Consider the following 51,041-nt stretch of genomic DNA (forward strand, 5'->3'; position numbering starts at 1 on the left):
CAAGGTGCCGCCGGTGAGCAACCAGGGAACCAGTCCTCCGCCCAGGCCGGTCAAGCCACTAAGCGAATAGGGGAGGACCATCACGCTGGCATCGCGCACATGAGCTTCCTGCACGATCATATGTGCGACCGATACCCAATGGTTATGGCAGCGTGTAACCGGAACGTTTTCCTCTCCGCTTCGGCTCCAGCAGATGGTCGCAGTGTGGTCAGCCGGATCAGGGCGCTCACTCGGAGTGAACTTCAGATCGTCACCCATTTCGGCAAGCATCGGTCCCAATTCGATCAAACCATCGGGAACGTCCTTGCCAAGGCCGAAAACAAACCGCAACGAGAACAGGTCTGCAGCAACATCGCGTGCGGCAACACCAACTTCGCGTGTTTCTACCCGGTCAGCCGCGACAAATCCCTTGGCGCCTATGGAGTTCAAGGCTTCCAAAACGTTCTTCTGCCGCCAGTGCAATGGCAAGGGAGAAATGATCAGATCTGCTCGCAGGGCTGCCAGGATCGCGATTACGGTATCGACTGTGTTGGGAGCCTGGACACCGACGACATGATCGGATGACAACCCGACGGTGGTGTAGAAAGCGGCAAGACGATCAATTTCCCGATCGGCTTCGGCATAACTCAACGCTCGGGGAGCACCACCTGTCCAGGTAGCCCTGTCGGGAGCATCAACCAGCGCAAGCCGGTCGGGGTGTTCTGCGGCTGTCTTGCGGAACATTTCATCAAGCGGCACATCGGACCAGGCTCCGCTCTCATGATACTCCGTGGACAGGCTTTCAGGCGTGGCTTTCATCTTGTTTTTCGTCCATTGGTCCGATTATTGCGCCGTGGCCGACCACCAGGTGTCGTACTCGTGGCCGTAAAGCGACTCGTTTTGCGGCGGAACGATCTGCTTCCAGTGCGCCACCCAATCGTCCGCGACATGATAAAGCGGGACCGCGTAGGCTCCCGAAATCAAAACGCGGTCGAATGCGCGAACGGCAGCCACGAATTCGTCGCGGCTCCTTGCACCGACAATCTCGTCGATCATCGCATCGATCGCCGGTTCATGTGCGCCCACAAAGTTGAAGGATCCTTCCGTTTCCGCTGCTTTTGACGACCAGCGTCCATATTGCTCAGCGCCAGGGGACAGCGAGGAGAACCAGGTGTTGAAGACCATATCAAACTCGCGTTTCGTCCTGCGGTCTTCGAATTGCGACGGATCTACACTGCGTACGCTTGCGGATACGCCGAGCAACTCAAGAGTACGGATATAGGCAAGAGCCAGCTTTTCTTCGTCCTCATTCTTGGCAAGAATTTCAAAGGAAAGCTGATTGCCGTTTTCGGAGTGCAGGAGCTTTCCGTCCTTGAGCCTGTAACCGGCCTTTCCGAAGGCTTCCAGCGCTGCCCGCAGCACTTTTCTGTCACGTCCTGAACCGTCCGCTTCCGCCGGACGCCAGGTGCCGTCCATCACCTCGGGATCGACGGCGTCAGGGAAGGGAGCCAGCAATTCCTTTTCCCGGTCGCTTGCCGGACGTCCGATCGATGAAAGCTCGGAATTGTCCCAGTACCCTGCCGTGCGTGTATAAAGGCCGTAGTAGAGATTGCGGTTCACCCATTCAAAATCGAACAGCATGCGCAAGGCCTTGCGCACGGCCGGGTCGGAGAACTGGTCTTTGCGGGTGTTGAATGCGATGCCCTGCATGGCGGCGGGAATCCCGAGCGGAATTGCCCGCTTGAGAACATCGCCATTTTTCACTGCCGGAAAATCAAGCCCCGTTGCCCAACGGGCAGGATCCCGGAACTGCAACGCCTGGACCAGGCCCTTCTTGAAGGATTCCTGCAAGGTCGTCTCGTCGCGGAAATATTCTACCCGGATCTCGTCGAAGTTGTCGAAGCCGGCTTTGACAGGCAGGTCCTTGGCCCAATAGTCCGGGTTCTTCTCATAAACGACGAGCCTGCCTGGCTCAATCGTCTTGAAGGTGTACGGCCCTGTGCCGGTTGGCGGGTTCAACGACGATTTGTCGAAATTCTCCGCATCCGTGGCTGCCTTGGAATAAATTGGAGCCAACGCGATCAACAGCGGCAGTTCGCGGTTTTCACCGTTTTCGAATACCAGCTTCAGCCGGTTCGGTGCGGTGACTTGCTTTTCGGTGATAGCCGCATACCAGTTTCGATAGGGCGGGCGCCCCTTGTCGCGGATCACTTCCAGAGAAAAGATGACATCATCGACTGTGACTGGCGTCCCGTCGGAAAACCTTGCATCCGGATTAAGCTCGAACTCGATCCACTCCCGGCTGTCCGGCATGCGCACACGTTGCGCCAGAAGACCGTAAAGGGAAAAGGGTTCCGCATAGGAGCGGACCATCAGGCTTTCCAGAATGTTGTTGCCGAATTCGCGTTCGCGCATTCCACGTGCCGAGGTCCAGCCGCCCTGTACAATGAAGGAATTCAGGCTGTCGAAGGTTCCCTGTACACCAAGCGTGATTGTGCCGCCCTTGGGCGCATCGGGGTTGGCATAGGGAAAGGGTTCGTCAGGTCCAAGTGCAGGTGTCCCGTGCATGGCGATGGCATGCGTCCAGGGGACATTTTCATCGTCCGCGCTGGCGGGCAGGCTGATTGTCAAGGCAAGCAGGCATGCAGACGAGGTTGCCAAACCGATCGCCTTGCCGGCATGAAAAAGAAGACCGGAAACTATCGAACTACGCATCACCACCGCCGGAGATTCTGTTGATTCTCAGCGATTACAGTAGCACAGGGTTCCCACGGACGCGCCCGGGACAAGCAACAAACCGCAAGATATTCAGGTTTCAATTCGCTGACAGGGGTGCGTTGCAAATCGGCCACCCTCTCGCCCAAATTAAGTGTCTTACCATGGTTTCACGGTTTGAATGTCGTTACGGGCCTTGCGGTTGGTTCCGGAATGGCTCAGAACAACGCGAAAGTTTCGTACACGCACGATTGAGGACGTATCGATGACGAGTGTTTTGAAAAGAGGATTGTTCGGATGTGCAGTAGGTGCGTTCGTAGCCCTATCTTCTTTTGCAGGTGCACCCGCAATCGCCCAGGAAGAAAAAAGCCCATGGACGAAAGCGTGTAACACCAATCCGAACACGCAGAAGGAAATCTGCTTTATTTCGATTGAATTGCGCACAAATACCGGACAGTTCCTGAGTAACATTGCTATTCAGGAAACTGAGGGCGAAGCCCGCAAGAAACTGCTGGTCGCTGTACCGACCGGCGTTCTTATCCAGCCGGGTGTGCGTATCCAGATCGATGATGGCAAGCCCGTACAGGGCAAGTACAGCATCTGCGCACCCAATGCCTGCTACGCAGAACTGGCGATTGATGACTCGTTCATCAACACCATGAAGCAGGGCGGTGAGGTGATTGTGGCTCCGTATAACCAGCAAGCCAAGGAAATCGTCTTCAAGATGACCCTGATCGGCTTCACCAAGGTTTACGACGGCGAGCCGATGAACATTGCCGAGCTGCAAAAGCGTCAGGAAGAACTGCAGAGCGAATTGCAGAAGCGCGCTGACGAAGCGCGTCAGAAGCTGATCGACGCTCAGAAGCAAAGCCAGTAACAGGCTGCTTTGCCAGAAATGAAGAAGGCCGGAACTGTGAAAGTTCCGGCCTTTTTTTGTATTTGAAGATCAAGACTGAATATCGCCGGGAATTGGGACGATTAGTGGATCTCTACGCTGCGCGGCAGATATGAGCCGTCAGTCTGTTCCTCGAAAATCTCTTCAACTTGCGGATGGCGCACCGGTTCACCGGTCATATCCGCTTCCAGGTTCTGTTCGCTGACATAGGCCACATATTCGGTCTCCTCGTTCTCGGCGAGGAGATGATAGAACGGCTGGTCACGTAAAGGACGCACGTCCTCCGGGATGGCGTTCCACCATTCTTCCGTATTGCTGAAGGTCGGATCGACATCGAAAATAACGCCACGGAAGGGGTAGATCCGGTGCCGGACGACCTGGCCAATTCTGAATTTTGCCGTTCGCATGGTTACTCGCCCGCATACTGCATGCACTGCCGGGATACCGTGTCGGCAGCCGGCGTGCAAGCATTGTAACATTAAACCTTAGACGACGAGCCTTGCGAAAGTCTAAAGGCCGTAGACCTCCGCGAGTTCCGCGTCCTTGGATGCAACCAGTTTTGCAAGATCGACGATCACCTTTGCCTGCTTCCAGGTGGCGTCATCCTGCATTTTGCCGTCGATCATCACGGCTCCGGTTCCGTCCGGCATCGCTTCAAGGATCTTGCGGGCAAAGGCGACTTCGCCCGGATCCGGAGAGAAAACCTTCTTCGCGATCTGGATTTGCGTCGGATGCAGGGACCACGCGCCAAGGCAGCCCATCAGGAATGCATTACGGAACTGGCTTTCGCAGGCCGCTGCATCGGAAAAATCACCAAAGGGGCCGTAGAAGGGCTTCAGGCCGTAAGACAGGCAGGCATCGACCATCTTTCCGACCGTGTAATGCCAGAGATCCTGCTGATATGCGGTTCTACCACCTATGCCATCAGCATCTGAAAGAACCGCATAGTCGGGATGGCCGCCGCCCACACGTGTTGTTTTCATACCGCGGGAAGCCGCAAGGTCTGCCGGTCCCAGGCTCATGCCATGCATCCGTGGACTGGCCGCTGCAATCTCTTCGACGTTCTTGACGCCTTCAGCCGTTTCCAGAATGGCGTGGATCATGATCGGCTTGGAAAGACCAGCCCTGGCTTCAAGCTGCGCAAGCAGTTGGTCGAGATAATGAATGTCCCAGGCGCCTTCCACCTTGGGAAGCATCACCACGTCGAGTTTTTCTCCGACCGCCGGAACGATTTCAAGCAGGTCGTCGAGAAACCAGGGGCTGTTGAGGCAATTTACCCTGGTCCACAGGCCAGTGGTTCCGAAGTCATTGTCCTGCGCCATCTGAATGAAGCCCCTGCGGGCATCGGTCTTGGCATCGGCGGGGATTGCATCTTCAAGGTTGCCGAGTACGACATCGACGTTCTTGATCAGATCCGGCACCTTGGACCGCATCTTTTCAATATGCGGAGGGACGAAATGGATCATGCGCTCCAGCGAGACGGGAAGCTCGCGATACGGGTCCGGCGCGCCGATTGCGAGCGGCTTGTAGAATGCGTTTGGGGTTTTCATGAAACAGCTGTCCTCCACCAGTTTGAGGAATAGCTATAACGTCAATGCTGCGCTGCAACCATACCCCGAAAGGAGAACAGGCTTAATCGTCTTCCAGACGAGCCGCTGCTGCGCGCCGGGCCTGTTTCTGGGCAGACGTTTTACCTGGAGGCGCCCACTTCTTGTGGATCCACATCCATTGTTCGGGGTGTTCGCGGATCCAGCTTTCGAAAATTGCGTGGATCCTGGCGGTCGCGACCTCGATATCCGCCTGCCTGTCATCCGTTACAGGCACTTCGACGGCCTGGGCCTCAATCCGGAAATGCACACCTTTCTTGCGCACGACCCGGCCAAGAACAATCGGCACGTTGCAGGACCGGGCGAGCGAAGCCGGGACCGGCGTGGCGTAAGCCATCTGGTCGAAAAAGGGCACCTGCACACCGCGCGTTTCCCTGAGATCTCCCATCATCGCGACGATACCGCCGCTTTTAAGGGTCGCCAGGATCTTGCGAGCGGTCTGGTGGCTTTTCGACAAAAGACCACCTTTGTAGAGGTCTTTCCTCAGTGCCTGCAGGGCCTTGTCGGCCTCCGGATTGCGCAGAGCCTGATAGACGCCCGTTATCTCGATACCGCGCCGGACGGCGGGCTGAACACACAATTCCCAGTTTGCGCTGTGGAATGAAACGAACAAACAGGCACGCTCGCCGTTCAGAACCTGTTCGGTGATTTCATCCGCAACTGCTTCAAACCGGTAGTCCTGTTTCAGAAGTCGGTCGATGTGGAAAGTTTCGGCTGCCACGCGGCCGAGGTTCTCCCACATTCCACGCACAATCAGTTCTCGTTCCGCGCGCCGCATGCCCGGAAAGGCCTTCTTCAAGTGGCGCAGAGCACGCTTGTGTCTGGGATTGAACGGTGCCAGCCGACGCCAGAAGGCGCCCATGACATAGGAGGCAACGTCCACGGGGATCAGGCGGAACAGCCAGATGGCTACCGTCAGCGCAAAGCCCTCCACCCGGTTTTGCACAGCTGTGAGCTTCGGGTGTTTACGCTGCTTTTTTTTGCGGGACATTACGACCGAATGCTTTCATGTTGTCCGCCCGTCCTGAAAAGAGGGCACTTCCGACCTTGTCCGACTGATTGGGGCCTTGCGATGCGCCCTCAGACCTGATTGGAATGCGGATCACCGAGGTGACCTCCAAGTCACGCGTCCATATCCAAGCCAGGCGCAAGATGCAAGCGCCTTCAAACCCAACCAACCGCGATACAGCGCGTCGTCTTCATCTTTGGTATTTGAATGCAGAACGTCATTTCACTGGCTCTTCCGTTTTTCGGACTGATCCTTCTCGGCTTCGGTGCCGGCAAGATCAAGAACCTGCCCGAGGCAGGCCTGAGCTGGATGAACTTCTTCGTGATCTACCTGGCCCTTCCGGCGCTCTTCTTCCGTCTGTTGTCTGAGACACCGATCGAAGAGCTCGCAAACGCGTCCTACATTACCGCCACGACCTTCACGACCTACATCGTGTTCGCGATCTCCTTCTGCATAGGTGTGGTCGCAACACGCGGCAACATCGGCGAATCCACGATCCTGGGCATTGCCGGGGCTTATTCCAACATCGGGTACATGGGGCCGGGGCTGACGCTGGCAGTTCTGGGTGAGCAGGCAACCGTACCGACCGCGCTCATCCTGGCCTTTGACAATGCGCTGATGTTCATTCTGGCACCGCTGATGATGGCATTGGCCGGTACCGAAGAAGAATCGATCCTTGGGACCTTGAAGAAGATTGTGGTCAGGATCTTCACCCATCCGTTCATCCTGGCAACGATTGCCGGCGTCTTCGCCGCCGCGCTTGAGGTCAAGCCACCTCAAGCGATAGATACGCTTCTGCGCTATCTCAGCAATGCGGCAGCACCTTGCGCCCTCTTTGCCATGGGCGTCAGCATTGCGCTTCGTCCGATCGGTCGGATACCGCTGGAACTGCCACTGGTGCTGGGTGTGAAGTTGCTGCTGCACCCGATCCTGATTTTTCTGCTTCTGACCTGGCTTGGCGGCTTCGATCCCAACTGGATCGCAACCGCGGTTCTGATGTCCTGCTTGCCGCCGGCGACAAACGTCTTTGTTATCGCGCAGCAATATGGGACGTATGTCCAGCGGGCGTCGAGCTTCGTACTGATAGGAACGGCCTTGTCGATCGTCACTGTTACCGGTTTCATCTGGGCGCTGACGAGCGGTTTCCTTCCAACCGGTGGCTAGAAAATCAAACCAGGCATCCCGGTCGCAACAAGAGGACTTGTGGTGAAAGACAATCCGGACGTCCTTGCGATATTCGAAAGATATCCGGCGGATATCCGCGAGAAACTGCTGACCATCAGGTCATTGATAGCCGAGACGGCGACGCAACGCGACGATATCGGAGAACTGGAAGAAACCATGAAATGGGGTCAGGCCAGCTATCTGACGAAGCGCCCGAAAACTGGAACGACAATCCGGATAGACCGGGACAATTCCGGCGCAGGGGACGTTGCTCTCTATGTCAATTGCCAATCCTCACTGGTGTCTGACTGGCGTACAATGTTCCCGGACCTCATCTTCGGCGGCGATAGAAGCGTTCACTTCAGTCAAGGTCGGCCGTTACCAGAGGATGCGCTCCGTCAGATGATCGGCATGGCGCTGACGTATCACAGCGCCAAGCGATCAGCAGCACGGTCACGGGTTTGAAAGCAGCACCCGAAAACCGTCTATCGATGCAATTGAAAGGCGGTTCCCGGTGCAATGCCCTCCCGCATGAGCAGGCGCCGCAGCGGACCAATCTTGCCGGCCAGATACATGCCCGCGCTTCGCGCAGCCTGGACCGGCAGAAAGCCTGTCAGCAGCGATCTGTTCAGCATGTCCACCGCGTTTGTCCTTGTCCGGATATCGCTGAACCGTTTCTTCTCATAAGCACTCAAAACGGTCTTGCCACCAAAGTCGGCGTGCGCGCGTTTGGCCGATGCCACGACGGAGATGAGGTCACGGATATCACGCAACGACAGGTTCAGACCCTGCGCGCCGATGGGCGGAAAGACATGCGCTGTCTCGCCCACAAGCGCCAGACGCGGCCCCACAAGGGAAGTGGCAGTCAGTCCTGAAAGCGGAAAACTTTGTGGTTTCGTAGACAGTTTGAAACGACCCAGAATCGAATGTGCCCGCCGTTCGAGGTCCGCTTCTAGGTCCTCGTCCGTCATCGCCAACAGATCTGCAGCACCGTCCGCAGTTTCCACGCAAACAAGTGATGACTGTCTGCCGGGGAGCGGAACCAATGTGAACGGACCAGTTGCAGTATGGAATTCGGTCGAGACCTGCTGGTGTGGAAGCCGGTGCTCAAGGTTCAAAACAACAGCCACCTGCGGATAGGACCAGCTTTTGACTTCAATCCCGGCCGCTTCACGCAGTGTCGACCGGCGGCCATCTGCAGCTACGGCCAATTTGGCTGAAATCGTCCTACCCCCACTGGTGACGAGGGTAGCGTGATCGTCTCCGAATTCGGCACTCTCGACAGTGTCCGAAATCTCCTCCAGTCCGGATTGCGCAGCACAAAATTTTTCAAGTACCGCGTTAAGTTCACTGTTCAAGATATTGAAACCAAACTCTCCAAGGCCAAGCTCAGAACTGTCGAAGACCACTTCAGGTGCACGAAAAAGCCGCCCCGTGCTGTCGATCATGCGCATCTTCTTCAAGGATGCGGCGTTGCCTTCTATGTCCGACCAGACGCCAATATCGCGCAACAGATCGATTGAACGCTGCCACAGCGCGGTTGTCCGGCCATCCTTGATTTCCATTGAGGGGGCAATCAGGACACACGACAATCCCTGCTGGGCCAGAGCAAGAGCTGCAATTCGCCCGGATGGCCCTCCGCCGACGATTGCAATGTCAAACTGTTCCGGCGCGTGGCTGCTGGACATGGTAAAATTCCATCTGATTTGATCTTGAGATCTAAATTGCTGTTTGCGGGCTCAAAATCAACGGGACGAATACACGCAGGGCATTCAAGGTCGACCATGAGTAAGATCAAATGCCTGCATCGACTAATCCGCTAAGACGTCTCAAGACCCCGGACACACACGCCACCTAAAGGCCGAAATGACGAGTTTGACGCGCACACCTTCCAATCAGGCCGGTTCCACCAAGCCGGAACAGAATATGCGTGGCTGGCCGCTAGTGCTTGTGCTGGTCTCGATATTGGCCGCTGCCGGCTGGGCATACCTGATTGCAATGGTAGCCGACATGGTACCGGTCATGGATATGAGCGAAGCCGGACCCGGCATGGTGATTCTCAACAGTTTCAACCAGTTCGCAGGTTTGCCTGCGGAAGCGCGGGCCGCACTTGCGGTTCTTTGCCTGCCGACCAGCGCAACATTCGGCATGCCTAGTGCAGACATGACGACAGTTGATCTTGTGAAGATCTTCCTGATGTGGGCAATGATGGCCCTTGCCATGATGTTGCCTACCGCCGTGCCGATGCTTCGGGCCTATTACACCGAGCTTTCGGCACAGTCCGGCAGTACGGCAACGCCGGTACTTCTCGTTGTCACCGCAATGTTCGGCTATCTGGCGGTCTGGCTTGGCTACGCAGTCGCAGCAACCGCGGCGCAATGGGCTTTGTCCAGGGCAGGCGCCATGACGGATATGATGGCACCTGCAAGCATGGCTCTGACGACGTCGGTCCTCTTCGCCGCTGGTTTATATCAGTTCACCCCCTCCAAAAAGGCCTGTCTCCGGCGCTGCTGGTATCCGCGCTGGGTGTTTGCCAGTGACGATGCTGGGCCGGGTGCGATGTCTGGCTTGCGGGAAGGGCTGGTGCAGGGCTGGGTGTGCCTTGGCTGCTGCTGGGCGGTAATGACTGTCATGTTCGCGGTCGGCCTGATGAACATCGTCTGGATCGCGCTACTCGGCGCGTTGATGGCCATTGAAAAAACGTTCCCAAGCCGCATTCTGCCACCTGCCATCGGGGCTGTTCTGCTGGTCTGGGCAGGTATCCTCGTTTCCCTCATCCTTTTGGGAAATGCGGCAACCTAAATTCACTGCTATTGGTGCGGGGACTGTTTTTTAGGTTCACACTGTCATACGATTGCAATAAAGGACCGTATCAGCGTCAGTGTGTGATCCATGGGCCAGCGGGTCAATCGTGAACCGCACACATCTCAGAACGCAAATGCACCAGTTTACTGCGTTCAGATCATAAAGTGAGGGAACCCCGTGGCGGATATTACACCAGGTAAAGAGAGGACTGAGCCCGCTCTGTTCCTGATCCATATCCTGACGGCTTCCGGTGCTCCGATCGCTCTTATTGCCCTCTTGGCAGGTGCGCGTGAAAACTGGGCGGAGATGTTCGCCTGGCTTGGACTGGCATTTTTCATCGATGGCATCGATGGTCCGCTGGCACGCCGTTACAAGATTGCAGAGCGTCTGCCTCGCTGGTCCGGCGCCTCGCTGGATTTCGTGATCGACTACGCCACTTACGTGTTTCTTCCCGCTTTCGCGCTTTCCTGGAGCTTGATGCTCACAAGCCCTTGGAACTGGATTTGTGGCGGGCTCGTGGTCTTTACCGGCGCTCTTTATTTCGCCGACAACGGCATGAAGACACCCGATGGCTCCTTCAAGGGCTTTCCCGCTGGATGGAACATGGTCGTTTTCGGCCTCATGGTTCTGTCGCCATCGCAAAGCTTCACGATCATGTTCGTGCTCTTGTGCTGCGCATTGACGTTCGCTCCTGTCCGCTTTGTCCATCCTGTCCGCGTGCGGCGCTGGCGCATGATTACCTTGCCGGTGACATTGCTCTGGATGGGATTGGCCGCCTACGCAATTCTGGACGGTATGGCATTGAACGGCCCGCTCGCATGGGCATTCACGGCTGCCAGCTTCTATCTGCTGCTGGTCTCTGCTGTTCAGCAATTGCTCGACAGGGTCGACTGACCTTTTACCTACATTCAAAATCCAGTTTTGGCACTGGCGCGAACCAAGGCGCCGGTGTTGTGCCGCGCTTTCTCTTTAAGCGCTGACCGGCAGGAAGCGTCACGAACGCCTGATGCCATTTATGCTTCGGAATGACCTTTTCCGATGGCGTTGAAATCATTTATGGTCTTGCCAACTTCAATTGCCGCAAGACCAAATCGGTCTCGGCCCATCACCCCGGGGATAAAGTCATGGTTCAAGCAATCTGCGTACACGAAACCGGTGGACCGGATGTCATGCGCTGGGAACATATCGAAGTCGGTGAGCCCGGCCCAGGTGAGGCGCGCATCCGCCATACGGCAGTTGGCCTCAATTTCATCGACACCTATTTCCGCTCCGGCCTCTATCCAGCTCCTGCCGGCATGCCGTTCAGCCCCGGCAACGAGGGGGCAGGGGTCGTGCAGACGGTCGGTGAGGGGGTGACACATCTCAGCCCCAGCGACCGTGTTGCCTATGTTGGCCCGCTCGGTGCCTACGCGCAGGAAAGAATCGTTCCGGCTGACCGTCTTGTCGTCCTGCCGGACGGGATTGACGACAAGACCGCTGCCGGCATGATGCTGAAGGGCATGACGGCACAGTATCTTCTGCGCCAGACATATTCCGTTGGCCCGGACACGACGCTGCTGTTTCACGCTGCTGCCGGAGGCGTCGGCCTGATTGCCGGTCAATGGGCAGCACATCTCGGCGCCACTGTCATCGGCACTGCCGGTTCGGAAGCAAAGGTCGAACTTGCAAAGGCACACGGCTACCAGCACGTGATCAACTACCGGACTGAAAACTTTGTCGACAGGGTAAAGGATATTACCGGCGGCAAAGGCTGCGATGTTGTTTATGACAGTGTCGGCAAGGACACCTATCCCGGATCGCTCGACTGCCTGAAACCGAGGGGCCTTTGGGTCACTTTCGGTCAGTCCTCAGGGCCGATTGCCGACTTCAACCTGGCGCTCCTCGCCCAGAAAGGCTCTCTGTTCGCAACCCGGCCGACGCTGTTCAGCTACATCGCCAGCCGCGAAGCACTGGAAGCGACCGCGGGCGAATTGTTCGATGTCGTCCAGAAAGGCATCGTCAAGATCGGCGTCAACCAGGAATACAGGCTTGCCGATGCCGTCCAGGCGCATCAGGACCTTGAAGGCCGCAAGACCACCGGCACCACGGTCCTGATCCCCTAAGAGCAGGAATTTCATGCGGTCCGGACGAGCACAGGATCTTTCTCGAAATCTTTACAGCCCGGCGATGCGCTATTTTCTGGCCGTCGCCGAGGCCGGCTCGATCCGCGCCGCGTCCCGGGAGCTCAACGTGGCGTCATCTGCCATAAACCGGCAGGTTCTCTGGCTGGAAGAGGCGCTCGGACTACAGTTGTTTGACCGTGTCGGCCGGCGCCTGCGTCTGTCGCAAGCCGGAGAATTGCTGCTGGCACATATCCGGCGCACCTATTCCGATTTCGAAGGCACGGTTGCCGAACTCGACGCCTTGAAGGGACTGCGACGCGGTACGGTTTCGATTGCAAGCGTCGAAAGCGTTGCCGAAAAGCTCCTCCCGGCGGTCATCAGCACGTTTCGCAAGAGCTATCCCGGCATTCACGTGAATGTCTCGATTTCCTCATCCAGAGAAGCCGCCCGAAAGGTGGAGGCGGCTGAAGCGGATGTCGGCTTCACCTTCGACCCGCCGGAAACCTCGGCTCTCACAACAGCCTTTCACCATGATCTCGTGATCGGAGCACTCATGCGTCCGGATCATCCGTTGGCCGGAGCGAAAACACTTGGACTGCAAGACTGCCTGAAATATCCGGTGGCGCTGCCCGCAGAAGGACTGTCACTGCGCACCCGCCTGGACATCGTTCGAAGCCGGATACCCGGCGCTTCGCGCACTTATGTGGAAGCCAATTCGCTCAGACTGATGCGAGCCCTTGCCAGGGAGGAACAGGTAATTGGCTTTCAGACGATGATCGGTTGCGAAGACGACCTTGCCAACGGTTTCCTGATCTTCAAGCCTTTGTCCGATACGCCGCTTCAGGCCGACCGACTCTGTGTGGTAACGTCGTCTCTGCGTGCTCTTGCGCTTGCGCCGGGCATGTTTTTCGACCATGCCGTGTTCGCTTTGAGGGACCAACTTTCAGCTCTTAATGCCAAATAGGCAACATTGCGGTCTCAAATGAGCGCTTTGGTTCCATGTTTTTTTAAGGCACATTTTTTGTGACAGTTTTGCGGCAATGCGCCGTGCGAGGGAGAAAACTGATGGGGCGTTTGCCTACGCACGATCTGAATACAGCCCTGGTAGGGCCCGAAAGCGGCCTGTTGAGCAGGCTGTGGAGCATGGGTAAGGCACCTGGTCCATACGCTTCGCACCGGGTACTCCATGACCACCATTTTGCGGCTTGTGATGCAAAGCTCCCAATGCGTGCGGAGTGTTCAAACTGCTACGCATCAGATGTCTTTGGTCCGGTTTTGGCTAACATGGGGAAGCAGGCCCATGCGTGACACGATCCGTTTCCTCAAGGGTGGTGAAATCGTTGAACTTGCGAATGTCGGTCCAACGGAAACCGTTCTCGATTACTTGCGCCTCCGCCGCCGCGAAACCGGAACGAAGGAAGGCTGCGGCGAGGGTGACTGCGGGGCCTGCACTGTCGCGCTTGGCCGATTGATCGACGGCAAGTTGGTCTATCAGCCCGTGAACAGCTGTATCCAGTTGCTCGGCATGATTGATGGCGCTGAACTGGTGACTGTCGAAGACCTCTCCGACGATACGAGGCTCCACCCGGTTCAGGCCGCGATGGTCGAGATGCATGGTTCACAATGCGGGTTCTGTACGCCCGGCTTCATCATGACGCTTTTCACGCTCTATCATGACGCAGGGGCGGAAAAATCACGCAAGACCGTCACCGAATGGCTGGCTGGAAACCTTTGTCGCTGCACGGGCTACAGGCCGATCATCGACGCGGCGTTGGACTCTTGTTTTGACGCTGCAGACGATGCTTTTTCCTGGCGTGCTCATGAAACGCGGGAACAGTTGCGACAATTGTCCGACAGCAGCGATGTCTACATCGGAGATAGCGACTGCTTCTTTTCCTCGCCGGCAACGCTTGACGGTTTGGCAGCTCTTTACGGCCAGCACCCCAATGCGACCCTCGTTGCCGGGGCGACAGATGTCGGTCTGTGGATCACGAAGCATCTGCGCGACTTGCCCAAGATGATTTGGCTTGGCCGAATAGAGGGCCTCGACCGTGTCGAAGACAGTCCGTCCGGAGTGCTGATCGGCGCAACGGCTACTTATGCCGCGACCGAAGAAGCCATGACCGGCATTTCAACAAACCTGGGTGAACTCTGGCGCCGGATCGGCTCGAAACAGGTTCGCGCCTCGGGAACAGTCGGTGGCAACATTGCCAATGGCTCGCCGATCGGCGACACGCCACCTGCATTGATCGCTCTGGGGACAACTCTAGAACTGCATTCCGCAGAAGGCTCAAGGGCGTTGCCGCTGGAAGAATTCTTCATCGACTACGGCAAGCAGGATCGCAGACCGGGAGAGTTCGTCACCGGTCTCTTCGTGCCCCGGCTTTCTGCAAACCAGGCATTCCGTTGCTACAAGATCACCAAGCGCTTCGATCAGGACATCTCATCCGTCATGGGAGCATTCCGCCTGACGGTGGATGGAGAAGGCGTGGTTACCGATGCCCGGATAGCCTTTGGCGGCATGGCAGGAACACCGAAACGGGCAACCGGTGCGGAAGCTGCCTTGAAAGGAGCTTCGCTGGACGATCCGTCCACTTGGGGCGCTGCCATGCAGGCATTGCTGTCCGATTACACGCCACTGACAGATATGCGCGCAAGTGCCGAGTACCGAATGGAAACGGCGCGGGCGTTGCTCGCAAAGGCCCTCATGGAGGTCAGCGGCACCGCACCGGAAGAACTCCGTGTGCTTGCCAAGCGGGAGGCAGGCCATGACCGCGCAGCTTGACCCCAACGACCTGACAACACCCCTGAAGCATGTCCGCAAGGCGTTGCCGCATGACAGCGCGGCTAAACACGTTTCCGGTACGGCGACCTATATCGACGACATGGTCGAACCCGTTGGTACACTTCACGTTGTGCCCGGCTGGTCAAGGCAGGCTGTCAGGGGCAGGATCCTGGCAATGGACCTTGACGAAGTCCAGGCTTCACCTGGTGTGGTTGCCGTCCTGACCGCGAAGGATGTCCCGGGAAAGAATGACTGTTCATCCGCCTTTGGCGATGATCCCGTTTTCGCCGAGGATGAAATCCTGTTTTACGGGCAGGTCGCCTTTGCCGTCGTCGGCGAAACAAGAGACCTGGCGCGCAAAGCGGCGTTGAAGGCAAAGATCGATATTGCACCGATCACCCCCATCCTGACGGCTGAAGACGCTGTCGACGCCGACACGACAGTGCTTCCGGATTATCAGTTCCGGCGCGGTTCGCCTGAAACCGGCATGAACGCAGCCGAGGAAATCCTCACTGGCAGCATGAAAATCGGCGGACAGGAGCATTTTTACCTGGAAGGCCAGGTCGCCATGGCCCAGCCACAGGAAGACGGCGGCATGCTGGTGTATTCCTCGACCCAGCACCCCACCGAAATCCAGCACACGGTTGCCAAGGTGCTCGGAGTGCCCGATGCCGCTGTCACGGCTGAGGTTCGCCGCATGGGAGGCGGTTTCGGCGGCAAGGAATCGCAGGCGAACCAATGGGCTGCCCTGGCGTCCGTCGCAGCCAGTCACACGGGCCGAACCTGCAAGATCCGCCTCGACCGCGACGACGACATGATCATGACCGGCAAGCGACACGACTTTAAGGTCAACTGGCAGGTCGGCCACAATAGCGAAGGTCGCATCCGTGCTGTCGACATGGAATTCCTGGCCCGTTGCGGCTACTCGGTCGACCTGTCTCTTGGCGTGAACGACCGGACGCTTTTTCATGCCGATTCGAGCTACTTCTACCCGGATGCACTCATCCGTTCCCGGCGCTTGCGCACGGACACCTGCTCCAACACCGCATTCCGCGGGTTCGGTGGACCGCAAGGCATGCTCGCTGCCGAACGCATGATCGATGCGATCGCGATCAGTCTCGACAAGGACCCGCTCGAAATTCGCAAGCTGAATTTCTATGACGGAGAACGGAACCTGACGCCTTTCGGCATGCCGGTGGAAGAGTTTCAGGTCATGCATGACCTGATTGCCCAATTGGAAGAGAGTTCAGACTACTGGGCACGACGTGATGATGTGCGCTTCTTCAACGAAAACAACGCTGTTCTGAAAAAGGGCCTGGCCCTGACACCGGTAAAGTTCGGCATTTCCTTCACGCTGAAACATCTCAACCAGGCCGGTGCGCTCGTTCATCTTTATACCGACGGTTCGATTCATTTGAACCATGGTGGCACCGAGATGGGCCAGGGGCTGTATCAGAAAGTGGCGCAGGTTGTTGCGGAGGAATTCGGTGTCAGCCTGAACAAGGTACGCATCACCGCCACCAACACCTCAAAGGTTCCCAACACGGGCCCAACGGCTGCATCTTCCGGGACAGACCTCAACGCCATGGCCGCCAAGCTGGCGGCGAAGGAAATCAAGAACCGACTGATAACCTTCCTGTGCGAACTGCATCAATGCGGACCGGAAGCAATCTTCTTCGGCGATAACAAGGTGGTTGTCGGTGACCAGAGCTTTGCCCTTTCGGAAGTCGCCAAGCTGGCGCACATGGCACGTATTCAGCTTTCACACGCAGGCTATTACGCAACGCCAGGGATAACGTGGGAGAGGGAAAGCGCTACCGGGCGCCCCTTCTATTACTTTGCCTTTGGCGGCGCATGCGCCGAGGTGACAATCGATACGATGACCGGCGAGATGACCGTCGACCGGGTGGATATTCTTCACGATGTCGGCCATTCGCTGAACCCTGCGATTGACCTGGGGCAGATCGAAGGTGGCTTTGTTCAAGGGATGGGGTGGCTTACCACCGAAGAACTTGTCTGGGACGAAAAGGGGCGCCTTCGTACCCACGCTCCCTCGACCTACAAGATCCCGACAGCATCCGACATTCCCGAGGAATTCAACGTCCGTCTCTATGAAGGCAGCGGCAACCCTCAGGCAACCGTTTACCGGTCCAAAGCCGTTGGCGAACCGCCTGTCATGTTGGCCAATGCAGTGTTTTGCGCGATCAATGATGCCGTCGCGAGCCTCAGCCCGGGAGTTGTTCCCAATCTGGACGCACCGGCAACACCTGAGGCAATCATGAAAGCCGTCCAGGATATGCGCCGGAGGAAGATCTCCTGATGAAGGTCTGGGGGCACATTGCCGACTGTTTGAAGCGAAACGGCGCTTGTGCACTCGTAACCGTTGCTCGTGCCGATGGCTCGACACCACGCGAAGACGGTGCTCGTATGGTGGTAACGGCTGGTGGTGGATTTTATGGCACGATTGGTGGCGGCACGCTTGAGTTCGAAGCCATCCGCCGTGCCCACAAAGCTCTCCGGGATGGCGTGGCCAGCTTAGAGCTCCACAATGTCTCGCTTGGCCCGGACCTCGGTCAGTGCTGCGGTGGACGTACGCAAATCGCCATCGAGGTGCTGACAACGTCATCACTTGAAATGGCTCAGACACTCTCGCTTCGGGAGAACGATGGAACGCAGTTTTCCACCGAGGCCAGCGTTGTGAACGGTGTGGTGCAGACACGCGATCTGCTTCCGGACGTTTCAACAAACCGCTTCTTCCTTCAACTTGACCAAAAAACGGGCAAGCAATTGCTGATCGAGCAATTTGGCAGCAAGCGGCGCGAACTTTATCTTTTTGGTGCAGGGCATGTAGGAAAAGCGGTTGTCCTGGCGCTCGCACCTCTGCCTTTCAGCGTGACGTGGATCGACAGCAGGGCGGACCAGTTTCCGGCTGCGGTTCCGGGAAATGTCCGGAAAGTTTCAAACCCTGATCCAGCTGTCTGCCTTGAACAAGCCCCTGATGGCGCCTTTGTCCTGGCGATGACCCACTCGCACGCCCTGGATGAAGACATCATGGCACGTGCCTTGCTTCAACAACGCTTTGCCTATTGCGGTGTGATCGGCTCCAAAACCAAGCGAACGCGCTTCCTGAAACGACTGAAGGCCCGGGGGCTGAATGACACTTTGACGGCAAACATGGTCTGTCCTGTCGGGGTGACTTCAGTCAAATCGAAACAACCGGCTGCAATCGCTGCAGGAATAGCTGTCGATCTGCTGGTTCGGGACGAAGCTGGAAATCATCAACAGGCCGCTGCAGCCGGGGGGCTTGCACAAAAACTAACACTTGGTCAATAAGGCGGCATTCGCTTGGGGGACGGCGTGGCAGAAACAGAAACGATGACAGGGGACGGCGGCACGGCGCGGCAAAGCAGATCCGGAAAGGATACTTTGCTCGATGCCCGGGGCCTGACCAAAAGATTTGGCGACATTCTGGCGAACGACAGGGTCGATCTCGTCATAAACAAGGGTGAAATACATGCACTCCTTGGCGAAAATGGCGCAGGCAAATCGACCCTCGTAAAAATGTTCTACGGTTCACTGGAGCCGGATGGCGGTGAAATTCTCTGGCAGGGCCAACGGGTCGACATCGGCAACCCGGCGGTTGCCCGCGAACTCGGCATCGGGATGGTTTTCCAGCATTTTTCGCTGTTCGAAGCCTTGACGGTTGCAGAAAATATCGCGTTGGCATTGCCAAATCCGGGGCGGATGTCTGAGCTTGCCAATCGGATCCAATCCGTGTCGCGCGACTACGGCTTGCCCCTGAATCCGGACGACATTGTTGCAGACTTGCCGGTCGGCATCCGTCAGCGTATCGAGATTGTCCGATGCCTGCTTCAGGAACCGCAGCTGATCATCATGGACGAACCGACATCGGTGCTCACGCCCCAGGAAGCGGATCTTCTCTTCCTGACGCTGGAGCGCCTGGCCAAGGAAGGCTGCGCCGTTCTATACATCAGCCATCGGCTGGAAGAGGTCAAACGCATCTGTCACCACGCGACGATCCTTCGGCATGGCCAGGTGGTTCGCGAATGTGACCCGACCAAGGAAACACCGGCATCTCTGGCCAGCATGATGGTGGGAGCCGACGTTGCCTCCGTAAGCGCCAGCTCTCAAAAGCCGCAGATCGGCGAAACCCGGCTTGCCCTGAAGAACCTGTCCGCAAAAGCCGCAACGCCATTCGCAACAGCGCTGAACAAGGTCTCGCTGGATCTCAGGGCCGGTGAGGTGGTTGCGATCGCCGGCGTTGCAGGCAACGGCCAGGGTGAGCTCTTCGACGCGATCTCCGGCGAAATGCCTGTGTCAGCCGACATGGTCGTTCTGGACGGCAAGCCTTGCGGCAACAGGAACATTACCTGGCGACGCAGGCAGAACGCGGCTTTCGTGCCAGAAGAACGTCTCGGCCACGGCGCCGTACCTGGCATGAAACTATCGCAGAACATCGTGCTGACGCGCCACAGAACCGGCGACAAGCTGGTCAGTGGTTTCTTTGTCTCAAATGCCAATGCAGGCAAGATGGAACAGCGCATCAAGAAGTCCTTCGACGTGCGCATGTCCCATGACGATCCGGAAGCGCGTTCCCTTTCAGGGGGCAATCTTCAGAAATTTGTAGTCGGCCGCGAGCTGGACCGCAAACCTGGTGTGCTGATCGTGAACCAGCCAACCTGGGGTGTCGATGCCGGTGCCGCCGCTCTTATCCGGCAGGCACTCATCGACCTTGCCCGCTCCGGATCGGCGGTGCTGGTGATCAGCCAGGACCTGGATGAAATCTTCGAAATCGCCGACCGGATTGCGGTTATTTCCAGAGGTTATCTGTCTGCGGCCGAGCCGACTTCAGACATGAACCGCGAGCGGGTCGGCCTGCTCATGGCAGGCGGCGCGGAAGCGCAAGGGGAGGTTGCCTGATGCGCGTCGAACTCGTGAAAAGAAAAGAGCACAGCCGAAAGATGGCACTGCTGTCGCCGTTGATCGCTGTTGGTCTGACCGCAATCGCAGCCGGACTCATTTTCTCAATATCCGGACATAACCCATTGTTCGGATTATATAAATTCTTCATAGAACCTCTGACGCAAGAATGGTCTCTCAACGCGACAATCGCCAAGGCAACACCGCTCATCCTGATCGCCTGCGGCTTGTCGGTTTGCTATCTGTCGAACAACTGGAACATCGGTGCTGAAGGCCAGTTCGTCGTCGGTGCGCTGTTCGGCTCTGCTCTGCCCATTCTGATGCCGGACTTCGAAAGTGCTGCCACGCTTCCCTTGATGATGGCTTTCGGCGCTATCGGTGGGGCACTCTGGGCCCTGATCCCGGCGCTGTTGAAAACCAGGTTCAATACCAACGAAATCCTGACCAGCCTCATGCTGGTCTATGTCGCCAGTCTCCTGCTGGACTACCTGGTTCGCGGACCGTGGCGAGATCCCGGCGGTTACAACTTCCCGGAATCGGCACTCTTCTCCGATGCCGCCACCTTGTCCACCGTCCCCGGAACGTCACTCAGCTATGCGGCCCCGATCACTTTGATCGTCGCAGTCGTGCTTGCGGTGGTCCTCGGCAAGACCATTAAGGGTTTCGAGATCAGGGTGATGGGCGAAAGTCCTCGCGCAGGCAGCTTTGCCGGTTTTTCTGCAAAGAAACTGACGCTGTTTTCCTTCGCAATTGCCGGTGGTCTTGCAGGCCTTGCCGGCACGATGGAAGTGTCCGGCGCACTCAACCAGCTCCTCCCGACCATCTCTCCCGGCTATGGATTTACAGCCATCATCGTCGCCTTTCTGGGAAGGCTGAATCCCTTCGGTATCATCGTCGCGGGTTTCGTGTTGGCATTGTCCTATATCGGCGGCGAAGCGGTGCAATCGGCGATGGGTGTCTCCAACAAGATTGCCAGTGTCATTCAGGGCCTTCTGCTGTTCTTCGTACTCGCCTGCGACACACTCATCCTCTATCGCATCAGATTTGTCGGCCGCCGTGGTTCGGCAGGGGAGGTCTCCCATGTTTGAAGCCGTTCTCCTGACCGTTATTACCGCGGCAACACCGCTGTTGATTGCTGCGATCGGCGAACTCGTCGTTGAACGCTCCGGTGTTTTGAACCTTGGTGTCGAGGGCATGATGATCATGGGGGCCGTGGTCGGATTCGCCGTCGCCAATCAGACCGGATCCGGGACGCTCGGCGTCTTTGCGGCAATTGCCGCCGGCATGGCCATGTCGGCACTTTTTGGCTTCCTGGTGCTCGTCCTGGTAACCAATCAGGTGGCAACCGGTCTTGCCCTGACCATCCTCGGCGTCGGCTTCTCGGGCCTGATCGGGGAGGCGTTCATCGGCATTCCAGGCCTTAAACTTCCGGATCTCTACATTCCTGTACTGTCCGACATTCCATTCTTCGGGCCTGTCTTCTTCCAGCAGGACGCGCTCGTTTATGTGAGTTTCGCATTGGTCATCGCTGTCGCCTATTTCCTGTTCCGGACCCGGCTTGGCCTCGTGCTTCGGTCTGTTGGTGACAACCATGTGTCGGCTCACGCTCTTGGTTATTCCGTTATTCGCATCAGGTTCGCAGCGGTTCTGTTTGGCGGCGCCTGTGCAGGTCTCGCGGGTGCCTACATGTCGCTTGCCTATACGCCTCAGTGGGTTGAAAACATGACTGCAGGCCGAGGCTGGATTGCGCTGGCATTGGTCGTGTTCTCATCCTGGCTGCCGCTGCGCGTGGTTGTTGGCGCCTATCTGTTTGGTGCAGTCAGTGTGCTGAACCTCCACGCCCAGGCAGTTGAGCTGGACATTCCGTCCCAACTGCTGTCCAGCTTGCCGTACCTTGCGACTATTTTGGTGCTTGTGCTCATTTCGGCAAACCGCAGACTGACGCTCGTCAACACGCCAGCCTGTCTCGGCAAGCCATTCGTTCCAGACCGGTGAGCCTCCCAGCCACCGGTCGGCCCGGCCCCGGTGCGATCGGGGGCTTGGCCTTAAACAAGATCGCAACAGAGAGATCGAAACAGAGGGGAAAGAACCAGATGAAATCTCTTTTGAAAGCAACCGTTGCCGCCGTTGCCTTCGCAGCTGCCGGCTCTGCCGCAAACGCTGCAGACGTCAAAGCCTGCTTTATCTACGTTGGACCAGTTGGCGACTTCGGTTGGTCCTATCAGCACGACCAGGGCCGTCTTGATGCGGAAAAGCATTTCGGCGACAAGCTGGAAACAGCATATCTTGAAAGTGTGCCGGAAGGTCCGGATGCAGAGCGCGCGATCGAGCGTTTCGCCCGTGAAGGCTGCAATGTCATCTTCACCACGTCCTTCGGCTACATGAACCCGACGATCAAGGTCGCCAAGAAGTTTCCGGATGTGAAGTTCGAACACGCGACCGGCTACAAGACTGCCGACAACGTCGCGACCTATAACTCCAAATTCCACCAGGGCCGTTACATTATCGGCCAGATTGCCGCCAAACAGTCCGAATCCGGCGTCGCAGGTTACATCGCCTCGTTCCCGATCCCGGAAGTGGTGTCCGGCATCAATGCATTTCTGCTCGGTGCTCAGTCCGTCAACCCGGATTTCAAGCTGAAGGTCGTCTGGGTCAATTCCTGGTTCGATCCGGGCAAGGAAGCCGACGCTGCAAAGGCGCTGATCGATCAGGGTGCCGATGTCATTACGCAGCACACCGATTCCACCGCACCGCTTCAGGTGGCACAGGAACGTGGCGCGCATGGCTTCGGTCAGGCATCCGACATGATCCAGTTCGCACCGGAAGCCCAGTACACGGCAATCATCGACGATTGGGGTCCGTACTACATCGAGCGCATCCAGGAAGTCATGGATGGCACCTGGGAGCCCAAGAGCACCTGGGCAGGCCTTGCCGAAGGTCACGTCGTGATGGCGCCTTACACCAATCTCCCGGATGATGTCGTTGCAATGGCCAAGGAAACCGAAGCCAAGATCGCCGGCGGTTGGGAGCCGTTCACCGGCCCGATCACCAAGCAAGACGGCTCGGTTGCCGCTGAAGATGGCGTCGCCCTCGACGATGGAGCCATTCTCGGCATGAACTGGTACGTGCAGGGTATCGACGACAAACTGCCGCAATAATCGCGGTTATCACCTGTCCAGGACGGCCCGGAGCCAGCGGTTCCGGGCCGTTTTCATATCCGGTGACCGATTGTCTGAATGTTGTGCGTAAAGCACCTGCTTCCGATCGCGATCTTTCTGATTGAAGACTTGCGCAGAAATCTCCGCAACGTTGAATCGCAACATCGACACCTCTACAAACGAAACTATAATTTCGTTTCCATCCAGGATGGATCGCCGGCATGCACACGATACGGACCTTTGACGAATGATCCGCAGACGAGAACTGATGCTCGCCGCGGCCGCTGCTGGATCTGGCAGCATGGCTGGCTTGGCCTCTGCCAGCAGCGCCCCAGAGGCAGAAATGACGAAACACAGCAGCAGCTCTGCCGAGGGGTTCCGTCTGGCCCTTGGTGGCGGAGCCGCAAAGGCATTCGCTCACATTCCCATTCTGGAAGTGATGGATGACCTGGGTGTCAAACCCGTCGAAATTGCCGGGACATCAATGGGGTCTATCCTGGGTGCTTTTTACGCCAGCGGTATGAGCGGTCGAGAGATCCGGCAGTTTGCAGTTGATCTCTTCACCCAGAAAACGCAATTGCTTCAAAAGTTGTTTCTGACGGATGGCCGAACCTGGTCGTCGCTCTTCAATGTCGTCCGTCCGGCGATTATCGATCCCATCGTTCTTTTCGAAACGGTGTTTCCTGAAGACCTGGCCGAGCAGTTCTCGGATTTGAAACTGCCAATGAAGATCGTTGCGACGGATTTTTACACCCAGTCGCAGGTGGTTCTGGAGAAGGGGCCCTTGCTGCCTGCAATTGCAGCCTCGTCCGCTCTCCCCATGCTTTTGACGCCTGTCAGGATAGACGGCAAGGTTTTGATAGACGGGGGCTTCGTCAACCCGACACCGTTTGATGTCTTTCAGGACGACGGCATTCCGACAGTCGCCGTCGATGTCACTGGCAGCAATTTCGAAGAGCGAAAAAGCGGGCTTCCAACCGGCCTGGAAACCTGGATCGGCTCGTTCTCGATCACCCTTCACTCGTTGGTCGTCGCCAAATTGGCCTGCAATCAACCTGATTTGTTGATTGAACCGCCAGTCGGCCGTTTCAAGACCATGGAATTCTTCAAGGTTGCAGACATCGTGAAAGCAGCAGAACCAGCCGGAGAAACCTTCAAGCGTGGCCTGGCCAGCCTCCTGGAAAATCGATAGTCCAACCAATTGGTTCCGGGCGTTAGATCGCAGGATCACGGCGCTCGAATATCTTTTTCAGCGCTTCCGCTCTTTCTGGTGACCAGCCGTCCGGATCGACAACTGCAGCCCATCCGTCGATGTAATCAGGCGCAATGTAGTAGTGCCCGTATCTGGGTACATCCAGCGCAAACATGGAATCCAGCGCAATCTGAAGCGTTGTCACCACGGGAAACCAGGACAGTTTTTCTGAAACATCCGGCGCACGCGGTGAGGCCATCCAGGCTGGCGGCCTGAAACCCGTATCGAACGTAAAGTTCACGATAGGGTCGCTGCCATAATTCAGAAACACTGCGCGAATTGGCCCCCAGGGCGCATAGTTCCCCTCCAGTCCGCCATATTGATCCATCACCCGGACAAGCGAGCCGTTTCCGTAGTTCGGACGCCATGCCGGACTGTCAGCCTTCCGCCGGTCACGGACCTCCGACCAATAGCGCGAGAAGAAAGGAGACCCAGCCCAGAAGGCGCCCTGGATCGGGTCACCCAGCATGTCAAACAGGGGAAGTGTCGCCTGGGAGTTGAAGGCCCCCTGGCTGAGCCCGTGAACATAAAGCTCCGGCCGACTGTCTTTGGGCAGCTGCGTCCAGTGGGCATAGACCGCGTTGAAAAGGGCTCGAGCCTGATCTACCCCGTAGTCTGGATGGGCAAGCAGCGCCAGAAAACTGGTCAGGTAGGAATATTGGACAGCCACCGTCGCCACATCACCGCCAAGCATGAAATCGATTGTGTCGTGAGCTCCCGGGTCCATCCAACCGGTGCCGGGTGGTACCACAACCACAAGAATCGACCGGTCGAAACCCCCGACGCGGATTAGTTCCTGCAAAGCAAGTTGGGCGCGTTCTTCTGCGGTGTCACCAGACCTTCGTCCAACATAGACCCTGATCGGATCAACGGCATTATCCGGCCAGAATTCGGAAATCTCTGCTGCAGTCGGAGCGGTCGCGACATAGTGACGACCCCAACGCCCCATCTCCTCCCATTTGACCAGCGACCGGGTACTGCCGGTTTTTTCCGGATCAGCAGGTTTTTCTATATCCGGTTCAAGCAGCAGGTCTGCAGCCAGAAAAGACGTATCGGCCATACGAAACGCATTGCGTACAAGGGCTCCATCGACAAGTGCCCACAGGAACCAGCCAACAAGAACGATGGACAGGACCACGCCAACGCGCCTTGGAAGCATCTTGTCCAGAACAACAGCGACGGCTCTACGCAAGGCACCTGCGACCCGGAAAACCAGCCACAAGCAAAGTGCGATCAACACGCCAACAGTGACGATGAAGAACGGCGCTGCGCTCTCGAGCGGCGGCAAACCAACAGCTTCACGGGTCGCGTTCTGCCAACTGGCAGCTTTCGACAGACTGTAGACCATGATCGCAAGGCTGATACCGCAAGCGGCAAGGAGCCAGAGTGTCCACAAACGTCCCTTGGGCTCCGGCAACTCCAGATAACGCCAGACACTCCTTGCCAGAAGGGTCACCTCATAGCCAAACGTTGCTGCCACGGCGGCGAGGGTCGCTTGTACAATTGGTTCCCTCGGCATCATCGACGGCGTCAGTGCGGCACCGAAGAAACTGGCCGCTACTATGAGCCCGGTTGGCGTAAGCCCATCTCGGAGCGTCCTTAAGATCGGCATTTGCACCCGCTCCCAACACGATTTCATGATCCAGCTGCAGGATTTCGTGTTGGAATGATCGCGTCAAGACAACCTTGGGTAAACAATGGCAACATGACAGCAATCTTGTGCCCATCCCCGTTATCCACCGCAAAACCAAGCATAATTTACGTTGCGTCTTTTGGCATTTAGACGGTCTTAACCGTTGTCGGGTCTAAATTCCTACATCGTGGATTGAAGGGCAAAAAGATCTTTCCGCGATCGGGGTCTACAACCGTTTTTTACTCGCAAGTTTCGTGAAAGTTTGCGGCGCTAACAATCGGGCGTAATCCACCGCTGGTCCAGCGCAGCAGGTAGATGGCCTGCCGCTGACACCGGAAATGGCAAGCCGGGGGGCACCGGTTCGTCTGTGACAGAGACATTGGGCCGGAGAGGACTATCGATAAGCTCCAATTGGGGCGGTGTAATCTGTCATCAAGGCGGTTGAGCCAATGATTTTTGATAAACTGTTGCGAATAGGATTTCCGGCGCTTTGCGCCTCCCTTACGCTTTTGCTCGGTGTAAACGCCTACTCGCTCTATAGCGCTCAAGCCGACTACCTTCACAAGGATCAGTTGGAACGTTCTGTCCTCAATGACACGCTGCGCTTTAACACTACGGCCCTGGAAAAACTGATTGCACGGTACAGTGCCCTGAAAAGCCCGGAAGATGCTGCAGAGGCTGGAAAAACCTACGAAGCACTGCTGAACGCCTTCGAAACGTGGCCCAGCGACGCCTATAGCGAAATTGTGGGGCCGTCGGACTACATCCAGGACAAACTGGTTCACATCGTTCGTACGAGCAACCGGGTGAAACCGTTCCTGGATACGCTCGATGACCAGACCTCCGTGAGCAATGCACTGATCATCCTGCAGGGGATAGGAAGTTCCCTTCAACAAATCAATCAGATGGTGACCCAGGAAGCTGCCAAGCAAATGTCGGCGGCGAGAAAGAGCTTTCATTTCCACCAGATTGTACAAGACGCGCTCGTTGTTGTTTTCCTTCTGGTCAGCCTTGGATGGATCTGGTTCTCCAACAAACGCAGCCAGGTGCTGCAAGGACAGGCAGAGGCAACTCGCGAGCAAACCAGGCTTCTGGAGCACCGGCTGGACCACGACAGTGTTACAGGCCTGGTAAATTCCCGTGTCTTTGCAGAGATCGTGCGCTCTACGCACGATACACTTGCTCCTGATCAGACCTTGAGCATTCTCAACATCGATCTGGAGTCCAGACTGCCGGCTATCAACAAGTTCAGCCTTGTAACGGAGGAAGCTATCCTGGCATCGACTGCGGACCTGTTGCGTCACGCGGTAGACCGGATGGAAGGTGTAAATTGCCTTGCCCGCTCAGGAGGCAAGGGATTTCTCCTCATGACTGTAAGTGATGAAGAGGTTGGGCTGACTGCTTCTGTCGTCGCAAACCGGATCCACGACATCTTCCTGCGCCCGGTCCCAACGGCACTCGGATCCTTCCTGATTTCACCAGCTATCGGCTATGCGGATTCAACCACCGTCGAGCGAGATGCCACCGACATCATTCGCAATGCGGATCTCGCGGTTGGTAACGCCGTCAGCCACAGCCGCCGCCGCGTCGTGACCTACCAACCGGCCATGCGTGCGGAAATGGAGCGGCGGACAATCGTCGAAAACGCACTTGCCCGCGCCATAGAGGCGAACGAATGCCTTCCGCACTTCCAGCCACAGTTCAATCTCATGACCGGACGTATCTTCGGCGTGGAAGCCTTGGCACGCTGGTACCATTCCGAACTGGGCTGGATTTCACCCTCGGAATTCATCCCGATTGCTGAACGCAATGGCGATATCGTATCGCTGGGATGGAAGATCCTGGAAACATCGTGTTCGGAAGTACAGTTGTTGCCATCGGACCTGAGTCTGTCGGTCAACCTTTCTGTAGCGCAAATTCTGAGCGACGACGTCGTCGCAATGCTCGACGAATGCCTCGGTCGGACCGGTTTGCCAGCCTCCAGGCTGAAACTGGAAGTGACCGAAACGACCCTGATGAGCGATCTGCGCCGCATTCAGACGACACTCGTTGAGTTGCGATCATTGGGTATCGGCATTTCGCTGGATGACTTTGGCGTCGGTTATTCCGCCCTGTCTTACCTGACGGACTTTGATTGGGACGAAATCAAGATCGACAGGTCGTTTGCCACCAAGGCGGTCAAGGACAAGAAAATTCGCGATATTCTCAAGATGGTCCTTGGTATTGCCGAAACCATGGGCTCTCAGGTCTTGATCGAAGGCATCGAGACAGTCGAGCAACGCGATGTACTGGTCGATATCGGCTGCACCATCGGCCAAGGCTATCTGTTCGGCGGTCCGATGGCGATCGACGACATAACGACCCTGTTCTTCTCGGATCATTCCAAAAGCACTTTGGCGGGGCTCTGACACCTCCGTAGGTATCAAGGCCCCGCTTTAACGAGAGAGACACTCAGGACCTGCGTTTTAGAGGCTGTTTCCTGGTTGTCTTTTTCGATTTCCGGACCAGGGAAACGGCCAGAACCAGCCCGCTAACAGCCACGACGAGCAGCAGCTGATGAAATGGCGAGCCAAGCAGATGCTCACCTGCGCCTTGCCAACCGGCCAGGTGATCGTGCGCACCAGGGTGTGCAAATGCAGAGGTGGATGCCAAGGCAAGAATTGACGTCATCAAAAGCTGTTTCATTCTGCGATATCTCCATGGGCCAGACGAGTGGTGAGGATGTCGATGAGGTCAATGTCTGACCGTTGCGACAGGGATACAAAGGTGAAGGTCATGGTCTCCCGGGCTTGGACCATTGAACCTGGAAAACTCATGTAGACGAGTTCTCGGGAAGCAAAGGCCGGCGAGGCTGTACCGACCTGCCAATTGCTGACGATCTTTGCGTCGACAAGGTGCTGTATGAGACCATCGGCACCGGGGCGGTGAAACGGGACGCCGGCAAGACGCAGGTAACTGGTCTTGTCGTCGGCAGCCCGGAAGCCGTCGATGAAGCTCACCGCAAGTGCCTGCATTTCTTCGGCCCGGTCCGCATGCGAGGCCCCATGAACATGAGAATGCAGATGGTCCGCCGCCCCATGATTATGTCCGGCGAGACCTCCGTGATCGTGGTCATGTGTGTGGTGGTGGTGGTGGTGATGACCATGTTCATGATCGTGGTGAACATGGTAATCGTGCCCGTGATGATGTCGCGCCATCGCCTTACTCCACGTCCGGACCGGCCGGAATGGACACCGGCTTGTCGATGATGGATTTATGCGAACCCATTTTTCCGTGGGAAACCAGGGTCCCGAGAACATCTACAATCACCCGAGTTGCCAGAAGGGCTGTGATGTCGGAGCAATCGTAAGGTGGTGAAACTTCTACGACCTCCAGACCGCAGATGCCTTCCTTCGCGACCAGCGACACCAGTTCAAGTGCCTCTCTCGGCAGAAAGCCACCTGGCTCCGGCCAGCCGGTACCGGGCACGAAGCCGCAGTCGACACTGTCGATATCGAACGAGATATAGACTGCATCTGCGTCCTTCCATGCCAGTTCCAGCGCCCGTGCGGCCGTTTCCGCCAATCCCAGTTCCTCGACATCGCGCATGGTGAAGATGTTGGTGTTCCGCTCCCGGGCAACTTCCACACCTTCGCGCGGCACCTGCCACCCTCCGATACCGATCTGAACCAGATTGACGGCCGGCACGTTGACGAGATCTGTCGCGTGGAACCAGGGCGTCGTATGCATCCGCTCATCCAGGTCCTTTTCCTGAATGTCGATATGCCGATCGAAATGCACGATACCTATGCGCTTGGACGTGCACTGGGCGATCCCGCGTACGCAAGGAAAGCCGATTGAATGATCGCCGCCGATCATGATCGGCAAGGCTCCGGACGATGCGACGTGCGAGACCGCCCGCGTAATCTGGTCGAACGTCTTTTCGATATTGGCAGGAATGGTAAAGATGTCACCGACATCGCAAAGCGTCATCTGTTCCCGAAGATCGACACCCATCTCGTAGTTGTAGGGCGTGTAGAGCGCGGAAATCTTCCGAACTCCTTGGGGCCCGAACCGTGTACCGGGTCTGTAAGTGGTCCCCCCATCGAAAGGGATGCCGATGACGGCGGCATCATAAGCCCCGACCTTTGTCACATCCTCGATGTAAGGCGCTTTCAGGAAGGTGTTGATCCCCGCATAGTGGGGCAGTTCTCCACGGGCAAAGGTTGGGATCGATTTGTCGGTGAGACTATCCGATCCTGTCAGTCCCATTCGCAGGGCCCAGGCTTTTTCCTTTTCCCAGGCAGCGGAGGGCAGGGCACCTTCCTTTTCAGCAGCCTTCCAACCCCGCAATTGCAGTTTGTCGAAGTCAGGATGATGCTGTCTTCGGTTGGGGTCTCGGGTGAATTGACCTGCGGCAAGGTGGTGCGTCCTGGGGCCTGAGGCTCGATTGAAACTCATGGGATGGTCCTCATTCCTGATTGTTTGGGGTATGGATGCTTTGGAAAGACGGAGTGGGCTTGTTTGCCTGTGGAGCGCCAATTGCACCTGCGATGGCCTCCGGAGACCGCAAGGATGCTCCAGTTGGCGATTTGAGCGGCAGGTCGTAGGTGATGGTCGCGCCGTAGGCCTGTGGCGCCTGCGGGTCGTGGCGGATCTTGTCGAACACCAGCAGACGCGTGCCGAGCTTGAAGGCCTCGTGAATATCGTGCGTCACCATGAACACCGTCATGGACAACTCTTTCCAGAGCCCCAAAAGCAATTCATGCATGTCGACGCGTATGCCCGGGTCTAGTGCGCCGAAAGGCTCGTCGAGCAGCAGGATGCTTGGCTTCTTGATCAAGGCCTGGGCGATCGCGAGACGTTGCTGCATGCCACCGGACAGCTGCGCCGGATATTTGTTTGCCGCTGGACGCAGCCCGATCCTGTCAAGCAGGTCGTCGGACGATTCAAAAGCCGCCTTGCGGGAAGTGCCAAAAAGCCGCCCGGTCCAGCGCGACGTTTCAAACTCTTGCGCAAGGATGAGGTTTTCAGCCACGGTCAGATGCGAAAACACCGAGTATTTCTGGAAGACGATCCCGCGCTCGGGTGTCGGCTCAAGTGGCAAGGGAGCGCCATCCAGGAGGATCTGTCCACGGGTTGGATGTTCCTGGGAAAGCAGCATCCGCAGGAATGTCGATTTTCCGCAGCCGGATGCTCCAACGATCGTGCAAAAAGACCCGGTCTGGACTTCCAGGTTGACCCGTTCGAGAACAGGCACGCCGTCGTATAATTTTGCCAGGTTCTGGACCGAGAGTTTGGACGCAGTATTCATAGCGCATCCCCTCCCAGATGGTGCCATCGGAAGGCGCGGCGCGACAGGAGGAGCAGGGCTCTGTCGAGCAGGAAGGCCAGCAGCGTGATCCAGACGACGTAAGGCAGGATCACATCCATCGCGAGATAGCGGCGCACCAGGAAAATCCGGTAACCGAGCCCGGACGTGGACGCGATGGCCTCGGCGGAAATCAGAAAGATCCAGGCAGGCACGAGAGAGAGCCTCAGGCTGGTGATCAGGTGAGGCAGAACCTGCGGCAGTACAAGCCGCGTCACCATTTGCCAGACGCTGGCCCCAAGTGTTTCCGCCTTGATGATCATCTCTCGGGGTATGTCCAGAACCGCCTGGGCCGTGGAACGGATCATCACCGGTGCCGTTCCGATCACGATCAGGGCGATTTTCGCGAGTTCGCCAAGACCGAAGGTGATGAACAGGATCGGCAGGATGGTGATCGGCGGGATCAGCGAGAATGTCGCGAGATAAGGCGCCAGTCCGCTGCGGATATGGGGAATGAAGCCGATTGCAATGCCAAGGGAGATCGCCAGAAGGGTCGACACTGCCATCCCCGTCCCGAGACGCCATAGACTGTCGAAAGTATCCAACCAGAGCAGAAGGTCTCCCGACCTCCGGTCCGGCACCGCCGCCATGCGCCAGAAGGCCTCTCCCATGCTGGTGATGGAGGGGAGGAGCTTGTCCGCCGGATTGTCGAGCCGCCGATAATGGCTGGCGATCGCGTAGGCGACCAATGTCAGCACGAAAGGCAGGAGCCCAAGCGCCAGGGCGGTGACCCGGGAGGGTTTCCGGTTGATAATACGCATGAAACGGTCCGATCGGTCTATGGCTGCGGCTCCGGTGCCGAGGCGCCGGAACCACCGGATCAGCAAAGGGAGCCTAGAGCGTGCCTTCTGCTGCCATCGTCATGAAACTCGAGTCGAATTTCAGTTTCACGTTTCCGGTATCGCCATAGATCGATCCATCCGGGAAAGAGACGCCGACAAATTCAGGGCTGGGTGCCCCTTCACCCAGAATGCCCTTGTCGAAAAGGAACTCGGCAACGAATTTCATCGTCTCGGGAAGTTCAGCGGACTTGGTGAACGCGACCGCTTCTGCGGGCGTGTAGAACATCTTGGTCGTCGCGAGCTGCGCGTCGTAGCCGGCAAGGTCCGTGCCGGAGGCTTCGGCCATGGCGGTGCGTGCCGCGACGCCTTCGTCACTGTCTGACGACATGATCCCCATCAGTTCGTACCAGGCGCCTACAAGAGCCTTGCCGAAGGCGGGATTGTCCGCAAGCGTCTCGGTATTGACCATCATGATATCGATGATTTCGCCTGGAATGCCGGAACTGTCGAACACCTTGGTGGCATTTGCTTCCGCTTCGATTTCAGACAGGAGCGGGTTCCAGGTGACCACTGCCGTGACATCCGGCGTCTGATAGGCAGCGATCATGTCTGCATCGGATGTGTTGACGACCGTCAGATCCTGTTCACTGAGACCAACCGTGTCGAGCGCCCGTGCGAGCAGGTAGTGGGAGACGGAAAGCTCCACCAGATTGACGCTTTGTCCCTTGATATCGGCAAGCTCGGACTTGTCCTTCAGGATGATGCCATCGTTGCCGTTGGAGTAGTCGCCAACGATAAGCGCAGTCGTGTCGACACCGCCGCCAGCCGGGATCGAAAGGGCGTCCATATTGGTCATGGAGCAGCCGTCATATTCCCCCGCGGTGTATTGATTGATGGACTCCACGTAGTCGTTGATCTGAACGATCTCGACGGAGATGTCGTATTTGTCGGCCCATTTCTTCATGAGGCCACTGTCCTGCAGATAACCCCAGGGCATCCAGCCGACATAGATGGACCAGCAGACCTTGAAATCCGTCTTTTCCTCGGCCTTGGCCGAAGTGAGGGAAAGAGGCAGCGTCAGCGCTGCGGCGAGGAGGGAAGCTTTGGCAATCGATTTCAACATCTGTGCGCGTCTCCTGTCTTGGGCCCGGTCATCAGAACCGGACTTACGTCATGAGGTTTTTGCGCACGGCCGGGAGCAGGTTCGCGCGCGCGAAACCTCGTGCAGTTGTCTCCCGGGTTTTTGTCCCGCCGTGTCACCGGTCTATGTCGGCATGTGCCTCTCAACCGGCTTGCACCTCTCGGTCCTGCGTCGTCTTGCGACCGGATCCCTAGGCGCGCTGCACATCATGACCAAAGCAAGGGGAATGCCAGAAAGGCGAAGGTGGAAAATTCGTACATTGTTTCAATAATTTAAGAAAGAGAATCTGCATTGAGCTCGTCGAAACCAAACAACAACAATTGGTAATCTGAGCAGAATATGGGCAGCATGGTGAAGAATGCACCATGCCCAGACCTTAAGCAGGCTTTGCTGATCTATCGAAAAACAGTCTCAGCCGGCGAAAGAACAGATTTGAACCAACGGCAGGAAATGCTGTTCGGTGATGCCCAGACAACAGGCGTGCGCCACCAGCAAAAATCCGGTCAAGGCCGAACCGGTGACGAGCGCCAGAACCAGCGATGGGTCGCGCATCATTTCGCGAATGCCACTCATGGCTTGAACTTCGGTATGTGCCATAACAATTCCTCCGGTTTGAACATCTGCAAGAGCCAGGCAAGCGGCTCTTGCAGTCGGATTTACTCCGCAGGTTCGTCGACCTTACCCTCGTCACCAGCTACGTCCTGCTTTTTCTTGCCGGTGAAAAGGCCTTTGATCCATCCCTTCTTCTCTTCGCTATCTGAAGGAGCAGCGTCTGCTGGCGCGGTATCGGCTTCCACCTCGTTCGTCGCAGCCGGTTTTCCCGGGGCGACCTGTTCTCCGAAGGCGGTAAAAAACTCACCGGCAAGCCGTTTGGCGGTTGAATCGATCAGTCTGGCACCAAGCTGCGCCAGCTTGCCGCCAACCTTCGCATCAACCTCGTAGTGAAGGATCGTCGCATCAGGACCGTCTTCTTCCAGATGAACCTTGGCAGCACCTCTGGCAAACCCGGCTACCCCACCGGAGCCTTCGCCTTCAATGGTGTAGCCGTTAGGCGGATCGAGATCGTTGAGCGTCACCTTGCCGCCGAAAGTTGCTTTTACCGGGCCCACCTTGAGACGTACCTTCGCCTCCAGTTCAGTATCGGAATGCTTGATCAGGTCTTCGCATCCCGGAATAGAGGCCTTCAGGACTTCCGGATCATTCAATGCCTCCCAAACCTTGTGCTTTGGAGCTTCGATCCGCTGACTGTCGTTCATTTGCATGTGATTGCTTCCCTGGTGGGGTCAAATGTGATGGATGTTGGTCTGGCGGTGTCCGCTGCGGCGGAGCATCAAGAGTTCCGCCAGGATAGAGAGTGCAATTTCTTCCGGTGCAATGGCTCCCAGATCGAGGCCTGCGGGCCCCTTGATCCGGTCGAGGGTCTGATCTGCTACGCCTTCCTCGCGCAATTTAGCCTTGAGGGCTGCAATCTTCCGGCGGCTCCCGACAAACCCGATGTGGCGCGCATCCGTCAGAAGAGCGGCCTTCAGGGCCGCCAAATCGCCGCGCCCCTGGGTCGAAATAATGGAGTAGATCTGCCCGTTGCTTCGAATGGGACTGTCAAACCCTTCCGCTCTTTTTCCGGCACCTGAAAAGACGGACAGCTCTTCTGCAGGCGCGCAGAAGGTCAGGTCAAATCCGATGGAAGGTGCCTGGCTCGCAAGGGCAACGGCAACCGGACTGGCGCCGTAGATGACAAGCGTGGGCCGCGGCAGAACCGGTTCTATGAAAATATCCATGGTTCCCTGGCTCGGGCACATGTTCCGGGCAAACTGAATGCCTTCGCGCTCCTCACCGGCTTCCACGCCGATCTCCGCCAACAGGTCCGCCGGTTGAAGGGAGATCAATCGTGTCTGACCATCTTCAAAAGCGGACTTTGCCGCCTTGATGACAGCCGACCTTGCGCAGCCACCGCCGATCCAGCCGCCGACAATATCCCCATTGCTGTCGATCACGGCTTTCGCACCCGCCTTGGCCGCGGTCACCGATATGGTGCGTACAACGGTTGCCAGAACGAAAGGTTCGTTGTCACCCTGCAAACGGTTCATCAGGCGCGGCAGGTCCTGCACGACCTCTGGCGCGGCCTCTTTGCCGGACACGGGAACAGAATGCTTCATTTCAACATCTCCCATCGTTCAAAGTCTCGCAAGATAAGGCTCTAGGGCTTCAAGGCTGGCGAGGTTATGGGCTGGCGCGAAGAAATCGACATGGGGCAGGGCGGCGGCCATGCCTCCGGCTGTCGGTTCATATCCTTGCCAGCCAAGGAGCGGGTTGAGCCAGACAATGCGCCTGCAGCGCCTACGTAACCGTGCCATCTCATCGCCAAGTGCTTCCGGCGTGCCTGTGTCGTAGCCATCCGACAGGATCAGGACGCAGGTGCGCGAGTGGACGACCCGGGCGGCGTGCCATCTGTTGAAGTCGGCCAGCGCCGCGCCGATCTTCGTGCCGCCACCCATCCCTTGCGCCATTAGCCCCATGCGATCGAGAGCACGGCTGGCGTCCCGCTCCGAAAGGGCTGAGGAGACGTGCACAAGACGGGTATGAAAAAGAAACGCTTCTGCTTCGCGGAAGCTATCAAGCAAACCGTGCACGAACCGAGTGAAGACGCCCGTGTAGTTGTTCATCGACCCGGACGCGTCGAGCAGGATCACCAATCGCAACTGTTTCTCGCGAGGGCCCTTGCGCACAAGTTCAATAGGTGCACCGCCATGGGCAATAGACCGGCGGATGGTTCCGCGCAGATCCAGCTTCCGGCCCTTTCGTTTCTGACGATCCCTGCGGGTCAGTCTTATACGCATTGCCCGTGCGAGCCGTTCGGCAAGCTCATGTGCCTGTTTAACCGCCTCCGGATCGCTGAGATGTCGAAAATCCAGCTGGCCGAGGTTTTCGGCAATGCTCGCACCTTCCCGCCGCCCGGAGGGAGCGTCGTCGCTCGCCTCATCCTCTTCGCCGGGGAGGCGTTCGACATCGCCTGCAATTGTCTCCTGACGGTTACCACTTGCGTCTATCAACTCGCGAATGGTCTTCATGCCCTTGCGCGTACTCGTCCCGGTAACCTTCACGCCAGATTTGACACCCTTGCCGATCCAATAGGCATCGAAGATGTCGTCGAAACGCTGCCAGTCGGACAAGCGTCCGCAAAAAAGACTGCGAAAGGCCGCCTTCAAGCTTCCGGGGCGCTGAATCATCCGCGAACACAGCAACCGGCTAGCATCCCGGGTCTCGGCCCATCCGACCTTGAAGCCGCTGTCGCGCAGAGAGCGGACAAACCCTGCCAGCCGCAGCCTCAGGACCGGGCCGATGTCTGCACTGGTTTCAAGGAAAAGGCCGGACATTGCTCAAGCCACCTTTCCAAGCAATCTGTCGGTAACTTCGCGGCTGACACGGGCACTGTCCTCCCGGGTTTTCAGGACACAAGACAGCGTCTCAAAGACAAGCTCCCGGCTCTCGTGCAGGTTTTTGGCCCCAAGGCCGAGAAGAGCCGCCGCCCAATCTATGGTTTCGGCAACGCCTGGAACCTTCACGAGGTCTTCCTTGCGCAGTTTGTTCATAAGTTCGGCGATCTGTTGGGCGAGAGCAGCATCCAGATCCGGGACACGCGCCAGCAGAATTCGTGTTTCGCGGTCGGGCGAGGGGTAATCGACGAAATGATAAAGGCAACGCCGGCGCAATGCGTCCGACAGTTCGCGTGTACCATTTGAGGTCAGAACCACGCGTGGAATTGTAACTGCCTGAACCGTTCCGAGTTCCGGGATCGACACCTGGAAGTCAGACAGGATCTCAAGCAGGAATGCCTCGAATTCCTCATCTGCCCGGTCGATTTCATCGATCAGCAGAACCGGCGGCACGACCTTTCGGATGGCCGCCAGAAGCGGGCGTTCCAGAAGATATTTCTCGGAGAAAATCGCTTCCTCGACAGTTTCTGCACTGTCGCCAGATCCTTCCCGCGCCTTGATGGCCAGAAGCTGGCGCTGATAGTTCCACTCGTAGATGGCATCGGAACGGTCGAGGCCTTCATAGCACTGCAGGCGGATGAGATCGGTGTTCTCAAGACGCGCCAGAGCCTTCGCCACTTCCGTCTTGCCGACACCGGCTTCACCTTCCAGAAGCAGTGGCCGCCCGAGCATTCCGGTCAGGAGGAGTGCCGTCGCAAGACCTTCGTCCGCGATATAACCGGCATCCGCGAGCTGAAGCGCTATCTGATACTTGGTCTGGGTCATGCTGGTCCGTTCGGTGAGAAGGTCGCATCCATCGTCTTTCAGGTGCTGATCCAGAATCAGTCACGAGAGGACGATCGGAACGTCACCGCAGGCTTTGTCCCGGAGGAGCCAGCCTGCGGTAAGAAGTGCTTTATGCGTGCGCACCCAGGTCCTTGGCCGCCTGCCAGATACGCCAGGCGTCATGCGGCATCTGGATATGGGTCGACCCGAGGAACTTGAAGGCGTCGTTGACCGCATTGGAGAAGGCCGGCACACCGCCGACATTCGGGCTTTCGCCTACGCCCTTTGCTCCGATCGGATGATGCGGGCTGGGGGTGACAGTGAAATCCGTTTCCCAATGTGGTGTTTCGACCGCCGTCGGCAGGAAGAAGTCCATGAAGGACGCCCCCAGCACGTTGCCCATCTCGTCGTAGCGGATCTCCTGACCCATCGCGATGGCGAAGGCCTCGGTCAAACCGCCGTGGACCTGTCCCTCGATGATCATCGGGTTGATCCGGGTGCCGCAGTCATCCAGCGCATAGAACCGCCGTGTCTTTGCAACGCCGGTGTCGACATCGATATCCATTACACAGAGATAGGCGCCGAACGGATAGGTCATGTTGGGCGGGTCGTAATAGCTGACCGCTTCAAGACCCGGTTCCATGCCCGGTGGCGGAGCGTGATAGGCAGCCCAGGCAATCTCCTTCATGGACTTGCGTGCCTGCGGATTGCCTTTCACCTGGAAGCCGTCCACGTCCCATTCCAGATCGTATTCGGAAACTTCCAGCATGTGCGCCGCGATCATCTGCGCCTTGTTGCGGATCTTGCGAGACGCAAGCGCAATCGCGGCACCGGCGACAGGTGTGGAGCGTGAACCATAGGTCCCCAGACCGTAGGGCGCGGTATCCGTGTTGCCTTCCTCCACCATGATATCGGCAGCCGGAATACCGATTTCCGTGGCGATGATCTGCGCCCAGGTCGTTTCATGCCCCTGGCCTTGCGATTTGGTGCCCATGCGGGAAATCACCGAGCCGGTCGGGTGCACGCGGATTTCCGCACTGTCAAACATTGCGACACCGAGGATATCGCAATTCTTGGACGGACCGGCGCCGACAATCTCCGTAAAGAACGACACGCCAATGCCCATGATCTCGCGGGTCTCGCCGCGTTTAAAAGCTTCCTGCTTGGCCTTTTGCTCAGCGCGCAGGTCGCGGTAGCCGATCGTGTCCATCGCCTTCTGCATGGCGGTGTGATAGTCGCCGCTGTCATATTCCCAGCCAAGGGCCGAGTGATAGGGAAACTGCTCCGGCTTGACGAAGTTCTTCATCCGCAAGTCCGCCGGATCCATGTCGAGCTTCTGGGCCAGGATATCCATCGCCCGCTCGATGCAATAGGCTGCCTCCGTAACGCGGAACGAACAGCGGTAGGCGACGCCGCCCGGTGCCTTGTTGGTATAGACCCCGTCGACAGCCAGATGCGCTGCCGGGAAGTCGTAGGAACCGGTCACGATGTTGAAGAAACCAGCCGGCCATTTCGACGGATCGGCACAGGCATCAAAGCCGCCATGGTCAGCCAGAACATGCACTTTGAGACCAGTGACGGTACCGTCGTTCTTCGCAGCGATTTCCGCGGTCATGTGATAGTCGCGAGCAAAGGACGTCGTCGAAAGGTTCTCCATCCGATCCTCGACCCACTTCACCGGCACGCCGGTGACGATGGACGCAACGATGGCACAGATGTAACCGGGGTAAGCCCCGACCTTGTTGCCGAAACCGCCGCCGATATCCGGCGCGATCACATGAATTTTCTGCTCCGGAATAGTCGAGAGCAGAGAGGCCACTGTTCGGATGACATGGGGTGCCTGAAACGTTCCCCAGACCGTCAACTCGCCCTTGATCTTGTCCATCGATGCAACGCACTGACAGGTTTCAAGCGGTGAGGGGTGCGTCCGGTGATAGGAGATCAGCTCCTTGATGGTGACATCGGCTTCGGCAAAGGCTCGGTCGGTTTCCTCCTGGTCGCCAACTTCCCAGGTGAAGATGTGGTTGTGGTGTTTGCGCGGCCCGTGTGCGCCTTCCATCTTTCCGTCGAGATCAGGCCGCAGAACCGGAGCGTCCGGATCCATCGACTTGAAAGGGTCCGTCAGGACGGGAAGCTCTTCATATTCGACTTCCACCAGCTGAATGGCATCGTCGGCGATGTAGCGGTTCTCGGCCACCACGAAGGCGACTTCCTGGTTCTGGTACAGCACCTTGCCATCGGCCAGCACCATCTGCACGTCACCGGCGAGTGTCGGCATCCACGCAAGATTGACGCCTTTCAGGTCTTCCGCCGTCAGGACGGCGATCACGCCAGGCAGTTTCAACGCTTCGGAAGCGTCGATCTTCGTAACCTTGGCGTGGGCATAGGGAGAACGGACGAAATCGCCGAACACCATCCCGGGCAGTTTCACATCATCGACATACTGGCCCTTGCCTTGCGTGAAGCGAATATCTTCCACACGCTTGCGCTTGCAGCCCATGCCTTCCAGGGCGGCTTCGCGCTGTTCCCGTGTCGGGGTCATGTCGTTCATTCTGCAGCCTCCTGAAATTCAGTACCATTCAGCTTCGCAGCGGCGTACTGGATCGCCTTGACGATGTTCTGGTAACCGGTGCAGCGGCAAAGATTGCCCGAAATGCCCATGCGGATTTCCTCTTCCGTGGGGTTCGAGTTTTCCTTCAGCAGCGTGTGTGCACGAAGGATCATTCCCGGGGTGCAGAAGCCGCACTGCAGCCCGTGCATCTGCCGGAAGCCTTCCTGAAGCGCGGACAAGGTACCATCCGCATTGGCCATGCCTTCGATGGTGGTCAGTTCCGCGCCGTCTGCCTGGACGGCAAACATGGTGCAGGACTTCACGGACATGCCGTTCAGCTCAACCGTGCAAGCACCGCAATGAGAGGTTTCGCAACCGATATGCGGCCCGGTGAGGTTGAGGTCCTCTCGCAGGAAATGGATCAGAAGCGTGCGCGGTTCAACAAAACGCTGCACCTTCTTGCCGTTGATGGTCATGGTGACCGGGATCTGTTCAATATCGCTCATAGTCGTTTCCCTCGATCCTGGTTCAGCTGGATGCGCGCGATGCAGCTTTTGCGAGCGCCCGCTGCAACATCACGCCTGCCATCTTGGTGCGATATTCTGCTGGTCCACGTCCGTCCGAAGCGGGCTCGGTGATCGCCTCAGCCGCCGCGACCGCGCGGGCAACGGTTGCCGTATCGAGCGTCGAACCAGCCAGAATTTCTCCGGCTTCCTGCGCAAAAAGCGGTGTATCCGCGACATTGGTGAGGGCAATCGAACAGAAGGACACGCTGCCACCTTCCATCGTCAGGACCACGGCAGCAGCCGCTGTCGCATAGTCGCCAACCTTGCGCTTCAGCTTTTCATAGGCATAACCATGCCCTGCAGACGGGACGGGTATACGAACGGCTGTCAGAATTTCCTCAGGCGCAAGGGCCGTAAAATAGGCTGCCTCATAGAAGTCGCGTGCAGGCACTTCTCGTTCGCCGTCCGGCCCGGTCAGAACGTAGGTCGCATTCAGGCACTGCATCAGCGCCGGCATATCGTTGCCCGGATCACCATTGGCGACATTTCCGCCAAGGGTGCCGACATATCTGATCTGCGGATCGGCAATGAGAAGCGACGTTTCGCGAATGATCGGCAGTTTTGACGCCAAGAGATCCGAGGCGATCAGCTCATGCTGCGTGGTCATGGCGCGAATGGTGATCGTGCCGCCGTCGTCGGAAATGCCTTTGAGATCGGCAATGCCACCAAGGTCGACCAGATGTTCCGGCGCTGCCATGCGCAACTTCATCATGGGGATCAGGCTATGACCGCCGGACAGTGGCCGCGCTTCGTCGCCATGGCTGACCAGGATCGCGACAGCTTCCGCCACGGACGATGGCCGGTGATAGGTGAATGCACCAGGTATCACGTTTTTCTCCTCCCTCTGCCGGCCACCTCTGGGCCGGATGCCGGTCTTCCCGAAAAGCGATTGGTTTCGCCTTTCACCGGCAACGTCGTGTCCGGACGCTGGAAACGGCCGAATTGTTCACGTTTGAGAAGGGTGCGGAACAGTGCGGCGCACACTCAAGAACGCTTGCACAAACAGCCTGTCTGGCCACACGGATGACGTGCTGCTCTGCACGAATTGCGACAGCTTCTCTGACGCATTTCACGGCCTAAATTCAGATAATTTCGAGAAAGTAATTTAGTTACAATAGCTTACAATAGGTGCCCAAGCTGCAAATACCACCACCATGAAGAGTGTCCGCTCGATGCCCATTTGCACGAACGGCGTATTTTGCGGCCTTGCATGCACTGCAACACCGAAAGGAAACCTAACCGATGATCTGGTTATTGCGCGGCAGCGGGTTGTTCATGGCCCGCGTGGCTTTGATGCCTGTTTTGCCCAAGCGCCTTCAATCGCGCTTTCACCCGCCCCCAACGAGACCGGCTGACAGGAACACTCTGCCCCGCCTGGCCGGCAAGGATTAGAACACCACCGTCACCGGAGCGCTTGTAGCTGACAACACGGCTGAGGTTGACGATGTGACTTCGGTGGACACGATTGAAAGTGCGCGGATCAAGTTGCTGTTCCGCTTCACTGATGGAAAGAGGGCAGAAGAATTCTCTGCTGCCATCATAAAGACGTGTGTAATGGGCGTCCGCGTGAATGGCATATATGTCCAGCACGCCGATCTTGGTCTTCTGGCCGTCCCGCTCGATCGGCAGCATTCCCTTGCCAATTGGCTGACCAGGCCGAACCGCTTGAGCCGCCGCCTGCAAACCAGATGCGGATTTGCTGCCAACAGTCATTGTGGCTTGCGCTGACTGGCTCTGCCTGTCTTCACGTGCCTCTCGCTGCTCTTCCTCTGGCAGCTGGTTCCTGACCATGCCGTCCTTGGTCTGGTCTTCCTGGGCTGGAACGAGTGCTAGCAGGAACAAGCCCGACACCAGAAATGCTACGCAGGAAACGAGAATCGCCAGCATTCCGGGGCTCAGGGCTGGCGCAAGAGTACCTGAAACCGGTTGCTGCGTTTCATAGGTCAATCCTGCCATGGCCGTGTAATGCATGGCTGAAATCGCAAGCGCCAGAACCGCTGCCGAAATGACGAGAGGAGGGCGGCGGCCGAGGCCAAAAAGAAGCCACATGGCGAGACCGGCTGCGTTGAAGGCAATCAGGAAGCTGGCAAAGACGTAGGCCGGGTCATGCTCCATGCGCAAAGACCCATGCAGGGCATACATGCCGAGATAATGCATGGTGCAAATACCGCTTCCCATAACAAAAGCGGAAAGGCCGAGGCGAATCGGAGTCAGCCGCGCATTGCTCGCTGCGAAAACAGCAATGCCGACAACGAGTACACAGACGAGAAACGACAGCAGTGTCGGCAGAACGAGAAAATCAACGGCGACAGGCAGACGGGCTGCCAGCATTCCGACGAAATGCATGGACCAGATGGCAAGGGCGACGGTCAATGCTGCCCCTGCAAGCAACAGCCGACGTCTCGGGTCAATCGCGCTGCGAACCTGAACGGCAAGGTTCAAGCCCACGAAACTGCCCTGAAAGGCCATCACCAGGGACAGCGCAACAAGCCAGGGCTCGTGCATCACTGACATGCCGGCTATCTCCTCCCAGTAGCCGCCGCCGCAACAAGCGACGGTTCCTCCGGATCAGATGATAGGGGAAAGAGAAATCTGCATCAAATTACGCGTGATACCGACATACATGCCCATCAGCCGCCGGATCAAATTGAAATGTGCTGGGAAAAGAATGGCGGTGAGGGTGGGATTCGAACCCACGGTACGCTCTCACGCACGGCGGTTTTCAAGACCGCTGCCTTAAACCACTCGGCCACCTCACCATGCCGGCGCCTTGGCGGCCCGGCAGTGCAAACCGTTTCCTTTTTCTCACTCGGAAAGTCAAGCCGGAATCACCAGCATGAAGTTCAGGCGGGCGAAATCGTGTGGATGTGCGGGGAAATCAAGCTCCTTTGGGATGTTCCCGCGCCGCTTGCACACAGGGGCAGGACGGGCAGTGCGGGCGCAGGAACATCGCCAAAGGGTAGGGGCCGCCGGTCCGGTGTCGTGGGCAGGGTTTTGAACCGGCGGCCGAAGCTGGAGGTGGGGTCCAGCATTGCTGTGACAGGGCGGTCATCAGCAATGAGTTCACCCTAGGCTGATTTGACAGGTCTGAATGTGATGTACGTCACAACTGATCCGAATGACGATTTCTTCTCACCTGTGTCCTGTGCGCAACAGCCGGCAGCAGGCAAATTGACGCAGTTTTTAGTCATATATTTCAGACTGTTACAACAAACAGACGTTGAGAAATGAACCTCGGGTCGCCTGAATCCGGTGGAGAGTTGAAATTGGGCAACGCGGCGGCCTCGACGGGCAGTTTACTTTGAAGTAATAAAACTACGCTTTAACAAGGGCATATGCGGGATGTGCAGCGGGGGCTAGTGCGTCTTGCGGGGACTGATCTGAAGATCGGAACAATGCCTTGAAAACCGGTGTGGACCGAACCACACGCCGGAATGATCGCGTGAGCTGCGGGGCCGCCAGCGCGTAAGTGAGTAGGACGGCAGTATGCAAGGGACAGGCGGGAAATCTTGCCGGGTGAAAAACCAGGTGGCAGGAACGTCTTTAGGGGAACCAGCTGTGACGCTTGATGGTAAATCGCGTCCTGCACGGAAACTCAGCGCCCAGTTGCGCACGGGATTGATTGTGGCAGCAGCGGTTTCGGCCGTGGCAGCCTGCAGCACCGCGCCGCAGCAGCAGAAATCAAAATTCAGCCCGGAAAAATATGGTGTCAAAGGCAGCCCGAAAATGGTTGCTGAAGGCCAACCCGTGCCGAAGGGTGGCGGACGCTATATCGTCGGCAAGAAATACAAGATTGCCGGCAAGTGGTACTATCCAAAGGAAGATCCGGACTACAAGAAGACCGGCCTGGCTTCCTGGTATGGACCGACTTTCCACGGTCGCAAGACAGCCAACGGCGAGGTTTTTGACCGTAACTCCCTTACAGCTGCGCACACGACGATGCCGCTGCCGTCCTATGCCCGCGTGACGAACGTGGAAAACGGCCGCTCGATGATCGTTCGCGTCAATGATCGCGGCCCATTCCACGGCAACCGCGTGATCGACCTGTCTGAGCGCGCAGCAACGATGCTTGGCACCAAAAGCGCCGGCATCGGCAAGGTAAAGGTCGAGTACGTCGGTCGTGCACCGCTGCACGGACAGGACGAAGGCTTCCTTATGGCCTCTTATCGTGGCCCTGGTGCGGTCGAACCTGGCGCGACAATGCCGGGCACAATGCTGGCACAGGCCGAACCGCAGCAGGTTGCCCCTCAGCAAATCACGCCGCAGGTCACCTTCGGAGCTGTTCCGGCGCCAAGCGCACGTCCTTATCTGACCACCGCATCCACGACCACGGCTTTCCGTCCGAAACAGACCACGTTGACGGTTGCCTTCGATCCGGCACAGGCATTCGAAGCCGGCAAGCCGACAATCGAAGTTGCGTCCAACAACCGCTTCGAGCCGGTCGAATCGGCCTATTCCGCTCCGGGTCTTGCACCTGCGGAAGGAACACTCGGCGTGCTGCGCGTCCCGGCTCCGGGAACGTCCGCAGGTCTCGTGTCAGGCAGTGCAATTTCCTCATTTGCTGCGAACCGCCGAATTTCCGACGCGCATTCGCTGCTCTCAAATGTGGCCGACACGGGCCTTTCGATGCGTGAGCTGGTGGTCAAACTGGAAAACGACGGCTAATCGGCCCGGAACCCGGAGTAGGTCCGGCATCTTCCACACGCCGCGCCTGAATCTATAAATAGGGCAAGCGGTTCATGGCCTCCGCATATTCTGTATCCGGATTTTTGAAAGCGTCTCGTCGCCTTGTAGGGCGAGGGGCGCTTTCTGCTTTTTTTGTGGTCTCTGCGTTCGCTCTTCCAGGGAATGCAGCCGAAACCATCGTGACGAAAGCTCCGATGGCTTTCCTCTATGAGCCCGGCTCCGGCACAATCCTTTTTGCCAAGGAACCTGACCAGCCTTTCGCTCCCGGCGCTCTCGCCAAGGTCATGACAGCCGCAACGGTTTTCAAGGCAGTGAAAGAAGGCGATCTTTCGCTTGATCAGACTTGCAAGGTCAGCGAACACGCCTGGCGAACCGGCGGCGCTCCCTCGGGTCGTGGTGCCACAATGTTCGCCGCGATCAAATCCGATATCTCTGTAGAAGACTTGCTCAAGGGATTGCTGGTTCACAATGGCAACGATTCCGCCATCGTGCTTGCCGAATGTCTGGACGGGTCCGAAGAAGCGTTTGCTGTGCGCATGAACGAATTCGCGCAATCCATCGGCATGAAGAACAGCCGCTTCGGCAACCCGACTGGCTATCCGGAGGTCCCAAGCCAGACCACTGTCCGTGATCAGGCAAGGCTTGCGGAGTACATTCTGGAGAGCCACGCGGATCTTTATCCGATGTTCGCTATCCCGGAATTCACCTGGAACAAGATTTTCCAGCGCAACAAGAACCCCTTGCTCGGTGAAATCCGCAACCTTGACGGCCTCGGCGGCGGCAATGATGCAGAATCAGGATATTCCGGCCTCGGTTCGGTGGACAGGAATGGGCGCAGAGTTATTGCTGCGGTTGCGGGTCTTTCGTCGGACAAACACCGTCTTCAGACACTCAAGGAGGTCATCGAAGGCGCCTGGGAGTATTTTTCCGTTCAGACGTTGTTTTCAGCGGGCGATGTTGTTGCAGACGGCCGGGTGTTTGGCGGTGTGACCAGCAGTGTTCCGCTGGTGTCCGAGAAAAGCGTTGACGTGCTCCTGCCGCGAGGTGACACACTCGATTACAGGATACGCGTTATCTACAACGGACCGCTCCCCGCACCAGTCAACGCTGGAGAGCAGGTTGGCGAAATCCGGGTCATCGGCAAGGATGGGATCGTCTACCGCTCTCCATTGGTAACCGGTGGCGCTGTTGCGGAAGGCACCATGATCGGCAGGGCTCTGGACGGCCTGCAGGAGCTGCTGTTCGGCTGGATCGGGTAAACGGTGCACAAAGATTGCAATTGCTGCTAAAGCCGGTGACAAAGACCAACAAGAACTAGCGGAGCCGGGATAGGGTGCCAGGACATTTCATTACCTTTGAAGGTGGCGAGGGGGCCGGAAAATCGACCCAGATCGCCCGCCTGAAAACCTATCTTGAAGGTCTGGGGCTATCCGTTGTCGTAACCCGCGAACCAGGCGGCTCGCCAGGGGCCGAGAAGATCCGTGCAATGCTGTTGTCTGGCGGCGCAAAGGATCTCGGTCCTCGCGGCGAAGCAATGCTTTTTGCCGCGGCACGCGCGGACCATGTCGATACCACCATCAAACCGGCACTGGAGCGTGGCGACTGGGTTCTCTGCGACCGCTACGCCGATTCGACCTGGGTTTATCAGGGCGAGGCGGGCGTTGATCGCGACTATCTGAAACTGCTGGAAACGGCCGCTGTTGCCGGCATCTATCCCGACCTGACGATCCTCATCGACGTTCCGGTAGAAGTCGGGCTTGGACGTGTAGCGGAACGTTCTCGCACGGATGACAGCGGTGGCCCGGACAGGTTCGAAGGGGAAGAGCTCAAGGTTCATCAGCGAAGACGTGAGCTTTTTCTCGAACTCGCAAGAAGCGAATCCTATCGATTTGCCGTGATCGACGGTGCCAGGGAGCCTGCTGAGGTCGAAACGGCCATTCGCAATGCCGTGCAGGAAACCTTTGCCGGCGACCTGAATGAAGGCGGCGCATCGGGCGTCACTGCTGAAGAGGCGCACTGATGGCCCGTGCCAATGCACCGATCGACATTCCTGAAGTTGATGCTCTTCCTGGCTATCCGTTGCCCCATGAGCGGGACATCCTGATCGGACACACCAAAACGGAACAGGCTCTTCTGGAGGCCTACAGGTCCGAGCGACTTCACCATGCCTGGATCCTGGGCGGTCCGAAGGGGATCGGCAAGGCGACGCTTGCCTTTCGTTTCGCGCGTTTCGTGATCGCAAATCCGGACAGATTCGGACAGCAGGTTGCCGCCGCGCGCGACCTTGCGGTTGCGCCCGACCATCCAGTGTCCCGACAGCTGAAGGCAGGCGGGCATCCGAACATTCTGCATTTGCGTCGACCCTGGGACGAGAAATCCAAACGGTTCAAAGCCGACCTGCCGGTGGATGAGGTGCGCAGAACCGTTTCCTTCTTCGGTACCACAGCATCCGCCAAGGCCTGGCGGATCTGCATTGTCGATGCTGCGGACGACATGAACATCAGTTCCGCCAACGCGCTCCTGAAGATCCTTGAAGAACCACCGCAACGATGCCTGTTCCTGGTGCTGAGCCATGCACCAGGCCGCCTGCTGCCGACAATCCGGTCCAGGTGCCGGCGCCTCGATCTGGATCCCTTAAGCGAGCAGGAGGTTGGTCAGGGCCTGCAGGACCTGTCTGGCGGATCGGTTGCCTCGGCGGATGACCTTCGTGAACTCGCCCAGACAGCCGACGGCAGCTTGCGATCTGCCATCACATTGCTTTCGGGAGATGGTCTTGCAATAGCCAAGGGCGTTCGTCAGCTCGCCGACCGTCCGCAACAGCTCGACCTGGCCGCTGCGCATGCTTTGGCGGACCTGGTGGCCGCACGCGGCCAATCCGACAATTGGGAGAGCTTTCAGCACATCGTTCAGATCTGGCTGCATGACCGTATGCGCCGGGATCTTGGCAAGGGTGTGCGTGACGCACACGGGATCGTCGAGATCTGGGAAAAAATGAACAAGGCGATCCGGGATGCGGACGCGCTCAATCTCGACAAGAAACAGGTCGTGCTGGATTTTTTCTTCGGTTTACGCGCAACCTGACCCGTCAAAGCCCGTCAGGCGGCAACACAGATTGGAAATCGTCACGAGCGAGAGTTCGTGACTTGGGCAAGCCCCGATTCTCTTGTTAAAAGGCGGCAACAACACCTATATGCGCCATACCGATCAAACTCATTTGGATCCTCAATGCTTGTCGACAGCCACTGCCATCTCGATTTCCCGGATTTTGAAGGTGAACGTGCCGATCTGATCGCGCGGGCCAAGGCGGCCGGCGTGGAACTGATGGTTACCATCTGCACCCACATCCGCAAGTTTGACCAGGTTCTGGCAATCGCCGAGGAATATCCGGAAGTCTATTGTTCCGTTGGCACCCATCCGCACAACGCCGGCACGGAGCGCGGCATACCAGCCGATGAAATCGTGCAATTGGCGAACCACCCCAAGGTGGTCGCCATCGGCGAGGCCGGTCTCGATTACTTCTATGACAAGGCTCCGCGCGATGCACAGGCGGAAGGCCTTCGCATCCACATAGAAGCCGCACGGCGCACCGGCTTGCCATTGGTCATTCATTCACGCGACGCGGATGACGATATGGCAGCCATCTTGCGCGAAGAAATGGGGAAGGGGGCCTTCCCGGCCCTGCTGCATTGCTTTTCGTCCGGCCGAGAGCTTGCACTGACCGGAATAGAGCTTGGCCTTTATGTGTCCTTTTCCGGAATTTTGACCTTCAAGCGCTCGGAAGAGATCCGTGACATTGCCCGTGAATTGCCGGCTGACCGGTTGTTGGTGGAAACCGACGCCCCATATCTCGCACCGCAGCCGAGACGCGGCAAACGCAACGAACCAGCCTATACAGCGATGACCGCAGCGGTTCTGGCGGAAACCAGGGGCGTTTCGGAAGAAGAGATAGCTCGGCAGACCACAGAGAATTTCTTCAGGCTCTTCAGCAAGGTGCCTCGTCAGAACCTGCAGACAAAAGCAATTGCTTCATGACCTTGACGCTGACCATTCTAGGATGCGGCTCTTCCGGAGGCGTGCCGCGTGTCGGCAATGATTGGGGCGATTGCGATCCCGGTGAACCGAAGAACCGCCGCAGCCGCTGTGCGCTTCTTGTGGAAAAGCGTGTGGATAACGAGTGCACAACCGTGTTGATAGACAGCGGACCCGACATCAGATCGCAATTGCTGGCTGCCAACGTCAATCACCTGGACGCGGTTGTCTATACACATTCGCATGCCGATCATCTGCACGGTATCGACGATTTGCGGGCCTTTTGGGTGCAATCCGGCAAAAGAGTTCCCGTCTATATGGACGAAGCGACAAGCGCGAGGGCACTCACAGCATTCAGCTACTGCTTTGAAACACCGGCAGGCTCCAACTATCCGCCAATTCTGGAACGCCGTGATCTTCGTCCGGATACACCAGTCACCATTGACGGAAATGGCGGTCCGATCACCTTCGAACCTTTCGAGGTTGTCCACGGAGAGATCAATGCGCTCGGATTTCGCGTTGGTGACACAGCCTACATTCCAGATGTCTCGGACATTCCGGACAACAGCCTCAACCAATTGAAACACCTGGATCTTCTGATCCTGGATTGCTTGCGCCGCAGACCGCATCCAAGCCATTTCTGTCTGGAGGATGCGCTGTCCTGGACTTCCAGAATTGCTCCCAAACGCACCATTTTCACCAATCTTCACAATGACTTGGACTACAAAGTCCTGTCAGCGGAACTGCCTGAAACCATAGAACCTGCCTATGATGGTATGCTCCTGTCCGTTGAAGACACAGGCACAGGCAAAGAAAGCGCTCTAACCACCGATGGCTGGTAAGCCACGCTACAAACAACCGACGGAAGATCGGCTGATCAAGTCTGCGCTTCATTACCTGGAACGCTATGCGACATCGGCCGCCAATCTTCGCAAGGTTCTTGAACGCAAGGTTTTGAAAGCCTGCATGAGCCTGGAGCTCGATCCGGCCGACTATGCCGACCTGATTGATGCGGTCGTTGAAAAATGCGTTCTGACGGGTCTCGTCAACGACAAGACCTACGCGGAAACCAAGACTGCCGGGCTGCGGCGCCGCGGTGGCTCAACGCGAAAAATCGAAGCTCAGTTGGCTGCCAAAGGCGTTGACAGAGAAACGATACACACGGTGCTGGCACAAGACGAACGCAGCGACGAGGAAGCCGCTCGGATCTTCGCAAGACGCAGGCGGCTTGGTCCATACAGAACGACACGAACGCGAGATGACCGGCGCGACAAGGATCTGGCTGCAATGTGCCGGGCGGGCTTTTCCTTTGAAATCGCTCGCAAGGTGATCGACGCGGACGACAGCGATTGATCTTTACGACAGCACGACTGAGGCGCAGAATGACGCTCCGCAACACAAACTGACTGGCAACGCCAAACGGATCCATCACTAAGGCATTGGCAAAGCGAGGCAATCACGCCTTGTTATAAATGTTCCATAATATTGATTATGCGAATTAGTGATATAGCAGGGTGCGCGCTATTCCCAAGTGCGACTTCTGTTTGAAACCAATAGGTTATCAAACAGGAGGATTGTGTCATGGGATCAAAATACAGCCACCTGACGCTGGAGGAGCGCCGCAAGATTGAA

Annotated in this window: 44 protein-coding genes and 1 tRNA gene (1 of these 45 running past the window's edge); 23 read left to right on the forward strand and 22 right to left on the reverse strand. The window is 57.4% G+C overall.

What is annotated here, in order from left to right; all coding sequences use genetic code 11:
- Both J7447_RS08600 and J7447_RS08605 read right to left on the reverse strand, forming a co-directional pair.
- On the reverse strand, positions 1-798 hold the beginning of the coding sequence (locus J7447_RS08600; protein ID WP_077292865.1) for a class I adenylate-forming enzyme family protein. The gene continues 834 nt to the left of window position 1, outside the view; the window shows 798 of its 1,632 coding nt (coding positions 1-798); the start codon lies at positions 796-798; the stop codon falls past the left edge of the window.
- 24 nt (positions 799-822) lie between these two features.
- Complete coding sequence (locus tag J7447_RS08605; RefSeq protein ID WP_286188996.1) at positions 823-2,694, reverse strand: extracellular solute-binding protein; 1,872 nt, start codon at positions 2,692-2,694, stop codon at positions 823-825.
- A gap of 265 nt (positions 2,695-2,959) precedes the next feature.
- On the opposite strand from J7447_RS08605, the gene J7447_RS08610 reads away from it, so the two are divergent.
- Entirely contained in the window at positions 2,960-3,571 is a 612-nt protein-coding gene (locus J7447_RS08610) for an invasion associated locus B family protein (protein ID WP_022998645.1), read from the forward strand.
- 101 nt (positions 3,572-3,672) lie between these two features.
- Here the strand turns inward: J7447_RS08610 and hspQ are convergent, their stop codons facing one another.
- The 3 genes from hspQ to J7447_RS08625 form a co-directional block, all read right to left on the reverse strand.
- The gene (gene hspQ, locus J7447_RS08615) at positions 3,673-3,996 is read right to left on the reverse strand and encodes a heat shock protein HspQ (RefSeq protein WP_022998644.1); all 324 of its coding nucleotides are present in this window, start codon (positions 3,994-3,996) and stop codon (positions 3,673-3,675) included.
- A gap of 102 nt (positions 3,997-4,098) precedes the next feature.
- Positions 4,099-5,139: a CoA ester lyase gene (locus J7447_RS08620; RefSeq protein WP_209169324.1), complete on the reverse strand. Its 1,041-nt coding sequence runs from the start codon at positions 5,137-5,139 to the stop codon at positions 4,099-4,101.
- Between the two features lie 82 nt (positions 5,140-5,221).
- Entirely contained in the window at positions 5,222-6,187 is a 966-nt protein-coding gene (locus tag J7447_RS08625; RefSeq protein ID WP_168686843.1) for a lysophospholipid acyltransferase family protein, read from the reverse strand.
- Between the two features lie 225 nt (positions 6,188-6,412).
- Between J7447_RS08625 and J7447_RS08630 the strand changes: the two genes are divergently transcribed.
- Positions 6,413-7,369, forward strand: a complete 957-nt coding sequence (locus J7447_RS08630) for an AEC family transporter (protein WP_022998641.1) — start codon at positions 6,413-6,415, stop codon at positions 7,367-7,369.
- A gap of 42 nt (positions 7,370-7,411) precedes the next feature.
- Positions 7,412-7,834 (forward strand): DUF1801 domain-containing protein, encoded by a 423-nt coding sequence (locus J7447_RS08635; RefSeq protein ID WP_022998640.1) that lies wholly within the window; start codon positions 7,412-7,414, stop codon positions 7,832-7,834.
- Between the two features lie 20 nt (positions 7,835-7,854).
- Here the strand turns inward: J7447_RS08635 and J7447_RS08640 are convergent, their stop codons facing one another.
- Entirely contained in the window at positions 7,855-9,057 is a 1,203-nt protein-coding gene (locus J7447_RS08640) for a UbiH/UbiF family hydroxylase (protein ID WP_209169325.1), read from the reverse strand.
- Positions 9,058-9,235: 178 nt separating this feature from the next.
- On the opposite strand from J7447_RS08640, the gene J7447_RS08645 reads away from it, so the two are divergent.
- The 12 genes from J7447_RS08645 to J7447_RS08700 all read left to right on the forward strand — a co-directional run bounded on the left by J7447_RS08645 (position 9,236) and on the right by J7447_RS08700 (position 24,352).
- Positions 9,236-10,171: a DUF2182 domain-containing protein gene (locus J7447_RS08645; RefSeq protein ID WP_209169326.1), complete on the forward strand. Its 936-nt coding sequence runs from the start codon at positions 9,236-9,238 to the stop codon at positions 10,169-10,171.
- Positions 10,172-10,351: 180 nt separating this feature from the next.
- The gene (locus J7447_RS08650; protein ID WP_055654288.1) at positions 10,352-11,068 is read left to right on the forward strand and encodes a CDP-alcohol phosphatidyltransferase family protein; all 717 of its coding nucleotides are present in this window, start codon (positions 10,352-10,354) and stop codon (positions 11,066-11,068) included.
- Positions 11,069-11,298: 230 nt separating this feature from the next.
- Positions 11,299-12,276, forward strand: a complete 978-nt coding sequence (locus J7447_RS08655) for a quinone oxidoreductase (RefSeq protein WP_209169327.1) — start codon at positions 11,299-11,301, stop codon at positions 12,274-12,276.
- Between the two features lie 13 nt (positions 12,277-12,289).
- Positions 12,290-13,240, forward strand: coding sequence for a LysR family transcriptional regulator (locus tag J7447_RS08660; RefSeq protein ID WP_209169328.1), 951 nt, complete (start codon positions 12,290-12,292; stop codon positions 13,238-13,240).
- A gap of 336 nt (positions 13,241-13,576) precedes the next feature.
- Positions 13,577-15,061 (forward strand): xanthine dehydrogenase small subunit, encoded by a 1,485-nt coding sequence (gene xdhA / locus J7447_RS08665; protein ID WP_209169329.1) that lies wholly within the window; start codon positions 13,577-13,579, stop codon positions 15,059-15,061.
- Positions 15,045-17,381, forward strand: coding sequence for a xanthine dehydrogenase molybdopterin binding subunit (gene xdhB, locus J7447_RS08670; protein ID WP_209169330.1), 2,337 nt, complete (start codon positions 15,045-15,047; stop codon positions 17,379-17,381). Before xdhA ends, xdhB begins: the two co-directional genes overlap by 17 nt.
- Complete coding sequence (xdhC, locus tag J7447_RS08675; RefSeq protein ID WP_209169331.1) at positions 17,381-18,394, forward strand: xanthine dehydrogenase accessory protein XdhC; 1,014 nt, start codon at positions 17,381-17,383, stop codon at positions 18,392-18,394. The genes xdhB and xdhC overlap by 1 nt, the downstream gene beginning before the upstream one ends.
- A gap of 42 nt (positions 18,395-18,436) precedes the next feature.
- Positions 18,437-20,002, forward strand: a complete 1,566-nt coding sequence (locus J7447_RS08680; RefSeq protein WP_209169396.1) for an ABC transporter ATP-binding protein — start codon at positions 18,437-18,439, stop codon at positions 20,000-20,002.
- Positions 20,002-21,090, forward strand: a complete 1,089-nt coding sequence (locus J7447_RS08685) for an ABC transporter permease (protein WP_022998631.1) — start codon at positions 20,002-20,004, stop codon at positions 21,088-21,090. The genes J7447_RS08680 and J7447_RS08685 overlap by 1 nt, the downstream gene beginning before the upstream one ends.
- A complete protein-coding gene (locus J7447_RS08690; protein ID WP_022998630.1) occupies positions 21,083-21,997 on the forward strand; it encodes an ABC transporter permease in 915 nt (304 codons plus the stop codon). The genes J7447_RS08685 and J7447_RS08690 overlap by 8 nt, the downstream gene beginning before the upstream one ends.
- Positions 21,998-22,095: 98 nt before the next feature.
- Entirely contained in the window at positions 22,096-23,160 is a 1,065-nt protein-coding gene (locus tag J7447_RS08695) for a BMP family ABC transporter substrate-binding protein (RefSeq protein WP_022998629.1), read from the forward strand.
- A 343-nt stretch (positions 23,161-23,503) separates the two neighbouring features.
- Positions 23,504-24,352, forward strand: a complete 849-nt coding sequence (locus J7447_RS08700) for a patatin-like phospholipase family protein (RefSeq protein WP_286188997.1) — start codon at positions 23,504-23,506, stop codon at positions 24,350-24,352.
- A 22-nt stretch (positions 24,353-24,374) separates the two neighbouring features.
- On the opposite strand, the gene J7447_RS08705 is transcribed toward J7447_RS08700, so the two are convergent.
- Positions 24,375-26,024: an alpha/beta-hydrolase family protein gene (locus J7447_RS08705; RefSeq protein ID WP_209169333.1), complete on the reverse strand. Its 1,650-nt coding sequence runs from the start codon at positions 26,022-26,024 to the stop codon at positions 24,375-24,377.
- A gap of 470 nt (positions 26,025-26,494) precedes the next feature.
- Here J7447_RS08705 and J7447_RS08710 point away from each other — a divergent pair, with 470 nt between their 5' ends.
- A complete protein-coding gene (locus J7447_RS08710; protein WP_209169334.1) occupies positions 26,495-28,453 on the forward strand; it encodes a GGDEF domain-containing phosphodiesterase in 1,959 nt (652 codons plus the stop codon).
- 273 nt (positions 28,454-28,726) lie between these two features.
- On the opposite strand, the gene J7447_RS08715 is transcribed toward J7447_RS08710, so the two are convergent.
- The 15 genes from J7447_RS08715 to J7447_RS08785 form a co-directional block, all read right to left on the reverse strand.
- Complete coding sequence (locus tag J7447_RS08715) at positions 28,727-29,242, reverse strand: hypothetical protein (protein ID WP_286188998.1); 516 nt, start codon at positions 29,240-29,242, stop codon at positions 28,727-28,729.
- 4 nt (positions 29,243-29,246) lie between these two features.
- Complete coding sequence (locus tag J7447_RS08720) at positions 29,247-30,485, reverse strand: agmatinase family protein (protein WP_055654308.1); 1,239 nt, start codon at positions 30,483-30,485, stop codon at positions 29,247-29,249.
- A 10-nt stretch (positions 30,486-30,495) separates the two neighbouring features.
- The gene (locus J7447_RS08725) at positions 30,496-31,338 is read right to left on the reverse strand and encodes an ATP-binding cassette domain-containing protein (protein WP_209169335.1); all 843 of its coding nucleotides are present in this window, start codon (positions 31,336-31,338) and stop codon (positions 30,496-30,498) included.
- The gene (locus J7447_RS08730; protein ID WP_168686830.1) at positions 31,335-32,156 is read right to left on the reverse strand and encodes an ABC transporter permease subunit; all 822 of its coding nucleotides are present in this window, start codon (positions 32,154-32,156) and stop codon (positions 31,335-31,337) included. The genes J7447_RS08725 and J7447_RS08730 overlap by 4 nt, the downstream gene beginning before the upstream one ends.
- A gap of 73 nt (positions 32,157-32,229) precedes the next feature.
- Positions 32,230-33,300, reverse strand: coding sequence for a putative urea ABC transporter substrate-binding protein (locus J7447_RS08735; RefSeq protein ID WP_209169336.1), 1,071 nt, complete (start codon positions 33,298-33,300; stop codon positions 32,230-32,232).
- Between the two features lie 429 nt (positions 33,301-33,729).
- On the reverse strand, positions 33,730-33,915 hold the full coding sequence (locus tag J7447_RS08740; protein WP_022998619.1) for a hypothetical protein: 186 nt from the start codon (positions 33,913-33,915) through the stop codon (positions 33,730-33,732).
- Between the two features lie 59 nt (positions 33,916-33,974).
- Positions 33,975-34,580 (reverse strand): carbon monoxide dehydrogenase subunit G, encoded by a 606-nt coding sequence (locus J7447_RS08745; protein ID WP_208992300.1) that lies wholly within the window; start codon positions 34,578-34,580, stop codon positions 33,975-33,977.
- Between the two features lie 21 nt (positions 34,581-34,601).
- Positions 34,602-35,405, reverse strand: a complete 804-nt coding sequence (locus tag J7447_RS08750) for an XdhC/CoxI family protein (protein ID WP_209169398.1) — start codon at positions 35,403-35,405, stop codon at positions 34,602-34,604.
- Positions 35,406-35,492: 87 nt separating this feature from the next.
- Positions 35,493-36,692: a VWA domain-containing protein gene (locus J7447_RS08755; RefSeq protein ID WP_209169337.1), complete on the reverse strand. Its 1,200-nt coding sequence runs from the start codon at positions 36,690-36,692 to the stop codon at positions 35,493-35,495.
- A 3-nt stretch (positions 36,693-36,695) separates the two neighbouring features.
- Positions 36,696-37,577: a MoxR family ATPase gene (locus J7447_RS08760; protein ID WP_209169338.1), complete on the reverse strand. Its 882-nt coding sequence runs from the start codon at positions 37,575-37,577 to the stop codon at positions 36,696-36,698.
- 130 nt (positions 37,578-37,707) lie between these two features.
- Positions 37,708-40,128: an aerobic carbon-monoxide dehydrogenase large subunit gene (locus J7447_RS08765; RefSeq protein WP_209169339.1), complete on the reverse strand. Its 2,421-nt coding sequence runs from the start codon at positions 40,126-40,128 to the stop codon at positions 37,708-37,710.
- Positions 40,125-40,625, reverse strand: a complete 501-nt coding sequence (locus J7447_RS08770) for a (2Fe-2S)-binding protein (protein WP_209169399.1) — start codon at positions 40,623-40,625, stop codon at positions 40,125-40,127. The genes J7447_RS08765 and J7447_RS08770 overlap by 4 nt, the downstream gene beginning before the upstream one ends.
- A 31-nt stretch (positions 40,626-40,656) precedes the next feature.
- Complete coding sequence (locus J7447_RS08775; protein WP_209169340.1) at positions 40,657-41,523, reverse strand: xanthine dehydrogenase family protein subunit M; 867 nt, start codon at positions 41,521-41,523, stop codon at positions 40,657-40,659.
- 422 nt (positions 41,524-41,945) lie between these two features.
- Positions 41,946-43,208 carry an MHYT domain-containing protein gene (locus J7447_RS08780; protein WP_209169341.1) on the reverse strand — a complete coding sequence of 421 codons (1,263 nt, stop codon included), beginning with the start codon at positions 43,206-43,208 and terminating at the stop codon, positions 41,946-41,948.
- Between the two features lie 155 nt (positions 43,209-43,363).
- Positions 43,364-43,453, reverse strand: a tRNA-Ser gene (locus J7447_RS08785).
- Between the two features lie 859 nt (positions 43,454-44,312).
- Between J7447_RS08785 and J7447_RS08790 the strand changes: the two genes are divergently transcribed.
- From J7447_RS08790 to J7447_RS08820, 7 genes are all read left to right on the forward strand, one after another.
- Positions 44,313-45,359 (forward strand): septal ring lytic transglycosylase RlpA family protein, encoded by a 1,047-nt coding sequence (locus J7447_RS08790; RefSeq protein ID WP_055654330.1) that lies wholly within the window; start codon positions 44,313-44,315, stop codon positions 45,357-45,359.
- Positions 45,360-45,559: 200 nt separating this feature from the next.
- Positions 45,560-46,639, forward strand: a complete 1,080-nt coding sequence (locus J7447_RS08795; RefSeq protein WP_209169343.1) for a D-alanyl-D-alanine carboxypeptidase family protein — start codon at positions 45,560-45,562, stop codon at positions 46,637-46,639.
- 74 nt (positions 46,640-46,713) lie between these two features.
- On the forward strand, positions 46,714-47,400 hold the full coding sequence (tmk, locus tag J7447_RS08800; protein ID WP_022998608.1) for a dTMP kinase: 687 nt from the start codon (positions 46,714-46,716) through the stop codon (positions 47,398-47,400).
- Entirely contained in the window at positions 47,400-48,461 is a 1,062-nt protein-coding gene (locus J7447_RS08805; protein WP_209169344.1) for a DNA polymerase III subunit delta', read from the forward strand. The genes tmk and J7447_RS08805 overlap by 1 nt, the downstream gene beginning before the upstream one ends.
- A 144-nt stretch (positions 48,462-48,605) precedes the next feature.
- Complete coding sequence (locus J7447_RS08810) at positions 48,606-49,412, forward strand: TatD family hydrolase (RefSeq protein WP_209169345.1); 807 nt, start codon at positions 48,606-48,608, stop codon at positions 49,410-49,412.
- Entirely contained in the window at positions 49,409-50,251 is an 843-nt protein-coding gene (locus tag J7447_RS08815) for an MBL fold metallo-hydrolase (RefSeq protein ID WP_209169346.1), read from the forward strand. The genes J7447_RS08810 and J7447_RS08815 overlap by 4 nt, the downstream gene beginning before the upstream one ends.
- Positions 50,241-50,762 carry a RecX family transcriptional regulator gene (locus J7447_RS08820; protein WP_209169347.1) on the forward strand — a complete coding sequence of 174 codons (522 nt, stop codon included), beginning with the start codon at positions 50,241-50,243 and terminating at the stop codon, positions 50,760-50,762. Before J7447_RS08815 ends, J7447_RS08820 begins: the two co-directional genes overlap by 11 nt.
- The last annotated feature ends 279 nt before the right edge of the window (positions 50,763-51,041 follow it).

Source organism: Labrenzia sp. R5_0 (assembly GCF_017743835.1).
GTDB classification, from domain to species: domain Bacteria; phylum Pseudomonadota; class Alphaproteobacteria; order Rhizobiales; family Stappiaceae; genus Roseibium; species Roseibium algicola.

Coding starts and splice junctions, on each gene's coding strand:
- J7447_RS08605 (WP_286188996.1), bottom strand. CDS start 2,694: ATGCGTAGTTCGATAGTTTCCGGTCTTCTTTTTCATGCCGGCAAGGCG.
- J7447_RS08610 (WP_022998645.1), top strand. CDS start 2,960: ATGACGAGTGTTTTGAAAAGAGGATTGTTCGGATGTGCAGTAGGTGCG.
- hspQ (WP_022998644.1), bottom strand. CDS start 3,996: ATGCGAACGGCAAAATTCAGAATTGGCCAGGTCGTCCGGCACCGGATC.
- J7447_RS08620 (WP_209169324.1), bottom strand. CDS start 5,139: ATGAAAACCCCAAACGCATTCTACAAGCCGCTCGCAATCGGCGCGCCG.
- J7447_RS08625 (WP_168686843.1), bottom strand. CDS start 6,187: ATGTCCCGCAAAAAAAAGCAGCGTAAACACCCGAAGCTCACAGCTGTG.
- J7447_RS08630 (WP_022998641.1), top strand. CDS start 6,413: ATGCAGAACGTCATTTCACTGGCTCTTCCGTTTTTCGGACTGATCCTT.
- J7447_RS08640 (WP_209169325.1), bottom strand. CDS start 9,057: ATGTCCAGCAGCCACGCGCCGGAACAGTTTGACATTGCAATCGTCGGC.
- J7447_RS08645 (WP_209169326.1), top strand. CDS start 9,236: ATGACGAGTTTGACGCGCACACCTTCCAATCAGGCCGGTTCCACCAAG.
- J7447_RS08655 (WP_209169327.1), top strand. CDS start 11,299: ATGGTTCAAGCAATCTGCGTACACGAAACCGGTGGACCGGATGTCATG.
- J7447_RS08660 (WP_209169328.1), top strand. CDS start 12,290: ATGCGGTCCGGACGAGCACAGGATCTTTCTCGAAATCTTTACAGCCCG.
- xdhA (WP_209169329.1), top strand. CDS start 13,577: ATGCGTGACACGATCCGTTTCCTCAAGGGTGGTGAAATCGTTGAACTT.
- xdhB (WP_209169330.1), top strand. CDS start 15,045: ATGACCGCGCAGCTTGACCCCAACGACCTGACAACACCCCTGAAGCAT.
- xdhC (WP_209169331.1), top strand. CDS start 17,381: ATGAAGGTCTGGGGGCACATTGCCGACTGTTTGAAGCGAAACGGCGCT.
- J7447_RS08680 (WP_209169396.1), top strand. CDS start 18,437: ATGACAGGGGACGGCGGCACGGCGCGGCAAAGCAGATCCGGAAAGGAT.
- J7447_RS08685 (WP_022998631.1), top strand. CDS start 20,002: ATGCGCGTCGAACTCGTGAAAAGAAAAGAGCACAGCCGAAAGATGGCA.
- J7447_RS08690 (WP_022998630.1), top strand. CDS start 21,083: ATGTTTGAAGCCGTTCTCCTGACCGTTATTACCGCGGCAACACCGCTG.
- J7447_RS08695 (WP_022998629.1), top strand. CDS start 22,096: ATGAAATCTCTTTTGAAAGCAACCGTTGCCGCCGTTGCCTTCGCAGCT.
- J7447_RS08700 (WP_286188997.1), top strand. CDS start 23,504: ATGACGAAACACAGCAGCAGCTCTGCCGAGGGGTTCCGTCTGGCCCTT.
- J7447_RS08705 (WP_209169333.1), bottom strand. CDS start 26,024: ATGCCGATCTTAAGGACGCTCCGAGATGGGCTTACGCCAACCGGGCTC.
- J7447_RS08710 (WP_209169334.1), top strand. CDS start 26,495: ATGATTTTTGATAAACTGTTGCGAATAGGATTTCCGGCGCTTTGCGCC.
- J7447_RS08715 (WP_286188998.1), bottom strand. CDS start 29,242: ATGGCGCGACATCATCACGGGCACGATTACCATGTTCACCACGATCAT.
- J7447_RS08720 (WP_055654308.1), bottom strand. CDS start 30,485: ATGAGTTTCAATCGAGCCTCAGGCCCCAGGACGCACCACCTTGCCGCA.
- J7447_RS08725 (WP_209169335.1), bottom strand. CDS start 31,338: ATGAATACTGCGTCCAAACTCTCGGTCCAGAACCTGGCAAAATTATAC.
- J7447_RS08730 (WP_168686830.1), bottom strand. CDS start 32,156: ATGCGTATTATCAACCGGAAACCCTCCCGGGTCACCGCCCTGGCGCTT.
- J7447_RS08735 (WP_209169336.1), bottom strand. CDS start 33,300: ATGTTGAAATCGATTGCCAAAGCTTCCCTCCTCGCCGCAGCGCTGACG.
- J7447_RS08740 (WP_022998619.1), bottom strand. CDS start 33,915: ATGGCACATACCGAAGTTCAAGCCATGAGTGGCATTCGCGAAATGATG.
- J7447_RS08745 (WP_208992300.1), bottom strand. CDS start 34,580: ATGCAAATGAACGACAGTCAGCGGATCGAAGCTCCAAAGCACAAGGTT.
- J7447_RS08750 (WP_209169398.1), bottom strand. CDS start 35,405: ATGAACCGTTTGCAGGGTGACAACGAACCTTTCGTTCTGGCAACCGTT.
- J7447_RS08755 (WP_209169337.1), bottom strand. CDS start 36,692: ATGTCCGGCCTTTTCCTTGAAACCAGTGCAGACATCGGCCCGGTCCTG.
- J7447_RS08760 (WP_209169338.1), bottom strand. CDS start 37,577: ATGACCCAGACCAAGTATCAGATAGCGCTTCAGCTCGCGGATGCCGGT.
- J7447_RS08765 (WP_209169339.1), bottom strand. CDS start 40,128: ATGAACGACATGACCCCGACACGGGAACAGCGCGAAGCCGCCCTGGAA.
- J7447_RS08780 (WP_209169341.1), bottom strand. CDS start 43,208: ATGTCAGTGATGCACGAGCCCTGGCTTGTTGCGCTGTCCCTGGTGATG.
- J7447_RS08805 (WP_209169344.1), top strand. CDS start 47,400: ATGGCCCGTGCCAATGCACCGATCGACATTCCTGAAGTTGATGCTCTT.
- J7447_RS08810 (WP_209169345.1), top strand. CDS start 48,606: ATGCTTGTCGACAGCCACTGCCATCTCGATTTCCCGGATTTTGAAGGT.
- J7447_RS08815 (WP_209169346.1), top strand. CDS start 49,409: ATGACCTTGACGCTGACCATTCTAGGATGCGGCTCTTCCGGAGGCGTG.
- J7447_RS08820 (WP_209169347.1), top strand. CDS start 50,241: ATGGCTGGTAAGCCACGCTACAAACAACCGACGGAAGATCGGCTGATC.